This window comes from Roseateles sp. GW821-FHT09B06 (genome assembly GCF_059418245.1).
In genome coordinates this window covers 1-57,133 of record NZ_JBWKPM010000016.1, presented here as the reverse complement: position 1 = coordinate 57,133, position 57,133 = coordinate 1, and the positions used below count along the sequence as shown (strand labels likewise).

Here is a 57,133-nt window from a genome sequence, read left to right as displayed (position 1 = left end):
GTTCACCGACCGCAAACCAGCGCCGCAGCTTCAGATCGCTGCTGCGCACCGCCTCGCCGGTGTCCAGGGGCCGTTGCAGGCTGCGGCCGTCCAATTGTCCGGCATCGCCGAACACCTGGCCGGCCTCGGCCGCTATATCTACTTCGGCCGTTTGCAGCAGGGCTTGAGTCAGCACCGTGCCGGCCGGCAGCGCCGCCGCGGCGACGATCACGCGGCTGTAGACCTGCACCGTGACGGGCAGGCTGACATTCCAGCGCGCGCCGCCCGAGCCGGCGACGGCGCCATCCAGGCAGCGCAGGCCGATGCGGGTCCTGCCCCACATCTTCAGGCCCGCCGGCAGATAGGGCTGCACCTGGCGGCAGGGCGCCAGGCGCAGCCGGCCGTCCAGTTGCCCCAGCTGCACCGCCACGCGCGCCTGGTCCGGCGCTCCGGCGCGGGCGCCCTCCTGGGCCAGCTGCTGCACATGGCCGAGCAGCTCGGGGGTCAGGGGCGTCAGGGTTTCGCCGGCCGTCTGGGCTCCGGCCGCCAGCCCCGCGACCGCCAGCAGCGCCGCCACCCCGAGGGTGCGGACGCGGCGCGTCGGCGCGGCGGTGGGAGGACGGGCGTTTTGATCCATGGCAGCGACTTTAGGCCCCGGCCCTGTTTTCTTAGCGCCGAAATGCGCAGCAAAGCCCGCTCTTTTCCCGCTCATGTTTTCCGAAGCGCCCAACACAATCCCGTTCAATCGCCCAAGCTGCCACCCGACCCGGAGGGCCCGCACATGATCAACCGACTGACCGACGCGCTGAATTTCCAGACCCAGGCCCTGACCCTGCGGTCCGAACGCCAGCGCCTGCTCGCCAGCAATATCGCCAATGCCGACACCCCGGGCTACCAGGCGCGCGAGATGGATTTCTCCCGCGCACTGAAGGAAGCCACCGGCGAGCTGCCCAACGGCGCGGCGCTGACGGCCAACCGGCCCGGCCATATCGTGACGCCCGCCACCCAGCGCGGCCACAACGCGCTGGAGCACGGCCTGGCCGCCCAGACCAATATGGACAGCAACAGCGTCGACATGGACCGCGAGCGCGCCAGCTTCGCCGACAACGCGGTCAAGTACGAGGCCACGCTGCGCTTCATCAGCGGCAACGTGCGCACCACGCTGGACGCGATGAAGTCGCACAACGCGGCCTGATCGCCGCCCGAGCAAGGCAGGGAGTCTCGCGATGTCGATGTTCAATATCTTCCACATCTCCGGCAGCGCGGTCAGCGCGCAGAGCCAGCGCCTCAACACCGTGGCCAGCAACCTGGCCAATGCCGACACCGTGGCCGGCCCGGACGGCCAGGCCTACAAGGCCCGCCAGGTGGTGTTCCAGAGCGCTCTCACCGCGGCCGGCGGCGACCCCACGGCGCTGGGCGTGCAGGTGGTCGGCGTCACCGAGAACGCAACGCCCGGTCGGCGCGTCCACGACCCGGCCCATCCGCAGGCCGATGCGGAGGGCTACGTCACCTACAGCAACGTCAATTCGGTCGAGGAGATGGTCAACATGATCTCGGCCTCGCGTTCCTACCAAAACAATATCGAGGTGATGAGCACGGCCAAGAACCTGCTGCTCAAGACCTTGCAGATGGGCCAGTCCTGAGGCCTGAAGAAGCGGAGCATTCCCCATGGACGTCGGTCTTCTCAATTCACTCAACGGCAGCGGCAGCGGCAGCGCCACCAGCACCCAGAGCGCGGCCGACACGCAGGACCGCTTCCTCAAGCTGCTGGTCGCGCAGATGCAGAACCAGGACCCGATGAACCCGCTGGACAACGCCCAGGTGACCAGCCAGCTGGCGCAGATCCAGACCGTCACCGGCATCGGCGGGCTCAACACCACCATCCAGGGCCTGACCTCGCAGTTCACCCAGATGCAGGCGCTGCAGGGCGTCTCGCTGGTGGGCCGCAACGTCTCGCTGGCCAGCAACAATATGGTCGTCACCGAGGTCGACGGCGCCAAGATCGGCAAGGGCTCCTACGATCTCAGCGGCGCCGCCGACAAGGTCAAGCTCGAGGTGCTGAGCCCGGCCGGCGTCGTGATCGACACGGTGGACCTGGGCGCGCAGAGCGCGGGCCTGCAGAAGTTCAGCTGGCCCGCCGACAAGGGCCTGGGCTACGACAACCTCACCTACCGCATCACGGCCACGCGCGGCACCGCCGCCGTCGCGGCCACCCCCTATGCCACCGACAAGGTGCTGGCCATCAGCACCAACGGCTCCAAGCTCCAGGTCAAGCTCGAGGGCCTGGGCATGGTGGACTACAGCCTGGTCAAGCTGGTCGACTGACCGCGGCCGTCATCTCAGGGTTACCCAAGGACACATCATGAGCTTCCAGCAAGGTCTCTCCGGTCTCAATGCCTCGAGCAAGAACCTCGACGTGATCGGCAACAACATTGCCAATGCCAACACCTTCGGCGCCAAGTCCTCGCGCGCCGAATTCTCCGACCTCTACGCCAGCGCCCTGAACGGCGCCGGCGCCAACTCGGTGGGCATCGGCGTGCAGCTGTCCGCGGTGGCCCAGCAGTTCACCCAGGGCAATATCTCGATCACCGAGAACCCGATGGATCTGGCGATCAACGGCGGCGGCTTCTTCCAGCTCAGCGATGGCAAGAACCCGGTCACCTACAGCCGCAACGGCCAGTTCAAGGTCGACCGCGACGGCTACATCGTCAACAACGACCAGCTCAAGCTGCTGGGCTACCCGGCCGACGGCAACGGCGTGATCCAGCCCGGCCTGGCCCAGCCGCTGCAGCTGCCCACCAAGGGCATCGAGCCCAAGGTGACCGCCTCGATCGACATGGAGTTCAACCTCGACTCGCGCGCCGGCGCCACCGCCCCCTACACCCTGTCCGACCCGGCCGACCCCACGTCCAAGGTCTTCAGTCAGGGCATCAAGTTCAACGATCCCACCTCGTACAACAACGCCACCTCGATGACGACGTACGACGACAAGGGCCAGCCGGTCGCCGTGACCCTGTACTTCCAGCGCGCCAACGAGCCCGCGCCCGGCGCCAACAGCGTCTGGAACGTCTATGTGACGGCCAATGGCAAGCCGGTCAACTATGCGGCCGACGGCACCGACATCACGGCCGCCGACCCCAACAACCCGCAGACGGCCTACACCACGATGGAGTTCCCGCCCACCGGCGGCAACCCCGTGATTCCCCCGGCCGGCACCCTGCTGGACCTGCGCATTCCCGCCGGCACCAATGCCCAGGGCGCGCCGACCCTGCCGATCCCCTACCCGGAAGACCCGGCCGCCCCCGGCATCAAGTTCGACATCCTGGGCGCGACCGAGAACGGCTCCGGCTTCGCCGTCACCTCGCTGAACCAGGACGGCTACGCGCCCGGCCAGCTGACCGGCATCGTGGTCGAGGAAACCGGCGTCGTCACCGCCCGCTACTCCAATGGCGAATCCAAGCCGGCCGGCCAGGTCGAGCTGGCGACCTTCCGCAACCCGCAGGGCCTGCAGCCGCTGGGCGGCAACCAATGGGCGCGCACCAACACCTCCGGCGATCCGGTGGTCGGCATACCCGGCGACGGCAATCTCGGTTCGCTGCAACCGGGCGCGCTGGAGGAATCCAACGTCGACCTGACCGCCGAGCTGGTCAATATGGTCACCGCCCAGCGCACCTACCAGGCCAATGCCCAGACCATCAAGACGCAGGACCAGGTGATGCAAACCCTGGTGAACCTGCGCTGAGGCCTGAGACGAGGGGCAGCACATGGACCGCATGATCTACCTGTCGATGGCCGGCGCGAAGGCGGCGATGCAGCGCCAGGACGTGCTGTCCCACAACCTGGCCAACGTCTCCACCAACGGCTTCCGCGCCGAGCTGCAGGCCTTTCGCGCCGTGCCGGTGCGCGGCGACGGCGCCAGCACGCGCGCCTTCGCGCTGGAAACCACCATCGGCTACAAGGCCGAGCCCGGCGCGATCAACGCCACCGGGCGCAACCTGGACGTGGCGATGCAGGGCAACGCCTGGCTGGCCGTGCAGGGCCTGGACGGCGTCGAGGCCTACACCCGGGCCGGCGCGCTGGACGTCAATGCCGAGGGCCTGATGGTGCTGCGCAACGGCCTGCAGGTGCTGGGCGACGGCGGCCCGATCACGGTGCCGCCCGACAGCGAGCTGCAGATCGGCGGCGACGGCACGGTCACGGCCAAGCTGCCCACCGGCAACCCGATCAATATCGGCCGGCTCAAGCTGGTCACGCCCGAGGCGCCGCTGACGCGCGGCGAGGACGGGCTGTTCCGCGCGCCGGACGGCGACCTGCCCGCCGACCCGAACGCCCGCCTGCAGGACGGCGCGCTGGAGGGCAGCAATGTCAGCGCGGTCGAGACCATGGTCAGCATGATCGCCGCGGCGCGCCAGTTCGAGCAGCAGATGAAGCTGCTGCAGATCGCCCAGACCCAGGGCCAGCAGTCCGCCAAACTTTTGGGCACCTCCTAAGGAATCCACGCCATGATTCGCTCGCTCTGGATCGCCAAGACCGGCATGGAAGCCCAGCAGACCCAGCTGGACACCATCTCGCACAACCTCTCGAACGTGGCCACCAACGGCTACAAGCGCTCGCACGCGGTATTCGAGGACCTGATGTACCAGAACCTGCGCCAGAGCGGCGCCAACACCACCGAGCAGACCCAGCTGCCCACCGGCCTGCAGGTCGGCCTGGGCGTGCGCCCGGTCGCCACCTCGCGCATCTACACCCAGGGCAATCTGCAGCAGACCAGCAACAACCTGGACCTGGCGATCAAGGGCAACGGCTTCTTCCAGATCCAGATGCCCGACGGCACCACCGCCTACACCCGCGACGGCAGCTTCCAGCTGGACGCCAACGGCCAGATGGTCACCAACACCGGCTACACCCTGCTGCCCGGCGTCACCGTGCCCGCCAACGCCCAGACCCTGACGATCGGCGCCGACGGCACCGTCACCGTCACCGTGCCCGGCAATGCCCAGCCGCAGAACCTGGGGCAGATCCAGCTGGCCAACTTCGTCAATCCGGCCGGCCTCGACCCGCGCGGCCAGAACCTGTTCACCGAGACCGCTTCCTCCGGCACGCCCAATGCCGGCGCCCCCAATGCCAACGGCCTGGGCGCGCTGCAGCAGGGCTTCGTCGAGACCTCCAACGTCAATGTGGTGGAGGAACTGGTGCAGATGATCCAGACCCAGCGCGCCTACGAGCTCAACTCCAAGGCGGTGCAGACCTCCGACCAGATGCTGCAGAAGCTCAGCCAGATGTAAGAGATGCAAGGAGCCCCGGCATGAAAAGCATTTCCCTCCTGCTGTCCGCCCTCGCCCTCGGCCTGGGCGGCTGCGCCACGCTGCAGCAGCCCAAGGTCGAGCTGCAGAGCACCCCGGTCGTGCAGCTGCCGCTGCTGCCGGCCGCCGCGCCGGCCAATGGCGCGATCTACCAGTCGGTCAGCTACCGTCCGCTGTTCGAGGATCACCGCGCCCGGCTGGTCGGCGACACGGTGATGATCCAGATCGTCGAGCGCATCAGCGCCACCCAGAGCTCGAGCAGCGAACTGGATCGCAGCGGCAGCCTCAGCGGCTCGGTCTCCGCCCTGCCGGGCATCAACCCGGCCAAGGCCCTGGCGCGCGCCAGCATCGGGGCCGAGTCGGCCGCCGCCGCCGCCGGCAAGGGCAGCAACCAGAACACCAACGAGTTCAGCGGCACCATCACCGCGGTGGTCACCGGCGTGCTGCCCAACGGCCACCTGATGCTCATCGCCGAGAAGCAGATCGGCGTCAACAGCAATGTCGACGTGCTGCGCTTCTCCGGCCAGGTGGATCCGCGCGCCATCCAGCAGGGCAACACCGTCTCCTCCGCCCAGGTCGCCAATGTCCGGGTCGAGCAGCGCGGACGCGGCGCGCTGGAGCAAGCGCATCAAATAGGCTGGTTGTCACGCTTCTTTTTAAGTCTTTCGCCGACTTAAGAATGCCCAGAATCGGTCTCACAAGTCCCAAACCCTTGTGCGACCGTCCATGCAAACCCAGATCTCCTCCCTGCTGAAGCCGCTGTCCGGGCTCGCCTTCCTGGCGATCTGCGGGTTTGCCGGCGCCCTGCTCCTGACCAGCGGCCCCGCCGCGGCCGCCCGCATCAAGGAAGTCGCCTCGGTGGCCGGGGTGCGCAGCAACCCCCTGACCGGCTACGGCCTGGTGGTCGGCCTCGACGGCACCGGCGACCAGACCACGCAAGCCCCCTTCACCGGCCAGAGTCTGGCCGCGATGCTGCAGCAGTTCGGCGTCGTGCTGCCGCCGGGCGTGACGATGCAGCCGCGCAATATCGCCGCGGTGATGGTCACCACCCAGCTCCCGCCCTTCGCCCAGCCCGGCCAGCCGCTGGACATCGTCGTGTCCTCGATGGGCAATGCCAAGAGCCTGCGCGGCGGCACCCTGATCGCCACCCCGCTGAAGGGCGCCGACGGCCAGGTCTACGCGATCGCCCAGGGCAACCTGGTGGTGGGCGGCGCAGGCGCCTCGGCCGGCGGCTCCAAGGTCCAGATCAACCACCTGAGCGCCGGCCGCATCCCGGGAGGCGCCCTGGTCGAGCGCAGCGTGCCGACCGCGCTGCAGATGGGCGACACCATCCAGCTCGACCTGAACGCCGCCGACTTCGCCACCGCCCGCGCGGTGGCCGGCGCGATCAACCGCGCCAAGGGCGCCGGCACCGCCCAGGCCCTGGACGGCCGCGTCGTGCGCGTGCGCGCCCCCAGCAACCCGGACGAGCGCGTCAGCTTCCTGGCCGACATGGAGAACCTGCCGCTGGACCTGGCCATGCCGGCCGCCCGCGTCGTGATCAACGCCCGCACCGGCTCGGTGGTGATGAACCAGGCCGTCACCTTGGCGCCCTGCGCCGTCGCCCATGGCAACCTGTCGGTGACGATCAACGCCACGCCGGTGATCAGCCAGCCCAATGCCCTGTCCGGCGGCCAGACCGTGGTGACCGAGAAGACCGACATCGCGCTCAGGCAGGAGCCCGGCGCGCTGATCAACATGCCCGCCGGCACCAAGCTGGCCGATGTGGTCAAGGCCCTCAACGCCCTGGGCGCCACGCCCCAGGACCTGCTGGCCATCCTGCAGGCCATGAAGAGCGCCGGCGCCATCATGGCCGAGCTGGAGGTGATCTGACATGAACCTGAAGTCACCGTTCAGCGTCGGCGCCAGCAGCGCACCGACCGACACCCGCAGCATCGAGGCGCTGCGCGCCGCCGCCGCCCGCGACCCCAAGTCCAGCATCAAGGAGACGGCGCGCCAGTTCGAGTCGCTTTTCATGCAGGAAGTGATGAAGAGCATGCGCGCCTCCACCCTGTCCTCCGGCATGCTGGAGAACTCGGCCACCCAGCTGGGCACCGAGATGCTGGACAGCCAGTTCGCCGGCAAGATGACCGGCCTGCCCGGCGGCCTGTCGGACGCGATCGCGCGCCAGCTGCAGCGCCAGATGGGCGCCAGCGAGCCCGGCGCCGAGCGCGCCGCGGCCGCCAAGACCCTGCCCGTGCTGGCCAAGAAGAACATCGCGCCGCATGTGCAGAGCTTCATCCAGCAGCACGATGGCGCCGCCAAGGCCGCCGAGGCGGCCACCGGCATCCCCGCCAGCTTCATGATCGCCCAGGCCGCGCACGAGTCCGGCTGGGGCAAGCGCGAGATCACCGGCAAGGACGGCAGCCCCTCCTTCAATGTGTTCGGCATCAAGGCCACGTCCGGCTGGACCGGCAAGGTGGCCGAGGTGCAGACCACCGAGTACATCGACGGCAAGCCGCAGAAGGTCACGGCCAAGTTCCGCGCCTACGACAGCTACGAGGACGCCTTCAAGGACTATGCGCGCCTGATCGGCAGCAACGAACGCTACCGCGACGTGGTGGCCAAGGCCCAGACCGGGGCCGGCGCGGAGAGCTTCGCACAGGGCCTGCAGAAGGCCGGCTACGCCACCGACCCCGAATACGCGAGCAAGCTGACCCGCGTCATCAACACCACGATGCGCGTGCAGCGCGCGCTGGCCTGACGACGCCTAGGAGAGAGGACGAGTCATGGGAACCTCGGCACTGCTATCGCTTGGCATGCGAGCCATGTTCGCCAACCAGGCGGCGTTGACCACCATCGGCCAGAACATTGCCAATGCCAACACCCCGGGCTACTCGCGCCAGTCGGTCGCCCTGACCACGCCGCAGGGCCAGTTCACCGGCTCGGGCTACTTCGGCAAGGGGGTCAACGTCCAGACCGTCACCCGCGCCCACAACGAATTCATGACCCGCGAGGCCACGTCCAGCAAGTCGGTGGCCTTCATGGACGCCACCAGCCACAGCCAGCTGCTGCAGCTGGAGAAGCTGTTCTCCACCGGCGAGGCCGGCCTGGGCCACGCGGCCAACCAGTTCCTCAACGCGATGGTCGACGTCTCCAAGTCGCCCTCCGACATCTCGGCGCGCCAGGTCGTGCTGGGTCGGGCCGGCGAGCTGGCCTCGCGCTACCAGACCGCCGGCCAGCAGCTGGCCGATCTGCAGGCCGGCGTGGTCAGCGACCTGAAGGCCAATGTGGCCGTCGTCAACCAGCTCAGCAAGCAGATCGCCGCCGCCAACGACCAGATCGCACGCGCCAACGGCTCCGGCCACACCGCCAACGACCTGCTCGACACGCGCGACCGGCTGATCTCCGAGCTGAGCCAGTATGTGCAGGTCAGCACCCTGCCCTCCGACGACGGCACCATGGGCGTGTTCATCGGCGGCGGCCAGCGCCTGGTGCTCGGTTCGCAGGCCCAGGAGCTCAAGCTCACCGCCGACCCCTATGACGGCACGCGCACGCAGCTCAGCATCGACGAGGCGAACGGCGCCCGCGTGCTGGACGAAAGCTCGCTGACCGGCGGCTCGCTGACCGCGCTGCTGCGTTTCCAGAACAAGGATCTGCAGGACGCCCGCAACATGATCGGCCGCATGGCCGTGGCGCTGGCCGACCGGGTCAACGAGCAGCAGGCGCTCGGTCTGGACCTGGCCGGCACGCCCGGCGCGCCGGTCTTCTCCTACGCACCGCCGCGCGCGCTGCCGGCCTCGACCAATGCGCGCAATCCCGATGGCAGCTATGCCTCCAGCCTGACGGCGGCCATCACGGACGCCAGCCTGCTGCGCGCCGAGTCCTATGTGGTCAAGGCCGACCCCAGCGGCGTGCCCGACCAGTATGTGATGACCACCCGCCCCGGCGGCGTCAGCGTCAGCCTCAGTGCCGCGCAGATCGAGGCCCAGTACGGCTTCTCGCTGACGGCCGGGGGCGCGCCGCTGACGGCGGACGACAGCTTCCTGATCGAGCCGGTGGCCCAGGCCGCGGTGTCGATGACGCGCGCGCTGGACAACCCCAGCGGCATCGCCGCGGCATCGCCCGTCACCGCAGTGATGGGCAAGGCCAACACCGGCACCGCCACCATCGCCTCGCTGGCGGTGGCCAACGACAATTTCGACATCGCCCAGTACCCGGTCTCGGTCGCCTTCCAGGGCGTCAACAACAGCGACCCGGCCCGTCCGGGGGTCGACTACGTGATGACGATGAGCGACGGCAGCACCGTCACCGGCACCTGGTATCCCGGCGAGGCCCTGGGCAGCGAACCGCTGTCGGGCGTCGACTTCGGCTTCCGCCTGGCGCTCAACGGCGTGCCCAAGACCGGCGACACGCTGACGATCGACCCGACCAAGTCGGTGGCCTCCAACAACGGCAACGCCCAGGCCTTTCTGGCGATCCAGAAGGAGGCCTTCGTCGGCCGCGGCGTGAACGGCGTCGGCGCCACCCTCTCCGACGCCTATGCCACCGCGATGTCCGACATCGGCGCGCGCGTGCAGGGCGCCGAATATCTGTCCGAGGTCTCCACCAGCGTGGCCAGCAATGCCGAGGTGGCGCGCAGCAGCCAGGCCGGCGTCAACCTCGACGAGGAGGCCGCCCGGCTGATGCAGTTCCAGCAGGGTTATCAGGCGGCCGCCAAGGTGCTGCAGGCCGGCCAGGCAATCTTCGACGAGCTGTTGCAGATCGCCGGACGATGATGAGCCACCCCCTACGGCCTTCGGCCGCCCCCTCAAGGGGGCGACGCCGGCCGACCGGCAGAGCCGGATCGGCGGCGTCCGCGCGGCCCAACGTCCCACACTGAAATCGATTGGAGCCAGGCATGCGCGTCAGCACGTCCAATATGTTCGATGCCAGCATCGCGACCCTGCAGCGACGCCAACAGCAGCTGCAGCAGACCCAGCAGCAGCTGACCTCAGGCAAGCGCGTCCAGTACGCCAGCGACGACCCCACCGCCGCGGCCCGCGCCGAGCGCGCGCTGGCCGTGATCGGCCGCACCGATGCCAGCCAGCGCGTGCTGGAGGCCAGCCGCAACAATATGGCGCTGGGCGAGTCGGCCCTGGGCGACGCCAACGAGATCCTGCAGCAGATCCGCGAGGCCATGGTGGCGGCCGGCAATGCCAGCTACAGCGACCCCGAGCGCGAGGGCCTGGCCGTCAAGATCACCGGCCTGCGCGACCAGCTGTTCTCGATCGCCAACCGCTCCGACGGCACCGGCGGCTTCCTGTTCGCCGGCCAGGGCTCCAGCGGCGCGCCCTTCGTCGACGCGCCCGGCGGCGTGCGCTATATCGGCACCGCCGGCGCCACGCAGAGCGGCAATATCGAGAACTTCCCGCTCAGCATCGACGGCCGCATGGCCTGGGAGCAGGCGGCCAGCGGCAACGGCATCTTCGAGACCGGCGTGCTGCCCAATCTGGTCGACCCGACGGCCGCGGCCAAGAGCTGGATCGACGCCGGCCGCGTCACCAACCCGACCCTGCTGACCGGCTCCAACTACGAGGTCCAGGTCAGCGGCAGCGGCGCCGCCGCCACCTACAGCGTGTTCGACACCACGCTGGGCACCACGGTCGCGACCGGTCCCTTCGCGTCCGGCAAGACCATCGAGTTCGACGGCATGGCCGTCACCCTGACCGGTGCCGCCGCCGACGGCGACCGCTTCTCGATCGCCCCCGCCACCGAGGACCTGGGCGTGTTCTCGGTGCTGGACGGACTGATCGGCGAGCTCAAGCAGCCGCTGCGCACCGATACGCAGATCGCGCAGACCAATGCCCTGCGCCTGCGCGACCTCGACGCGGTGCTGGGCAATCTGCAGAACACCCGCACCGCGGTGGGCGAGAGCCTCAACAACCTGGACGGCAGCGAATCGCGCCAGGGCGCGCTCAAGCTCTACAGCCAGAGCGAACGCTCGGCGGCCGAGGATCTGGACATGATCTCGGGTATTGCCGATTTCCAGAATCAGCAAACCGGCTACGATGCCGCGCTGAAGACCTATGCCTCGGTGCAGCGGCTGTCGCTGTTCCAATACCTGAATCTCTGAACGATGAGCAGTTCACACCCCATTCTCGGCAACCTGGCCCTGGGCTACGCGCCCATGTTGGACCGTCAGCACATGGTGCAGGCGACCCGTCTGACCGTGATCCCGCTGCGCACCGACCTGCAGCTGCAGGCGGCCGATCTGCTGGCGGCGGTGGCCGAGGTCTGGCCCGCCGGCGGCCCGCCGGTGCTGCTGAACGTGCTGAACGAGCCCCTGCTGGCCGGCATCCTGGCGGCGCAGCCGAGCGCCAACATCATGCTGGAGCTGCCCGCCTTCATGGCCGGCGATGCCGCCCTCGCCGACCCCATCCAGGCCCTGAAGAAGAACGGCAACGCCCTGGTGCTGAAGGGCCGCGCGCTCAGCGCCCTCACGCCCGCGGTGCAGGCCTCGTTCAAGTACCAGGTGCAGGACCTGGGCGACGAGCCCGCCCCGGTGCCCGGTCTGGCGCAGCTGCTGTCGGGCCTGCGCGGTGCCGACGCGGTCAACCAGGCCTTTGGCCGCGGCGCCAGCGCGGTGCTGGGCTGGCCGCTGGAGGGGGCTTACGAGGCCGCCGCCGGCGCGCCCAAGGCCGAGATCCAGGCCGACCTGCAGGTGATCGTCCAGCTGATGAGCCAGGTCGACCAGGGCGAGGACATCGACAAGATGGAGGCCACGCTCAAGCGCGACCCCAGCCTCGCCTTCAAACTGCTGCGCTACATGAACTCGGCCGCCTTCGGCCTGTCGGTCGAGGTCTCCTCGTTCCGTCACGCCATCATGCTGCTGGGCATGTCGCGCCTGAAGCGCTGGCTGGCCCTGCTGCTGACCACGGCCAGCAAGGACCACAGCATGCGCCCCATCATGTTCGGCGCGCTGCGCCGCGGCGTGCTGATGGAGGAGCTGGCGCATGGCATGGACGACCGCGAGATGCGCGACGAGATGTTCATCTGCGGCCTGTTCTCGCTGCTGGACCATATGCTCAAGCAGCCCTTCGACAAGCTGCTGCAGGCCATCCCCGTGCCCGAGCGCGTGCGCCAGGCCCTGGTCGAGAACAGCGGCCCCTACCGCGCCTATCTGGACCTGGTGAACGCGATCGAGGCCGAATCGGTGTTCGATTTCCGCCAGGCGGCCGAGCAGCTGATGCTGGGTGCCGACGAGATCAACCACGCCCTGCTGCGGGCCCTGGCCAAGGCCGGCCAGCTGGAATGAGACACCCCGGCGGGCCGGCCGCGCGCCGGCCCGCGGCCCTCATCTAAACTGCGGGCGCGATGCCCAAGCCCCCCTCCCAGCTGCCCCTTCTTGCCGCCGATCTGGCTGCGCTGCGCGGCCTGTTCGGGCTGCTCGGCGACCCCCTGCTGCTGCTGGATGCGGGGCTGCGCATCGTCGAGGCCAACCCGGCCGCCCGCCAGGCCCTGGCGCTGGCGGCGCGCGGTGATCGCGAGCTGCCCGCCGGCGCCCTGCGCGACTGGCTGCGGCTGGCCGGCGAGGCCCTGCTGCAGGGCCGGCGCAGCCCCGCCGCCCCGGCCCTGACCCTGGCCGGCGGCCTGCGTGCCCGCCCCCATCTGCTGGCGCTCGACGGCGACGCCGATGACGGCGTGCGCTGGCTGCTGCACATCGACTGCAAGGCCGCCGCCGGCGTCCCGGCCGACGACGCCGCCGCCGGGCTGCCGGCCGACGAACTGTTGCGGCTGTTCGCCGACTCGCCCACCCCGGTCTGCCTGCTGGACGCCCAATGGCGGCTGCGCGGCGGCAACGCGGCGCTGGCCGAGCTGTGCGGACGCGACATCGCCGCGCTGCCAGGGATGGCGCTGGCCGAGCTGGCCGCACCGGCCGAGCGCGCGCGCCTCGTCCCCGCCCGCCCCGGCCGTGCGCTGGCCAAGAGCCTGACCCGCCCCGCCGAGCTGCCCGAGGAATTGCGCCTGCTGGACGCCGAGGGCCGCGAGCATGCCCTGCGCCTGCTGCCGCATGCGCTGGGCGCCGAGCTCACCCTGTGCCTGCTGCAGGACCGCACCGCCGAGCAGGCGGCGCGCGAGCACACCGAGCGCGCCCAGGCCGAGATCGAGCAATGGCTGGAGCTGAGCCCGCTGCCGATGGTGCTGTTCGACGACAACGGCCTGCTGCTGCGCGCCAACCCGGCCTTCGCGGCGCTGAACCTGGCAGCACCGGCCAGCCTGCATGAGGCCAGTGCCCCGCTGCAGCAGCTGCTGGCCTGGGAGCGCAACAGGCCATTGCCGGCGCTGCGCGAGGCGCGGCAGACCCTCTTCACCCAGGCCCAGCTGATCGACCCGGGCGGCCGCGCGCGCTGGCTGCAGGGCCGGCTGCGCGCGCTGGAGCTGGGCAGCCAGCGCCGCTATATGGCGGTGCTGGAGGACCGCAGTCTGGAGCAGGAACGCGACCTGGCGCACCAGCAGCTCGACGCGCTGATGGACACCGCCGGCGTCGGCCTGGCCACCTTCCAGCAGGATGCCGGCTGGCTGCGCCCGCGCGGCGGCGGGGGCGGCAAGACCCCGGGCGCGCTGGCCGGCCTGCAGGGGGTGAGCCGCGACATCGTCGAGCCCGACTCGCTGCCCGAGTTCGAACGCCTGCAGCGCGCGCTCAAGACCGGCGACCGCGTCGAGGTGCGCTACGCGGTGCGCCATGCCGAGCTGGGCCGGCGCTGGCTGCTGACCCGGGTCGAGCCCGGCCAGCTGGCCTCGGGCCAGCGCACCACCTCGGTCGTCACCTTGGACGTGACGGCCCAGGCCCAGGCCGAGCGGCGCAACGAGCAGCTGCTGCAGGAGCTGGGCCTGATCATGGACAACTCCGGCGTCGGCATGGCCTATCTGCGCCGCGGCCAGCTGCTGCGCTGCAATGCCGGCTTCGAGCGGATGCTGGGCCTGCCCGCCGGCCAGCCGGCCGGCACGCCGGTGGCGCAGCTGTTCGCCGCCCTGCCCGGGTTGGCCGAGCGCGTGCAGGCGGCGCTGCCGGCCCTGGGCGCACAGCAGGATTTCGAGGCCGAGTTCCTCGAGGTCGGCATGGACATCGGCGCGCAGGCCGGCGGCCTCGGCGCCCCGCGCCGCTGGCTGGCGCTGAGCCTGCGCCGCGTGCAGGGCCCGGCCGAGGAGGCGGTGGCCGTGATCAGCGACATCAGCCGGCTCAAGGCCCAGCAGGCCCAGCTGGAAACCCTGGTGCAGGACCGCGAGCTGATGTTCAACCTCTCGGACGTCGGCATGGCCATCCTGCGCGAGGGCCATGTGGAACGCGCCAACGAGGCCCTCGCCGCGATGAGCGGCTACCGCATCGCCGAACTTGACGGCCTGGCCCACCGCGCGCTGTTCGAAGACGACTTCGACTACGAGCGCCAGCTGCCGGCGATGCACCAGGCCCTGGCCGCCAGCGGCCAGTGGCAGGGCGAACGGCGCCTGCGCCGGCGCGACGGCACGGGCCTGTGGGTGCAGGTCAGCAAGCGCGTGATGCGCCCCGGCGAGCCCGAGGCCGGCGTGATCGCGACCTATGTGAACGTGGACGACCGCTGGCGCGCCCAGCAGTCGCTGATGCTGCAGACCGAGCGCGAGCGCGCGGTGCTGGATTCGGTGCTGGTGGGCATCGTCACGGTGGGCCGCGGCGGCATCGAATGGATGAACCGCTCGGCGCGGCGCATGTTCGGCGGCGACCTGGCCGCCTTCGCCGGCCGGCCGATGAGCATCGTCGCCACGCCCGATCCCGACCATCCGTTCCGGCACGCCCATTACCTGGACGAGCTGACCGAAGGCCAGGCCGAGACCTTCGAGTGCCGGCTCAAGGCGCGCGACGGGCGCGAGTTCTGGGTGGTGGGCAATGCCGTGGTGACCGGCATCGGTGCCTCCGGCCGCCAGCTCACCTATGCGCTGCTGGACATCGAACGGCGCCGCCAGGCCGAGGCCCAGACCCAGCAGGCCCAGACCTCGCTGCAGCGCATCATCGAGGCCGCCCCGCTGGCCATCAGCCTGCACGACGCCCACACGCTGGCGGTCGAGCAGATCAACCAGGCCGCGGCCGATCTGGCCGGGCGGCCCGAGGCCGAGCTGCTCGGCGCCAGCCCCGAGCAGCTGTTCGGCGCGACCCAGGGCGCGCTGATGCGCAGCGATATGGAGGCGGCCCTGCTGGACCACGCGGTGACGCAGCGCGAGTATCGGCTCGACATCGGCGGCCGCGCCCGGGTCTGGGACGCCCGCCTGCTGCACCTCGCGCCGCAGGCCGACCCCGACGCGCCGCCCGGCGCGGCCGGCCAGCTGCTGCTGGTGGCCAGCGACGTCACCGAACAGCGCGCCGCCGAGGAGGCGCGCCTGGCCGCGGCGATCGCGCAGCGCGAGCTGCTGGTGCGCGAGGTGCATCACCGCATCAAGAACAATCTGCAGGGCGTGGCCGGCCTGCTGCAGCAGATCGCCGCGCGCCGTCCCGAGGTGGCCGGCGTGATCGGCGAGGCGGTCGGCCAGGTGCAGGCGATCGCCCAGGTCTACGGGCTGCAGGTCGGCGCCACCGGGCCCTTGCGCGTGCGCAAGCTGGTCGAGGCCATCACCGGCTCGGTGCAGCGCATGTTCGGCCGGACCATCGAGATGCGCATCGAGGGCGCGGATTCCGCCCCGGCCGAGCTGCTGCATCGCTGGGCCCTGCCGGAGGCCGAGTCCATCCCGATCGCGCTGACCCTCAACGAGCTGCTGGGCAATGCCTTCCGCCATGGCGGCAGCCAGCCCCCGCAGTGCAGCCTGATCTGCGAGGAGCATGGCGTCGCGCTGCGCATCGTCAACCAGGGCCGGCTGCCCGAGGGCTTCCAGCTCAGCAAGGTGCCCGGCGGCGTCTCGGGTCTGGGCCTGGTGCGCGCCCTGCTGCCGCGGCGCAGCGCCATCCTCAGCCTGGAACAGCAGGGCGACGAGGTGGTCTGCCTGCTGGAGCTGCTGCCGCCCAGCGTCACCCTGCTGCAGCCCTTATGATGCGCCATAGGCGTGGCGCGGGCGGGGGGCGTTCCTGGTGAGCACAAAGGGCAAGATTCTCGTGGTCGACGACGACCGGCTGGTGCTGGCCACGCTGACCCATGGCCTGGCGCAGGCCGGCTATGAGGTGATCGATGCCGACAACGGCGACGACGCCATCCTGCTGGCGCGCGAGCACCGTCCCGAACTGGCCCTGCTGGACATCCGCATGGAGGGCATGAGCGGTTTCGACGTGGCCGCCTATCTGCGCGAGTATCTGCAGGTGCCCTTCATGTTCCTGTCGGCCTTCGCCGACGAGGCCACGGTGGCCAAGGTCAAGGAGCTGGGCGCGGTGGCCTACCTGGTCAAGCCGCTCGACATCCACCAGATCGTGCCGGCGGTCGAGGCCGCTTTTGCCCAACAGGCCCAGTTGATGGCCCAGTTGACGGCCCAGCGCGGCGAACGCGCCGCGCCGGCGCCGCGCCAGCCCGCCGACGCCCTGCTGGACCAGGTCGTGCCGCTGGCCGTGGGCGTGCTGATGCACCGCTACTCGCTGCCGCGCCAGGAGGCGCTGGCCCGGCTGCAGAAGCTGGCCGAGGCCGAGGGCCGCTCGCTGGCCGATTCGGCCCTGCGTCTGGTCGAGGCGGTCGAACTGCTGTCCCTGCCCGGGCGCTGATCCCGGCGGCCCGTCAGGCCAGGGTGAAGTAAAAGCGGGCGCCTTGCCCCACTTCCGATTCGGCCCAGATCTCGCCGCCATGGCGGTGCACGATGCGGCGCACCGAGGCCAGGCCCACGCCGGTGCCCTGGAAGTCGCTGGCGCTGTGCAGGCGCTGGAACACGCCGAACAGGCGTTCGGCAAAGCGCATGTCGAAACCCGCGCCATTGTCCGCCACCATGTAGACCAGGGCCCCGCCCTGCTGCTGGCGCTCGAAGCGGATCTCGGTCTGCGCGCATTTGCCGCTGTACTTCCAGGCATTGCCCAGCAGGTTCTCCAGCACCATGCGCAGCAGGGTGGGATCGCCCTGCACCAGCATCTCGGGCTGGATATGCACGGCGGCCTGGCGCTGCGGCGCGGCGCGCTTCAGTTCCTCGGTCACCAGCGCGGCCAGCTGCGACAGGTTGACCGGCTGATGCGTCAGCGGCTGCGAGCTGAGCTGGGTCAGCGAGAGCAGCGCATCGATCATGCTGTTCATGCGCGCGGCCGCGCCCATCACACGGTCCAGATGGTCGTTGCCGATGCGGTCCAGCAGGCGGCCGTAATCCTCCTTCAGGATGCGCGCAAAGCCCTCGACCACGCGCAGCGGCGCGCGCAGGTCGTGCGAGACGGTGTAGCTGAAGGACTCGTGCTCGGCGCGCGCCACCTCGGCGGCCTCCAGCGCCAGCGCCGCCGGCATGGTGTCCAGCGCGCCCTGCGGCCACAGGCTCAGCAGGTGCAGGCCGGGCCGCCCCGCCGCCGTGCCGGGCAGGGCCAGCAGGCACAGCCACCAGGAACCGCAGGCCACGCCGCCGGCCGCGCCGGGCGCGCTGGCGGCCTCGCGGATCTCGGTGGGCAGGCCGTCCAGGCAGGCGCGCCAGGGTTCGCCGCGCAAGGGTTCGGGCGGCCGGCCCATCAGCTGGGCCGCCGCCGCATTCAGCTCCACCAGGCGCGCGCCGGGCTCGTTGGGATCGGCCACCAGCCAGGCCGGGCCGGGCAGCGCATGGATCCAGCCATGGCTGGCGCGCTCCTCGGCCGGCGGCGGCGCCGCCAGCGCGGCGGCCTGCTGGCCCGCGGGGACACGGTCGACCGGACGGGCCGTGCCCAGATAGCCCTGGAAGCGCCCGTAGGCATCGAGGCAGACCTGGCCGCGCAGCAGCCAGCGGCCGGAAAACTGGGTCGCGGCGCCGCCCTCGATGCGCGCCTCGACCAGCACGCCGGCCAGCGGCGCCGATTCCTGCAGACGCTGCAGCAGGGTAGCGTCCTCGCCATCCACCAGCGCGAAGCGCTCCCACAGCGACTGGGTGGCCGCCGCGCCGACCCAGCTTGATGCGGGGGCGGCCTGCGGCGCCTGCCAGCGCACCAGATGGTGCTGCGCGTCGGTCTGCCACAGCCAGTCGGTCTGCAGCTGCGCCATCAGCTGCAGTTGGCTGCGCGCCTCGCGCAGCGATTCTCCGAGGCGCTGGCGCGTCAGGCGCACCCCCACATGCCAGGCCACCGCGGCCACCGTCAGCAGCAGCAGGCCGAAGCCGAGCGCCCCCAGCAGCGCGCCGATGACGGGCGCGCCATCCTCGGCGGGCCACCACAGCCAGGCCAGGGCCAGCAGCAGCGCCAGGGCCGCGGCACCCACCCAGGGCCAACGGCGTTGGGCGAGGCGGGTCGGGCTGAGGCTGTTCATGGCGGCCCATTGTATGTAGTGCCCCGGGGCTTCGAGGACGGGCGCAAGGAGGAGTGCACAAACGGGCTCAAGTCCGGTCCGCGCAGGCCGATATGTCTGGCATGAAAGCCACACAGGCGCGCCCGTGAGCACGCCGATGACCGCGCTGATGCCCGACGCACCGAACCCCGAAGAGTCCGGCAGCGAAGCCACGCCCGGCTGGCCGGCCCTGCTGTCGGCCGGCGACGTGCAGTCGCTGACCGACCAGTTGCCCACGGCCCTGCTGGTGATGGACACCGTCCATGCGCGCCTGCTCCATCTGAACCGCGAGGCCGAGCGCCTACTGGGCCTGCGCCGCGGTCAGCTGCTCGGGCGCGACGCCAGCGAGCTGCTGCCGGGACCGCTGGCCGCGCTCTGCCAACCGGCGCGCTGGCGTGCGCTCGAGACCGGCCGCCATGCGGCGCGCGAGGGTCTGTGGCTGCCCACACCGCAGGGCCAGCGCTGGCTGCTGCTGCAGCGCAGCCTGATCGCCTGGTCGGGCCTGCGCCGGCCGGCCGGCGTGCTGACCCTGCAGGACGGCAGCGCGCAGCGCCAGCTGGAACGCGCGCTGCAGGAAAGCGACACGCGCTTTCGCGAGGTCACCGAGGCGGTCAGCGAATGTCTGTTCGTCACTACACCGGCCTGGGACCGCCTGCATTTCAGCTCGCCGCTGCTGCCCGAGCTGCTGGGCCTGTCGCCCTCCGACCTGGCGCAGGGACCCCGCCTGTTCGAGCAGCGCATCCACCCCGAGGACCGCGAGCTCTATGCGCGCCGCCTGCTGGCCCAGGCCCAGGGCGAGGCCAGCGACATGGCGCTGCGCATCCAGCATCCCGGCAAGGGCCTGCGCTGGGTGCGGCTGCGCTGCCGCCCGCAGCTCCATCCGAACGGCCAGACCCTGGTCTACGGCCTGCTGGCCGACATCAGCGACGAGCAGCAGCGCCACCGCGACCTGGCCCTGGCGCGCGACCAGGCCGAGGCGGCCAGCCTGGCCAAGAGCGAGTTCATGGCCAATATGAGCCACGAGCTCCGCACCCCGATCAACGGCATGCTGGGCATGACCGAGCTGCTGCTGGGCACCGAGCTGGTGCCGCCGCAGCGCCGCTATGCCGAGGCGGCCTACCGCTCGGCCCAGGACCTGCTGGGCCTGGTGGATGCGGTGCTGGACTTCGCCAGCGCCCAGGCCGGCCGCCTGCAGCTGCAGGAAGCGCCCTTCGAGCCCGCCGCGCTGGCGGCCGACTGCCTGCGGGCCCTGGCGCCGCGGGCCGCGGCCAAGGGCCTGAGCCTGCACCTGGACTGCGCCGACGAGCTGCCGCCGCAGTGGTTCGGCGATGCGCGGCGCCTGCGCCAGGTGCTGGAGGAACTGCTGGGCAATGCCCTGAAGTTCACCGAACGCGGCGAGGTCCGGCTGGCGCTGATGCGCCGCGAGTCCCGCCTGCAATTCAGCGTCAGCGACACCGGCATCGGCATCGCCGAGGACGAGCTGCCGCGCCTGCTCAAGCCCTTCACCCAGGGCAATGCCAGCCTGTCGCGCCGGCAGGACGGCACCGGCCTGGGCCTGGCCCTGACGGGCGAGCTGGTGCGGCTGATGGGCGGCATCCTGAGCGCCGAAAGCCGACCCCGGCAGGGCTCCTGCTTCACGCTGAGCCTGCCGCTCGGCACCGAGCCGGCGGCCACCGATCCGGCGCGCACCCCGGCCCTGATCCTGGTGGTGGAGGACAACCCGGTGAACCAGCAGGTCAGCGCCGAGATGCTGGCCCGGCTGGGCTACCGCAGCCGGGTCTGCGCCGATGCCGCCAGCGGCCTGCAGGCCTTGTGCGAACAGCGATTCGACCTGGTGATGATGGACATCCACATGCCGGGGATGGACGGCATGCAGGCCCTGAGCCTGTTCCGGCACGGCGCCACCCCGGCCCTGCCCCTGGTCTGCCCGCCCGACACCCCGGTGCTCGCGGTCACGGCCAACGCCTTGGGCGGCGACGAGCAGCGCCTGCGCCGCCATGGTTTTGATGACTATTTGCCCAAACCTTTTCGCCTGAGCCAGCTGCAGGAGATCCTGGCTCGCCATATCCCGGCCGACAATAGTGCCAAGATCGAACCGAGGGACGGATCGGCAGGCCCGCCTGGCCGGCCGCCATCACACGACGCGAACACCATGTCAATTCTGCCCCCAGCCCCGCCCGCTCCGCCGCCGCCCGGCGCCCAGCTGGACAACCTGGCCATTGCCCGGCTGCGCGAGCTCGATCCCGGCGGCAACAACCAGCTGCTGCAGCGCGTGGTCGCGGCCTTCCTGAAATCGCTGGACCGGCTGCTGCCCGAACTGGCCCAGGCACGCGGCCAGGATGGCCAGCAGGGGTTCGACCTGGCCGCGGTGCGTCATGTGGCCCACACCCTAAAATCGTCGGCGGCCAGCCTCGGGGCGCTGAAGCTGTCGCAATACTGTGCCGATATAGAGGCCATGGCGCGTGCAGGCCAGACGCAGGGTTTGGACAATCTGCTGGACGGCATGCATGATGAACTGGCGCTGGTGCGCATGGCCTTGAACGAGCTTTTGGCGAACCCCTGATGACAGCTGCAAGTCAAAATCTGGACAGCGACCTGCCCGAGCAGCCCCGGGTGCTGCTGGTCGATGACGACGAGGTCAACCTGCTGCTGACCGCGATCGCGCTGCGCGAGCGTGGCTTCGACATCACCGAAGCCACCAGCGGCGAGGCGGCGCTGCGCATGATGGCCGAGTGGAGTCCGGACGTGATCGTGCTCGACGCGATGATGCCGGAGCTGGACGGCTTCGACACCTGCCGCCTGCTGCGCGAGCTGCCCGGCTTCGAGTCCACCCCGGTGCTGATGCTGACCGGCCTGGACGACGAGGCCTCGATCAACCGCGCCTACCAGGTGGGCGCCACCGACTTTTTCGTCAAGTCCACCCAGTGGAGCCTGCTGGCGGGCCGCCTGCGCTATCTGCTGCGCAGCTCGCGCACCCGCATCGAGCTGGAGCGCAGCAAGGCCCGGCTGGCGCGCGCGCAAGACCTGGCACGCATGGGGAGTTTCGAGTGGCACCGCGGCTCGGGCGGCTTCACCTTGGCAGCCGAGGCGCTGCGCGTGTTCGGCCTGGGCAACCATGAGACCCTGGACTTCATCGGCGCGATGCGCATGGTGCCGCGCGAGGAGCGCAAGCTCTTCCTGCACCTGCTGCGCGACGTGATCGCCCACAACTCGGTGCTGGTGACCGACCTGTCGGTGACCCTGCTGGACGGGCGTCAGCGCGTCATCCACGTCGAGGCCGAGCCCGAATTCAACGAGCATGGCAATGCCAGCGGCTACACCGGCGTGCTGCAGGACGTCACCGATCGCCGCATGGCCGAGGACCGGATCCGCCAGCTCGCCAATTTCGACGCCCTCACCGGCCTGCCGAACCGCCGCCAGCTGATCTGGCGCACCGAGCGCGCGATCGAACAGGCCCGCCGCATGGGCCACGAGGTCGGCCTGCTGCTGATCGACCTGGACCGCTTCAAGATCATCAACGACACCCTGGGCCATGCCGCCGGCGACGAGCTGCTGATCGAGGTGGGGCGGCGCCTGCGCGGCTGCGTGCGCCACTCCGACCAGGTCATCGAGGGCATGCTGGAGTCGGTGGGCGGGCGCTCGCACCGCACCCTGGAGGCCGTGGGCCGGCTGGGCGGCGACGAGTTCGTCGCCCTGCTGCCCGAGGTGATGGACGAGCGCGATGCCGAGCGCGTCGCCCAGCGCGTGCTGGACGCGCTGCGCGAGCCGATCTTCATCGCCGGCCAGGAATGCTTCGTCACCGCCAGCGTGGGCATCGCGATCTACCCGCGCGACGGCCTGACGATGGCCGACCTGCTGCGCAACTCCGACGTCGCGATGTACGCGGTCAAGAGCCAGGGCCGCAATGCCTCGGCCCTCTACACGCCGCAGCTGGCCGGCCGCGGGCGCGAGAACCTGGAGCTGGAAAGCGCGCTGCACAAGGCCATCGAGCGCGGCGAGCTGGTGCTGCACTACCAGCCCAAGATCGACGTGCGCGCGGCCCGCATGGTGGGCGCCGAGGCGCTGATGCGCTGGCAGCGCGGCAACACCCTGGTGCCGCCGGGCGACTTCATCCCGCTGGCCGAGGAGACCGGCCTGATCGTGCCGCTGTCCGAATGGGCGCTGCGCGAGGCGGCGCGCCAGGCCAAGGTCTGGCAGCTGAACTTCGGCTTCTCCGATTCGATCGCGGTGAACCTGCCGAACCGGCTGTTCGAGCGTTCCGACCTGGTCGAGCATATCCATCAATGCGTCAGCGCCTACGGCGTGCCACACCGCGCGATCCAGCTGGAGATCACCGAGACCGGCCTGATGAAGGATCTGCAGAACGTGATCCCCTCGCTGCACCGGCTCAACGAGGTGGGCGTCGAGATCTCGATCGACGACTTCGGCACCGGCTATTCCTCGCTGGCCTATCTGACCACGCTGCCGATCTCGGAGGTGAAGATCGACCGCAGCTTCGTGCGGGATCTGGGCATCACGCCGCAGAGCTCGGCGGTCGTCACCGCCATCATCGCGCTGGCCCGCTCGCTGGGGCTGCGCGTGATCGCCGAGGGCGTCGAAACCCTGCGCCAGATGGAGGTGCTGCACCGCCTGGGCTGCAGCGTGATGCAGGGCTTCCTGTTCAGCAAGCCGCTGCCGCCCGAGGAACTGGAACGCTGGCTGGCCCAGACCGTGCTGCCGCGCAAGGCGCCCTGGATCGCCCAGGCCAACGCCGACAACGGCGCGCCGCTGCAGACCCCGAGCGGCATTCGCCCCGGCGGCGTGCTGCGCTGAGGGCGGCCCTGCATGGACGAACAACAACGCCACTCTGCGCCCCCCTCCGGAGCCGCCACGCCGGCCCAGCTTGCCAAGGCCGCACTGCGCCGGCTGGCGCTGTCGCGCCAGGAGCCCACACCGGAGAACTACAGCGCCGCCTATGCCGCCGAAGCCGGTCAGAGCGCCCCGGCGGCGACGCTGCCGGAGCCGGCCCAGGCCCTGATGAACCGCCTGATGCGCCTGAGCATCGGCGATGCCCAGAGCCGGCTGGAGATCGGCGGGCTGGTACGCGAGGCGCGCTGGGACGAGGCGGCGCGGCGGCTCGAGAAGCTGCAGCAGACCGACGGACCCGCGGCCCAGGCCGAGGCCATGGCCGACACCGTCGAGCGCCTGGTGCGCGGGCTTGAGCGCGGCGGGCGGCAATGGACCATCGCGCGCAAGAAGGACGGCCTGCAGCGCGTGCTGTCCAGCAACCGCAGCGATACCCAGCGCCTGCTGGGCCGGCTGCGCCAGCTGCTGCAGAACTGGGACGGCGACGTGGCCGATGCCGACATCGACACCCAGTTCGACGGTGCCGAGGCGGAGTCCGGCGGCACGCCCAGCCAGTTCTTCACCCACAGCGAGTTCGCCGCCGACCTGGAACAGACCGCGGCGGCCTTGCCCGGGGCCCGGCCCGACGACGGCGCGCAGCTGCAGGCCTGGCGCAGCATCGGCGCCAGCCTGCAGGGCACGGTCGGCCATGCGCTGCGCGCGCCGGAGCCGGCCGACGGCGTGGTGGCCGACCTGCTGGCCGATCTGCAGGCGGCCCAGGACGAGCTGCACAGCCAGGGCGCCGACGCTCCCCGCGCCGCCGCGATGGAGCAGTTGTGCCAGCGCGCGCGGCGCCTGCTGGACCACCGCCAGCATCTGTTCGGCGAACTCGGCGAGCTGTGCCGCGAGCTGAGCGCCAGCCTGGTGGACCTGGCCGAGGACGAGTCCTGGGCGCGCGGCCAATGCGAGGCCATGAACAACACGCTGGAGCTGGGGCTGTCGGCACGCGGCGTGCGCTCGGTGTCCGAGCTGCTCGGCAACACGCGTCAGCGTCAGCGCCAGCTGCGCGACGAGCGCAGCAAGGCGCGCGACTCGCTGAAGTCGCTGATCCACAAGATGCTGGGCGAACTGGGCGAGCTGGGCCAGCACACCGACCGCTTCCAGAGCAGCGTGGGCCGCTATGCCGAGGTGGTCGAGAAGGCCGACAGCCTGGAGAGCCTGGCCGGCGTGGTGCGCGAGATGGTGGAAGAGAGCCGCAGCGTCCAGGCCCTGGTGCAGCAGACCCAGACGCGCCTGTCCACCGAGCATGAGCGTGCCGGCGCGCTGACGCGCCGGGTCGACGAGCTGGAGGGCGAACTCAAGCGCCTCTCGGACGAGGTGCAGACCGACCAGCTGACCCAGATCGCCAACCGGCGCGGCCTGATCGCGGCCTTCGGCATCGAGCAGGCCAAGCAGGAGCGCGACGACAGCCGGCTCGCCCTGGCCCTGCTGGACATCGACAACTTCAAGAAGCTCAACGACTCGCTGGGCCATGCGGCCGGCGACATGGCGCTGAGGTCGCTGGCCGAGCAGGTCTCGGCCCTGCTGCGGCCGGGCGACATGATGGCCCGCTATGGCGGCGAAGAGTTCGTGCTGATGCTGCCGCGCACCCCGCTCGACGAGGCCCAACAGGTGCTGACCCGGCTGCAGCGCGCGCTCACCAAGGCCCTGTTCATGCACGAGGGCAAGGACGTGTTCGTCACCTTCTCGGCCGGCGTCACGGTCTACCGGCCCGGCGAGACGCTGGAAGTGGCGCTGGACCGCGCCGACGTGGCGCTGTACGAGGCCAAGCACACGGGGAAGAACAAGGCCTGCGTGGCGCCGTGAGGCGGTGGCGGGCCATCCGACAAAGGATCACGCAGCGCGAAGGTGACTTATTCGGGCAGCCCAGCCTTCGCCAGCCCAGCGTAGTAGCGCTCGCGCTGGCTGCGACAGAGATCGTTGGCGCACAGCCGCTCATTGCGGAACGACGAAATCGTGTACGAGGGCAGCCGCTCCTTGAACTCGTCCAGCGCGGCGCGCGCGGTCTCCGTCTCGCCAAGGTTCGCCGCCGCCGCGGCGACCCACGAATGAGCCACCGCGTGCTGAGGCCGCTCGAGCACCGAGCGCCGCGCCCATTCAAGCGCCTCGCGATCGCGACCCAGGTATAGATGTGCCGCCGCGGTGACGACGAAGATGCCGTTGAGATTCGGATCGCGCGGACTGAGCCGCCGGGCCTGCTCGAGAGCGGCGATAGCCTCATCCTGCCGGCCGAGCGTGCAACGGGCATAACCGAGCCAGAACCAGGCACTTGCATCGTTGCGGTTGAGCCCGATCTGTCGCTCGAGCAACTCCACCGCCTGCCCGGAGCGACCGGCAAGAGCGAGCGTCGTACCGCGCACTCCGACGACACGTGCATCGGCATGATCCAGTTGGAAGGCTTTCTCCGAGAGCCTGTCGGCCTGTTGCAGCCACTGCTCGCGCGTCGCACCGCGCAGACTCAGCCAGCGCTGCGACACGTCGTAGTTGTAGGTCTGTGCCAGCAGCGCGAAGGCGAGCGCCGACCCCGGGTCGCGTGCGCTCACCTTTTCGAGCAACTGGCGCGCCTGCTGCAGGGAGTCAGGCGTCGTCCGGTTGAACTGCAGCAGCCACCGCGCCTGAAGCAACAGGTCCTGCAAGTCGGCACCGGGTTGCGCTCGCGCACGCGAAGTTTCCACTTCCTGCAGCGTCAGGTCCAGCGACCTCGCCACCGTTCCGGTGACTCGGTGGTACAGCGCAGGAAGATCGGGCAGCTCGCCCTCGATGCGATCTGACCACAGGACGCGCCCGGTCTCGCTGTCGATGAGCTGCAGGGTCAGCCGCACCGCGTCGCCCAAGCGCACCAGGCCGCCGTCGAGCACGTAGCGTACGCCGAGTTCGCGGCCCACCTGACGCGCGTCGACGCTGCGGCCACGGTAGCTGTCCGCTGTGGCACGTGCGATCACGAATGTCTCTGGAATGCGCGACAGGTCGACCGTGATCTCGTCGGTGAGTGCGGCGGCCAGGCGGTCCTGGGCCGGGCTGCCGCCATCACTCGCCAGCGGCAGCACCACGATCGACAGCCTCGGTCGAGCGGCTGCGACTTGAACGCTCTGCTGCGCCGCCCGGGGCGCCCAGATCATGCTGACGCTCAGGGTAGCCACGAGCGCTCCGATCACAAGCGCACCTGCCACGACCACTCGCACGGGTGGCCGAGCCGGACCCTCCCTTGCCGCCGCGGCAACTGGCACCCGGTCCGCAGCGACCGCCGCCAGTTCGGCTGGCTCGGGTTGGGCAATGCCCGGCCCGTGCATGGTTGCCGCTACGGCCAGCGTGTAGCCGCGTCGCGGCACGGTTTTGATGATCCTCTGCTCGACGTCACCCAGCGCGCGCCGGATGTCGCTGATGCAACGTGCGATGGAGTCATCGGTGACCACCAGTCCCGGCCAGACCGCGGCAACCAGCTCGTCCTTGGTCACGACGCGGCCCGCGTGGCGTACCAGGCAAACGAGAGCGTCGAAGGCCAACGGCCGCAGTTCAACCTCCGCCCCCGCACGCCGCAGCGTGCGCCGCTGGTCGTCGAGCTCGAAGGCGTCGAATCGGAACGTCGCGGCTGTGAATTCCTCGGTCCGGCCCATTGGTGGATCGCCTGCGTGCCGCAGTTTGCCCCGGGCTCGTGCCCAAGTACAGCACTACTCAGAATTTTTCAGCTCGGGCGCGCTGAATTTCAGGACGGCCGGAGCTCCCGAGCTCAGATTGAAGTCTCCACTGACCGCCGGAGTCGATCATGTTCAATGACCTGCGCCAACGGCTCATCCGGGTTGTCACGATGTCGGCGTTCGCCGCTGCATGGCCTCTGATGCTATCTGCCCTCTTGCTGAGCGGATGCGCCACGGGGTCATCGGCTCCGGTGCCTCCGGCGCTGTCGATCGAAGAATTCCGTGTGCCGTCGAATGCGGCTGGCATCGAACTCTTCGTTCGTAACAAGCGGCCGACGGGAATCGAGACGTATTCTTCCAGCCGCATCGTTCTCTTCGTCCACGGGATCACGTTTCCGTCGGAGTCGACTTTCGATCTTTCCCTGGACAGTCTGTCGTGGATGGACTTCATCGCCCGGGCCGGCTACGACGTGTACCTGGTCGATGTCCGGGGCTATGGCGGGTCGACGCGCCCCGCCGCGATGTCTGAACCGCCGGATCGCAATCCGCCGATCGCCACGCTGGGTGAGGCGGTCGACGACGTCGACGCCGCCGTCAACTTCATCCTGCGTCGGCGCAAGGTCGAGCGGATCAATCTGATCGGGTGGTCCTGGGGCACCGTTGTCATGGGACGCTACGCGGCCACGCATGCCGAGAAGGTCGATCGTCTGGTGTTGTACGCGCCCGTGTGGCAGCGCAAGTCGGAGTCGCTGGCGGCCCGCGGGGCCGACGTGAAGACGGCGTACCGACTCGTCAATGTGGCAGCGGCCAAGTCGCGCTGGCTGGCCGGCGTAGCGCCAGACAAGCATGAGCAACTCGTTCCGCGCGGCTGGTTCGAGACCTGGGTGGCGGCCAACTTGGCGACCGACCCATGGGGATCGAAGCAGTCGCCGGCGGTCATGCGTGCTCCAAACGGCGGCTTGCCCACGGTGCAGCCGTCGGGCGCATGGACACCGCCTTACGATCCGGCAGCCATCAAGGTGCCAACGCTGCTGGTCAAGGGGGAGTGGGACGCCGACACGCCGTCATACATGGCTCAGGCGCTCTTCCCGCTGCTCGTCAATGCCCCCGCGAAGCAGTACGTCGAGCTCGGCGAAGGGACCCACTCGATCATGCTGGAACGAAACCGCATGCAGTTATTCCGCGCTGTCCAGAACTTTCTTGACGGGCCGAAGGATTGAATCGAGCTGCGACGCCAGGCGGGAGCCCGGAAGCTGCCCGTGGCCGGTGACGGCAAAGGCCGACAGAGCCTCGGCCTGCCGCACCGCCAGGAGGCTGCCGCTCGGCGTGCGAGCCGGTTCGGACCATGGGTCGGCTCCCAGGAGCCGCGGCGAACTCGCGCTGCCGGCCATGAACCGTCCTTTCCGGGCGCGGCCCGCGCGAGCGGCTCAGTCCCGCGGCCAATGGCTGCCACCCTCGCCCGTCGGCGAACCGTCTCGACCGGACCTTTTCCAGCCGGTGCGGGAGCGGGCGTCCTCATCGGGCCGTCAGCCCGCAAGGCTCGCGTCGGTGCGGGCGACCGGTGTGATGTGGGCGAACATGCTGCGGGCGTTCCAGGTGGGGAAGGCTCTGACGAGCGACATGGGGCCGTGGAGTTGGATGCGGCCCTCGCGGGTGGCCTGGGCCCAGCTGAGATGGCCGGCGTGCCATTGGACGAAGGCTTCGGCTTGCGCCGTGACGTAGAGATCCTCGTCGCGGCCCGGGCAGGTCTTGCAGATCTCGGTGTCTCCGAGCTCGATGAGCAGCCAGTAGCGCTCGGGGCGCGGGCGACCGGTGAAGTCGAAGCGGATGACGATGCGTCGCTCAGGGAGCCGGTCTCGGCGCAGCGCGTGACACATCGACCACAGGGCCACATACGGGTCTAGGTTCTCGGGGGCGATCTCGAGCCAACGTGCACCCCACTCGCCGAGCGACTGGCAGACCGCGAAGAGCTCGTGGCCCGCGGACGTGAGCTGGTAGTGGTGCCCGCGCCCGCCGGGCTTGGGTGCCGACTCGACGATGCGGTGCCGTTCGAGCTGCTTGAGCCGCTCCGAGAGCAGGGTACGCGACAGTCCGGGCACGCCCTCCAGGATCTCGCTGAAGCTGCCGCACCCAAGGTGCAGGTTGCGGATGATCAGCGGCGTCCAGCGCTCGGCGAAGATCTCGGCGCCGCGGGCGATGGGGCAGTATTGGCCGTACGTCCTCATGGTCCCAGTGTCGCGCGCCCACCTTCGGCTGTGAAGTCCAGATTCTTGACTTTACGGGCGCAGTCCACGGTGGTCCGATGGGGCCATCGACCATGGAGGACACCATGATGACACCGACGACCGCCACCCCCGTTGAAATCCACGGCTTTCGCGGCCGGCTCATCGATGCCGGCCACATCGACTACGACACCGCGCGTGCGGTGTGGAACGGCGCCATCGACCGGTGTCCGCGTCTGATCGCCCGCTGCATCGGGACCGCCGACGTGGTCGCGTCTGTGCGTTTCGCCCGCGACCACGATCTGGAGATCGCCATTCGGGGCGGAGGCCACAACGTGGCGGGCAGCGCCGTATGCGACGACGGCATCGTCATCGACCTCTCGGCGATGCGGGCCGTGCGGGTCGATCCCGCCCAGCGCAGAGCCTGGGTGCAGGGCGGTGCGCTGTGGGGCGACGTCGACCAGGAGACGCAGATGCACGGGCTGGTCACCACCGGCGGCATCGTGAGCCATACCGGCGTCGCCGGGCTCACCCTCGGCGGTGGCGTCGGATGGCTGATGCGCAAGTACGGACTGACGGTCGACAACCTTCTCGCCGCCGATGTCGTTACGGCCGACGGCGAGCTGTTGCGAACGTCCGAGGACGAGCACCCCGACCTGTTCTGGGCGCTGCGCGGCGGCGGCGGCAACTTCGGCGTGGTCACTTCGTTCGAGTTCCGCCTTCACCGCGTCGGCCCCACCGTCCTGGCCGGGCCCATCCTCTGGGACGCGCGCGACGCCAGGGAGGTGCTGCGCGTCTACCGCGATTTCCTGCGCGATGCCCCCGACGAGCTCGGCACCGTCGTGAGGTTCGGCAGGGCGCCGCCGCTGCCGGCCATCCCCGCGGCTCTGCACTGGCGCCCGGTGATGATGGTCGGTACCTGCTACGCCGGGTCGGTCGAGGACGGTGAGCGGGCTCTCGGCCGGCTGCGTGCGTCCCGGCCCCCCCTGCTCGACCTGATCGGCCCCACGCCGTACGTGGGATTCCAGCGCGCGCTCGACTCGACCGTCGTCCACGGCTGGAACTACTACTGGAAGTCCACCCACCTTCCCGAGTTGCGCGACGTGCTCGTCGATGTGCTCGCCGAGCACGCGTTCACCTGCGCGTCACCACGGTCGTACGTGGCGATGTTCCATCTGAGGGGCGCGGTGAGCCGGGTTGCCGAGGGCGGGACGGCGTTCGGGAACCGGCAGGCGTCGCACGCGATCACGCTCGATGCGGTATGGCGGCCCGGCGAGGCCTTCGGCGCACGGGACATCGCCTGGGCGAAGGGATTCTTCGCCGCCCTCGGCCGGTTCCGCGAAGGTGTCTACGTCAACTTCCTCGGCGGCGATGAAGACCCCGGCCGGGTCCGCGAGGCGTATGGCGAGGGCGTCTACGACCGGCTGGTGGACGTGAAGACCAGGTACGACCCCGGCAACGTCTTCCACCACAACCAGAACATCCGCCCGCGGCCCGGTCATGCATGAGTATCTGCAGCGCCGGCGACGGCCTGCGCCCTCCCGCCTCAGAAGTTGAACGCCAGCCGCAGCCCGCCCCAGTGGCGGCCGTTGACCGTGATCGGCGCCGAGGCTTCCTTCAGCAGGATGAACTTGCCGCCGCCCATGTCGCGGCGGTAGGTCTGCAGCAGGAAGGGGCGCTGGTTGCGCGCCGAGGCCAGGCCCGTGCGGTCGTTGAAGATGCGGCGGTAGCGGCTGTTGGCGGTGTTCCAGGCCAGGTCGCCGGCGCGCTGCGGCTGGCAATACTTGCGGTTGTGCGTCGGCACATAGCCGTTGCGGTCCACCGCGATGCAGAACACCACCTTGTCGCTCAGACTCAGCATGCGCTCCTGCACCGCCGGGAACAGCCGGTCGGCCAGCTCGCTGAAGGGGGTCAGGTGTTGTGGCGGATTGCTGCCGGCGATCGCCTGGTAACGCTCGTCGAACAGCTGTTCCGGGCGGATGCGCCCGTCGCGCACCGCGTCTTCCAGCAGGGCGCCGATCTCGGCGGCGGCCTGCTGGGCGCCGCGGATATAGGGCGAATCGTCCACCTCGACGCCGCTCTCGGCGATCTGCTCGATCAGCTCTTCCGACAGGCGCAGGAACTTGTCGCTGACCGCAAAGGCCTTGGCCAGGCCCTGCACCGCCTGGCGCACCTCGGCCTCCAGCACCGCCGCGCGCTCGTTCAGGCTGGCCGTGGTGGCGCGGCTCTGCTCGGCCGAGGCCGAGATCAGGCCGACATCGGTCTCGACATCGGCAAATGCCGCGTGGATGCTGCTGCTCCTGCCGCCGGCCGCGCCGCCGCCGCTGCTGTGCAGCTCGCGACTGAAGTTGTCGATGCGCGCATCCAGCGCGGCGATCGATCCGATGATGGACTTGGACGAGGCCTCGACCTTGCCCGCCAGATCCTTGACCGCGTCGGCGACGACGCCGAAGCCTCGCCCGGCCTCGCCGGCGCGCTTGGCCTCGACCGAGGCATTGAAGGCCACCAACCGGGTCTGCAAGGCGATCTGGGTGATCTCGCCGGCCGCATCCGACACCTCGCGCAGGGTCTGCACGATGCCGCCGACCTCGCTGCCGACGCCCGCCAGCGCGGCGCGTGCGCGCTCGACGGCCTCGCGGGTCTGCCGGGTGGAGTCGCCGATATGCCCCTGCGCCCGCTGCACCTCGCCGAGCTGGCCCGAGAGGGCCTGCATCGCCTGGCCCTGGGCCTCGACGATCTTCTGCGTGTCTTCCAGCACGCCGCGCACCTCGGCGGCATCGCGCCCCAGGGTCGACACGGAGCGCGACAGGCGCTTCACCACCTCCAGACCACCCGCCGCTACGGCCGTCTCGGCCATGGCGGGCGCCACGGCATGCTCATGCCGCTGCAACCAGTCGAACATCGAGTCCCCTCCGGCCGTCCGACGCCGCGGCGGCTGATAGTTTTACCAGTCTCGCAGCTTAACCCTCAGCCTTGCAATGGACTGACTGTGGAGCTGGCAGACGCGCGATTCGGTGACCTTCAGCACGGCCGCGATCTCCTTGAGATTCATGTCGTGCTCGTAGTACATGCTCATCACGTACTGTTCGCGCTCGGGCAGGTTCTTGATCGCCTCCACCAGGGCCATGCGCATGCGCTGGTCCTGCAGCAGGCTCATCGGGTTGCCGGCCTCGTCGGCCACATGGCGGTCGAGGTAGTCGTCGTCGCCCTCGTCGCCGCTCATGTCTTCCAGATGCACCAGCTGGGTACCGCGCACCTTGGAGAGCAGCTCCTGGTACTCGGCCAGCGTGATGCCCATCTCGGCGGCGATCTCGCTCTCGATCGGCGCGCGGCCGAGCTTCTGCTCCAGCTTGTGCACCGCGGCCTCGATCGAGCGCTGCTGGCGGCGCGTGCCGCGGCTCATCCAGTCGCCGCCGCGCAGCTCGTCGAGCATGGCGCCGCGGATGCGCTGGGTGGCAAAGGTTTCGAACTGCACGCCCTGGCCGGTGTCGAAACGCGACAGCGCGTCGGTCAGGCCGATCAGACCGACCTGGATCAGGTCGTCGATCTCGATGTTGGCGGGCAGCTTGGCGATCATCTGATGCGCCAGGCGGCGCACCAGCGGGCTGTACTGCTTGATCAGGGAGGAGTTGTCGAGTCGACCTTTGGCGGTGTACATCATCGGCTCCAGCGGCTTGTTCAGGCGGCGACGCGCTCGGCGCGGCGCTGGTTGCTGCGCAGCATCGGGCGCAGCGGCATGGCATCGGCGGGCGCTTCCAGCATGCCGCCGGGGGGCGCGGCCAGCAGCAGCTCGCGCGCCAGATGGCGCAGCTCGGCAGGCATCGGCGCGCTGGCGGGCTGGCGCGGGTCCAGGCAGGCCCAGTCGCGCAGCACGGCGCCGAGGAAGCCGTCGGCGCAAGAGCTGATCTGCTGGGCGATGCGCTCGGCCAGGCGCAGCTGCGGCGGGCAGGCCAGCAGCAGGCTGTAGACCATCAGGCCGGCGCGCTGGCTGAGCCATTTCATGCCGGCATAGGCATGGGTGACGCTTTGCGAATCGGTGTCGGCCAGCAGCACCGGGCGCAGCTCGCGCCGGGCCACCATGCGTGCCAGCTCGGCGGCGCTGGCGTGCAGCAACACCACGTCGGCGAACGGGGCGGCCTCTGCCACCTTCTCCAGGAACTGGGCGGCCGAGCCATGGGCATTGATATGGCGCAGCGGCAGGCCGCGGGCGGCCAGATAGGACACCTGCGGCGACAGGCGCTCGACGCAGGCCGCCAGATCGACCACGGCCAGCTCGCCCGGCTGGGGCGACAGCTCGCCGGCATCGACCACCAGGGTATGCAGCCCCAGTTCGGCGAAGCCGGCGCACAGCCCTTCCAGCAGCGCCCCGCCGTTCACCACATGCGGGTTGCTCAGCACCGGCACGAAGCGCACGCGCGAGGCGGCGAACAGGCGGCGCAGGCCATCGGCCTGGTCTTGCGGGGCACGGGTGGCTTGGCGGTCGCGCATCATGTGAGGCCCTTCAGAAAGCGCCCAAGGCGGAAGGTTGGGCGGTGGCCAGCGCCGGGCCACCGGCGAAGATCAGGTTCACGTCGGCGGCATCCATGCGCCAGGCCGGGGCGGCGCCGGCGCGCAGCGCACGCTGCACCAGGGCCGGGGCCGACAGGCGGTGCCAGTCTTCCGGCACGCGTTGGCCGTTGGTCACGCCCAGCACCTTCAGCTTGTGGCGGATCAGGGTGTCCAGCGCCGGCGCCAGCTTGACGGCCTCGTCGATCTTGGAGAGCACGACGCCCATGCAGTCCTGGGCACGCCAGGCCTGGGCCACGTCCTCGATCGTCTCGCCCTGCTGGGCGGCGTTCAGCACCAGCATCTTGCGCAGGCCGGGGTGCGCGAGCATGTCCAGCAGCTCGGCGGTGCGGCTGTCGCGCTGGGCCATGCCGGCGGTGTCGATCAGCACCATCTTCTTGGCCGACAGCAGGTCCAGCAGGTCGACCAGCGAGGTGCGGTCATGGGCGGTGTGCACCGGCACGCCGAGGATGCGGCCGTAGGCGCGCAGCTGCTCGTGGGCGCCGACGCGATAGGCGTCCAAGGTGATCAGGCCCAGCTGGCCGGCGCCGTGGCGGGTGGCGAAGGCGGCGGCGATCTTGGCCGTGGTGGTGGTCTTGCCGACGCCGGTGGAGCCGATCAGCGCGATCACGCCGCCCTGCTCTTCCAGGGCCGGGCCCTCATCGGTCTGCAGATTGCGGGCCAGCACATTGGCGGCCCAGCCGATCTCGTCGACGGCCTGCTGCTTGAAATCGACCGGCAGGCCTTCGACCAGCTTGCGCACCAGGGCCGGCGAGAAACCGGCGTCCAGCAGCTTCTGGGTCAGCTTGGCCTGGGCCGGCTGGCGCTGCAGCTTCTCCATGAAGGCCAGGGCGCCGAAGCGCTCCTCGATCAGGCCCTTCATCGAGCGCAGCTCGTTCATCATGTCCTGCTGTTCGCGGCGGGTGCCGAGGGCGGCCAGGTCGGGCAGCGCCGGGGCGGGCACGCGGATCTCGTCGCGCAGCACCGGCGGGTTGCGGCGCGCCGGCGGCGCCGGCTGCGGCGCGGGCTGCGGCTCGCGCGGCGCCATCGCCTGCAGGGCGGCCTGGGCACGCTGCTGGCGGGCGGCATTCAGCGAGGCCACGCCCTGGACATCCGCGGGCAGCTCGGGCTCGGCCGCGAAATCGTCCATGCTGGGTTCCTGGCGGCCCGTCAGCTCGGCCTGGCGGCGCTTGAGCATGCGCTCGCGCACATAGTCCTGGAAGGACAGCGTGCTCATCGCCAGGGCCTGCACATCGTCGTTGACGCCGGGGTCGCCGAACTGCGTCGGCGCCTGGCGCGCGGCGCGGGCCGACAGGCTCTGCTCGGCCGGACGGGCCTGCACGCGGCTGGGCGCGCTGATCTTGGGGGCGGAGGCGGCGACCTTCTCGATCTGGGACATGCCTTCCGGCGCCATCGCCAGCACCTCGACGCCTTCGCGGCAGGGCTTGTTGGACAGCACGACGGCGTCGTCCCCGAAGGCCTGGCGCACCAGGGCCAGGGCCTCGCGGGACGAGCGGGCGGTAAAGCGTTTCACGTTCATGCCGTGCCTCCAATCACCGAGCCGATGCGGATCGAATGGGTTTCAGGAATTTCGCTGTGGCCCAGCACCTTCAGGCGCGGCGCGGCGCGACGCAGCAGTCTGGCCATCGGGGCGCGGATCAGGTCGGGCACCAGCAGGCAGGCGGGCACGCCACGGTCTTCCTGGGCCTGGCTCTGTTCGGCAGCGCTGCGCGCCAAGGTGTCGGCCACGCCGGGGTCGAGCGCGGCGCCATGGGGGGAATTCAGGGCCTGGGTGACCAGACGCTCCAGTTCCGGCTCCAGCGCGATCACGTCCAGCTCCTTCACGGGGCCGTAGATCTGCTGCACGATGGCCGGGGCGATATGGGTGCGGATGCGGCGCGCCAGTTCGGTGGGATCGGTGACGGTGGCGGCGTTCTCGGCCACCGATTCGACGATCGAGCGCATGTCGCGGATGTGCACGCCCTCCTCCAGCAGCAGCTGGAGCACTCGTTGCAAGGTTGCGATGCCGACCATCTTGGGTATCACGTCTTCGATCAGTTGCGGGGCCTGCTTGGTGATGTGGTCCACCAGTTGCTGGGTCTCCACGCGACCCAACAGCTTGGCCGCGTGAACTTGCATCAAGTGTGAAAGATGGGTGGCAATGACGGTCGAACAATCAACGACGGTAAATCCCGCCATTTGCGCCATTTCCTTCTGGCGCTCCTCGATCCATACCGCCGGCAGCCCGAAGGCCGGGTCGGTGGTCTGGGTGCCGATCAGCTTCTGGCTGGCATGGCCCGGATTGATGGCCAGCCACATGCCCGGGAAGGCCTCGGCCTCGCCGATCACGGCGCCGCGCAGGGTCAGGCGGTACTGGCTGGGGCGCAGCTCCAGGTTGTCGCGGATGTGCACCGGCGGCGGCAGGAAGCCGACTTCCTGGGCGAACTTGCGGCGCACGCCCTTGATCCGGCTCAGCAGATCGCCCTCGCGGTTCTTGTCGACCAGGGTGATCAGGCGGTAGCCGACCTCCAGGCCCAGGGTGTCGACCGGCACCAGGTCGTCCCAGCTGGCCTCGGCATTGGCCTCGGGCACGGCTGCGGCGCCGCTGACGGGCTTGGCCTTGGCGGCCTCGGCCGCCTGCTGCTCGCGCCGCTTCAGCCACCAGGCCAGGTAGCCCAGGCCGCCGGCGATCAGCAGGAACACCAGATTGGGCATGCCCGGGATCAGACCCAGCACGCCGACGATGCCGGCCGTGATGGCCAGGGCCTTGACCGAGCCGAACACCTGACGGCCGATCATCGTGCCGATGTCCTTGTCCTTGCCGACGCGCGACACCACCATCGCGGCGGCCACCGAGATCAGCAGACCCGGGATCTGGGCGACCAGCGCATCGCCGACCGCCAGCAGGATGTAGGAGTTGGCGGCCTGGCCGGCCGTCAGGCCATGCTGGGCCACGCCGATGATGAAGCCGCCGACGATATTGATCACCAGGATCAGGATGCCGGCGACCGCGTCGCCGCGCACGAACTTGCTGGCACCGTCCATCGAGCCGAAGAAGTCGGCCTCGTCGCCCAGCTCGGCGCGGCGGCGCTTGGCCTCCTTCTCGTCGATCAGGCCGGCATTCAGGTCGGCGTCCACCGCCATCTGCTTGCCCGGCATCGCGTCCAGCGTGAAGCGCGCGCCGACCTCGGCGATGCGCTCCGCACCCTTGGTGACCACGATGAAGTTGATCACGACCAGGATCGCGAACACGATCAGGCCGACCGCGAAATTGCCGCCGATCAGGAAATGACCGAAGGCCTCGATCACCTTGCCGGCCGCGCCGGTGCCGGTGTGGCCTTCCAGCAGCACCACGCGGGTGGAGGCCACGTTCAGCGACAGGCGCAGCAGCGTGGTCAGCAGCAGCACGGTCGGGAAGGCCGCGAAATCCAGCGGCCTGACCATATGGGCGGCCACCATCACCACCATCACGGCCAGCGCGATATTGACGGTGAACAGCAGGTCCAGCACGAAGGGCGGCAGCGGCAGCACCATCATCGACAGCACCAGCAGCACGCCGATCGGGGCGCCTAAAGCGCCCAGCACCGCGGCACGCGGCCCGATCAGGCCCTGCAGCTGCGCGACAAAGCCGTTCATGCCTCATCCTCCGGGGGCTTGTTGTGGTGCGGATCCAGCTCGGGCGGCACATTGGCGTCCGGCACGAAGCTGGGCCTGGGCACATGGCGGCTGCTCATCGCAGCGCGCAGCTGGTAGACATAGGCCAGCACCTGGGCCACGGCGGCGAACAGCGCGGCGGGGATCTCGCGATCCACCTCGGCATGGGCGTACAGCGCACGCGCCAGCATCGGCGACTGCAGCACCGGCACCTTGGCGTCCTTGGCCAGGTCGCGGATCTTCAGCGCCAGCAGGTCGGCGCCCTTGGCCACCACCTTGGGCGCGGCCATCGCGCCCTCCTGGTATTTCAGCGCCACCGCATAGTGGGTCGGGTTCATCACCACCAGGTCGGCGCCGGGCACGGCGGCCAGCATGCGGCGCTTGGCCATCTCGCGCATCTTGGCCCGGATCTTGGCCTTGATCTCGAGGTTGCCCTCGACCTCCTTCATTTCCTGCTTCACCTCTTCGCGCGACATCTTCAGGCGCTTCAGGTAGAGCTGGCGCTGCAGCGGCACGTCGATCACGGCGAACAGCGCCAGGGCCAGGCCCAGCAGGGCCAGACCGCCCATCAGCTGCTGGCCGGCATAGGCCAGGGCCGAGGGCAGCGGCACCGACATGATGCCGACATAGGCGGCGATGCGGTCCTTCAGCACCAGCGCGCCGACCACGCCCAGCAGCAGGGCCAGCAGGCAGGCCTTCAGGGCCTGACCCAGATGCGCCCACTGGAACATGCGGGCGAAGCCGGTCAGCGGATTGACGTTGGAGAACTTCGGCGTCAGCGGCTTGAAGGTCCAGTTCCAGCCGCCCAGGGCCAGGCTGGCGGCCACGCCGACGGCGGCCATGATGCCGCCAACGCCCAGGATCATCAGCAGGCCGCGCCAGGTCAGCTCGGCCAGGCGCTGGGTCATCATGCCGGGCGTGGCCAGTTGCTGGGCGTCGAAACGCAGGCTGAACTCCAGCAGATGCTGCAGCCAGTCCAGCGCCGCCGGGCTGCCGGCCGACAGCAGCGCACCGCCGGCCGCCATCATCGCGAAATGGCCCAGATCGCGCGAGCGCGGCACCTGACCCTCGGCCCGGGATCTCTCGATCTTCTTGGGCGAGGCGGGTAGGTTGCGGTCTTGTGCGTCTTGGTCGGCCATGGCGGAGGGAGCGCCCATCGAGGCGCGTCGCCATTGTTGGCCGCCGGCGGCGCCAACTTAAGCCGGATAAGGGGGGCGAATCACCCGGTGATCCGGCCCCAGAAATGCCGAACCCGCCATCGGGCGGGTTCGGCATGATCCAGCGGAGCCCGAGGAACCGGCTCTGCCGGGCCTGCGGGCTCGCCCCCTTGAGGGGGCGCGCGCAGCGCGTAGGGGGTGGGCTCAGAATCCCAGGGATGCCAGCAGGTCGTCGACCTCGCCCTGGTTGCTCACCACATCGGTGCGCCCCTCGGGGTTCACCACCGGGCCCTGCAGGATGCTGGCGTCGACCTTCTCGCGCTGCTCCGGCGGCACCACCTGGACCAGCAGCTTGACGAGGCTGTCCTCCAGGTCGTTGGCCAGGGTCACGACCTTGGCCACCACCTGGCCGGTCAGGTCGTGGAAGTCCTGGGCCATCATGATGTCGGTCAGGTGCTGGTCGATCCGGGTGGTGGACTTCTCCACCTCCTTGACGAAGTTGAACACCGCGCCGCTCGCCACCGCCTTGACGGGGTCGGCCATGATGGCCTTGGCCATCTCGTTGGTGGCCTGCGAGATATGGGCATGCTCCGTCTTGGCCTGGTCGACCGAGTTCAGTACCTTGTTGGCCGCCTCGGCCGTCTTGCTGGCGATATAGGTCAGGCGGCTGCGGGCGTCGGGCAGGCCATCGGTGGCGGTCTGCAGCTTGGGCATCACGCCCAGCTGCTGCATCGTGTCGTGCAGCACCCGGGTGATCGTGCCGAGCTGCTGGAACACCTCGGGCGACACCATCAGGGCCTCGCTGCCGCTGCCCAATTTGACGAAATGATCTGCGTGCATGAGCAACCCCTCAAGCAGCCGCGGCCAGCTTCTGCATGATCTTCTGGACCTTTTCCTCCAGCGTGGCCTTGGTGAAGGGCTTGACGATGTAGCCGGCCGCGCCGGTCTGGGCGGCCAGCACGATGTCTTCCTTGCGCGCCTCGGCCGTCACCATCAGCACCGGCAGGTGCTTCAGGGTCGGATCTTCCTTGATGGCCTTGAGCAGCTCGAAACCGGTCATGTTCGGCATATTGATGTCGCTGACCACGAAGTCGAACTTCGACTGCTTGAGCATGTTCAGCGCTTCGACGCCGTCCTCGGCCTCTTCGCAATTGTTGTAGCCGATCTCCTTGAGCAGACCGCGCACGATGCGGCGCATCGTCGAGAAGTCGTCAACAACCAGGAATTTCATTTCAGTGCTCATGGCAATCCTCGCAGAACTAGAGGGTGTTATCGGCGCGTTGTTCAGGGACTTGAGGCCGCCGACGCCGCCGCGGCAGGCGGCTCCGTCTCGGACTCTTCGTCGGGCAGGTTTCTCAGGACCGCATCCACGGCGTCACGGTTCATCACGATGATGCTGATGCGGCGGTTCATCGGGCTCGCGGGCTGCTTGTCGTCCAGCAGTTTGCTGGAGGCCAGTCCCTGGACCCGCAACATGCGGACCTCGGGCAGACCGCCCGCCACCAGCTCGCGGCGCGAGGCGTTGGCACGATCCGCCGAGAGCTCCCAGTTGCTGTAGCCCCGATCCCCGGAAGAAAACGCTTGGGCGTCAGTATGGCCCTCCAGCGTGAGCCTGTTGGGCACTTCCGTCAAGACCGCACCGAGTTCGCGCAGGAGTTCACGCATATAAGGCTTCACGACCGCACTGCCGCTGTCGAACATCGGGCGGCTGTTCTCGTCGACGATCTGGATGCGCAGGCCTTCCTTGGTCATGTCCAGGCGGATCTGCCCACCCAGATTGGCCAGGCGCGGGTTGTTGGCCAGCACGTCCTCGACCTTCTCCTTGAGCTGCTGCAGCCGGGTGCGCTCGGCCCGGCGCTGCTCCTCCTTGAGGGCGCGCAGATTGACCGTGCGGCGCTGCGCCTCGACATCGCCCGACTTGACCTGCCCGGTCTGGCGCGTCAGATCGAGACCACCGCCGCGCACCACATGGGAGGCGTCACCCGAGCCCGAACCGCCCGACATCGCCACCTTCAACGGCGAGGCGAAATACTCGGCGATGCCCTTCTTGTCCCCTTCGGTGGTCGAACCCAGCAGCCACATCAGCAGGAAGAAGGCCATCATGGCCGTCACGAAGTCGGCGTAGGCGATCTTCCAGGCGCCGCCATGGGCGGCATGGCCGCCCTTCTTGACGCGCTTGATGATGATGGGTTGGAGCTTCTTGGCGTCACCGGCCATCACAAGCCCCCACGTCGCCGAGTACGGCTCCTGCCCCCCGAGGGGGCGCGGTCCGCCTTGGGAACGGCCCGGCGGCGGACCATTGCGCTGCTTGCATCACGGCCCTCACTTCTTCTTCACATGGCTTTCGAGTTCGACGAAGGTCGGCCGCTCGGTCGAATACAGCACCTTGCGACCGAACTCGATCGCGACCTGGGGTGCGTAACCCTGCATCGAGGCCAGCAGCGTGGTCTTGATGCACTGCAGCTCCTTGCCGTTCTCGTCGACCTTGCTCTCCAGCAGGCCGGCCAGCGGCTCGGCGAAGGCATAGGCCAGCAGAATGCCCAGGAAGGTGCCGACCAGGGCCGAGCCGATCATGCCGCCCAGCACCGCCGGCGGCTGGCCCACCGAGCCCATGGTGTTCACCACACCCAGCACGGCCGCCACGATGCCGAAGGCCGGCAGGCCCCCGGCCAGGCGCTGGAGGGCCTGCACGGCCGCATGGGCCTCGTGATGGTGGGTGTCGATCTCGCTGTCCATCAGCGATTCGATCTCATGGGCATTCAGATTGCCGGAGACCATCATGCGCAGGTAGTCGGTGATGAACTCGGCCACATGGTGATCGTTGCCCACCGTGGGGTATTTCTGGAACAGCGGCGAGCCGTGCGGATCCTCGACATCCTTCTCGATCGACATCAGGCCCTCCTTGCGGGCCTTCTGCAGGATGTCGTAGAGCAGCGCCAGCAGCTCCATGTAGCGCGCCTTGGTGTACTTGCTGCCCTTGAAGCATTGGCCCAGGCCCTTCATCGTGGCCTTCATGACCTTGGGCGGGTTGGTGGCCAGCATGGCGCCGATGGCGGCGCCGAAGATGGTGGTCATCTCGAACGGCAGCGCGTGCAGCACGACGCTGATATTGCCTCCGTGGGCGATGAACACCCCGAAGATGCAAGCCATGGCAAGCAGCCAACCGATCAGGACAAACATGGATGGTTCCGTTGATGCACAAGTCGGGCGGGCGCTGCGGCGCCCTGCCCTGGTTTCCTCACCTTATCGGCGCAGCAACCTCGTGCTTGAGTATCGAATGCCGAAGCGGGCCGCAAAGCGCGCATGTCCGGGGCGAATGCCGCGCTTTTTGCCGGGCCTTCAGCGCCAGCGGTAGACCCACAGCTGGTGCCGACCGCCGGCCGGCAACTGGGCCAGCGGCGCCAGGCCGGCGATCTCGAAATCCAGGCTGACCAGCCAGCTGCCGGGCGCCAGTTCGCGCCGCGCCTTGTCCAGCGCCAGCGGCATCGACTCGGGACGCTGGAACAGATAGATCAGCCGGTAGCCGCGCCAGTCGGCCGCCCACATATCGCCGCGCCAGACCCTGGCCCAGGGGCAGCGCCAGGCCGCCAGCCGGGCCAGCAGCGCACTCCATTCCACCCCTTCCAGGCAGGCGTCGGGATAGGCGCGGCGCAGTTCGCGCAGGCCATGGCCCAGGCCGCAGCCGGCGTCCAGCACCCGCGCGCCCCTGGGCAGCGGCGCCAGGCCGGCCAGGGGCGCCAGGGCGCCGGCCGGGGTGGGGAACAAGGGAGCGTCGCGCCAGCTGCGCTGTGGGTAGGCCAGCAGCAGCAGCGCCAGCGGCACCAGCCAGGCCCAGGCCGGCAGTTCGGCGCCCAGGCCGCTGAATAGAAAGGAGAGCGGAAAGCCGGCCGCGACGATCAGGCGGCGCCAGCGCTGCGGCTGCAGCCAGGCCAGCAGCAGCCCGGCGGCGGTGCCGCTCAGCAGCGCCGGCAGCGCCCCCAGCGGGCCGCGCAGCGCCATGAAAACGAACCAGGCCGCGCCCCAGCTGAACAGCGCGGGCAGCGGCCAGAAGAAGAAAACGCGTTGCAGGGGAGCCAGCATCGGCGTAGATCACCTCATCGCGGCGCATGCCGCATGTCCCAGCGGAGCCCGAGGATCCGGCTTCGCCGGGCCCGCGGGCCCGCGGGCTCGCGGGCCCGCGGGCTCGCGGGCTCGCCCCCTCGAGGGGGCGCGTGCAGCGCGTGGGGGATGGGGATTCAGTGCATCTGGATGCCGCCGGCTGCACGGCCCTTGCCGGCGCGTGCGGGCGGGTTGCACAGGCCGCAGACATAGTGGCGGGCGATCTCGTGCGGGTGCGTGACGAAGTGGCCGCCGCACTTGCTGCACTTGGTCATCGTCAGCATGCCGTTGTCGATGAACTTCACCAGGCGCCAGGCGCGCGTCACCGACAGCAGCTGCTCCAGGCCCTGGGCCGTGGTCTGCTCCTGGTAGAGCTGGTAGGCCTTGATGACGGTGTCGATCTCGTCCATCTCCGCGGCCTTGTTCAGGTACTCGTGGATATTCAGGAAGAGGCTGGCGTGGATATTGGGCTGCCAGGTCATGAACCAGTCGGTCGAGAACGGCAGCTGGCCCTTGCTGGGGCTCTTGCCCGACACTTCCTTATAGAGACGCAGCAGGCGCTCGTAGCTCAGGTCGGTCTCGGATTCCAGCACCTGCAGCCTGGCACCCAGGTTGATCAGGGTGACCGCGCGTTCGATCTGGCGGGCTTCGGTCAGGATGCTCTTTTGGCGCATGGGAATCTCTTTCGATGACTTTTCTTGACTCAGCGGAGTGCGCGGATCCGGCTTTGCCGGGCCGCCGCACTCGCCCCTTGAGGGGCGCGCGAAGCGCGTAGGGGGTGGTCGGTCAGGCGGCTTCTTGGTGGCGGCCGGCCATCAGGATCGAGGCATGCAGGCGGGAGACGTTGTCGTTGGCCGCGGTCTTGCCATGGCTGGTCAGCAGGCCCCAGACCAGATCGTCGTCCATGCGGAAGCGGCACAGCAGGGTGTTGCCGGCGGCGATCTTCAGCATCTGGGCCGGGCTCAGCGTGGCAATCATCGCGGCGGTGTCTTCCGAGATGCCCAGGCGGTACAGCGCCTGCTCGCGGTCGGTACGGATCAGGCTTTGCGCCAGCATCAGGTACGACAGATTTGCTTCACGGATCTCGGCAAGGATTTGATCTGCATTCATCTTTCGCTCCTGGTGTCTGGTGGGGTTGCACTGCGTGACAACGTGGAACGAATTGTGAAGACCGGAACAAAACCCAAACATCAGCCCAAATCCGTGCCGGAAGTCTGGCTTCCACCCTCCCCCCTGTAAGGGAACTTCCTACAAACCCGTCTCCCGGCCCGACAGCCTCTTGTAGGCCGTTTACAAAAACAGCCCTAAAGTTCCCCGCCCCCCTGATCGATAAACCACCCAACGGAATCGAAATATCGGCTCCGTGGTCCGGAACAGCCGGCCAACGGGTCGTAGAGGGCATCAGACAGCTCTCCACGTCATCTCAGAGGCTGCTGCCGCCGGGCGCAGCCCGCGGTTCACGCCGCGGGCACGGCCCGAGGCGCCGCAAGGCGCCGACCGGTCGAGGCAAGAGCCGGCGTCTGCCGGGAGCACCTGTCAACTTTGGAGATTCGATCATGGCAATGTCTGTCAACACCAACTCGGTTTCGCTGAATGCCCAGCGCAATCTGTCTTCTTCGCAAAACTCGCTGGCCACCTCGATGCAGCGCCTGTCCTCCGGCCTGCGCGTCAACAGCGCCAAGGACGACGCCGCCGGCCTGGCCATCGCCGAGCGCATGAGCGCCCAGACCCGCGGCCTGAACGTCGCGGCCCGCAACGCCAACGACGGCATTTCGCTGGCTCAGACCGCCGAAGGCGCGCTGGGCAAGGTCGGCGACATGATGCAGCGTATGCGTGAACTGGCCGTGCAGTCGGCCAATGCCACCAACAGTTCGGACGACCGCAAGGCCCTGCAGGCCGAAGTGACGCAGCTGCGTGACGAAATCGACCGCGTCGCCAAGACCACCTCGTTCAACGGCCGCAAGCTGCTGGACGGCTCCTTCGGTTCGGCCAACTTCCAGGTCGGTTCCGACTCGGGCGAGAACATCACGGTCGGCACGCTGACCGATGCCTCCACCGCCGGCCTGTCCAACATCACCTACGGTGACAACTCGGCCACCACCGCGGCCGGCACCACCGGCGCCGTGGACGTGACCGACGCCGTGGTGACGGGCTACGCCACCGAGATCGCCGCCGGCACGCTGACCATCCAGGTCGGCACCGGCACCGCGATCGACCTCGGCAAGATCGAGGCCGCCGGTTCGGGCAAGGAGCGCTTCGGCCAGGTCATCGAGGCGATCAACCGCAAGACCGCCGACACCGGCGTCTCGGCCTTCGCCACGCAGAACGCCGACGGCACGATGAAGCTGGAGATCGTCAGCTCCAAGCTGGACGCCGCCACGCCCCCGGCCCCGGAAGCCATCACCTTCGCCGGCTTCACGGCCGTCGACACCGGCATGGCCGTGGCCGACATGGCCCAGACCGCCCAGCAGAACGTCACCGGCATCGACGACATCTCGGTGGAAACCGAGAAGGACTCCTGGGTCGCGATGAAGCAGCTGGACAGCGCACTGAACCAGATCAACAGCGCCCGCGCCAAGCTGGGTGCCGTGCAGAGCCGCTTCGAGAGCGCCGTGGCCAACATCCAGATCCAGAGCGAGAACACCTCGGCCGCCCGCGGCCGGATCATGGATGCCGACTTCGCGACCGAAACGTCGAACCTTTCGCGCACCCAGATCCTGCAGCAGGCCGGCACGGCGATGGTGGCCCAGGCCAACCAGCTGCCGCAGCAAGTGCTGTCGCTGCTGCGCTGATCGCGCGGCCGGGGCGGCCGCCAGCGCCGCCCTCCTATCTCCAGACCTCCGGGGCCCAGGCCGCGGAGGTCTTTTTGTTGCACGGCTTCAATTAAGGCAGCGAACACCCCGCTTATCGTGATTTCCGACGCTCAAGTTCTGCAAAAGAATGCAATCACCGCGTAGGTACACCGGCACGGAGCCGGAATCATCGATTTCAGCAGGAGAGCCGCGATGCCTCAGACCATCAATACAAACATCGTTTCGCTGAATGCGCAACGCAACCTGAACGGCAGCCAGAGTTCGCTGGCCACCTCGATGCAGCGCCTGTCCTCGGGGCTGCGCGTCAACAGCGCCAAGGACGATGCCGCCGGCCTGGCGATCGCCGAGCGCATGAACACCCAGATCCGCGGCCTGAATGTCGCGGCCCGCAATGCCAACGACGGCATCTCGCTGGCCCAGACCGGCGAAGGCGCGCTGGGCAAGGTCGGCGACATGCTGCAGCGCATGCGTGAGCTGGCCGTGCAGTCCGCCAACGCGACCAACAGCGCCGACGACCGCAAGGCCCTGCATGCCGAAGTGATGCAGCTGCGCGACGAGATCGACCGGGTCTCCAAGCAGACCTCCTTCAACGGCAAGCGCCTGCTGGACGGCTCCTTCACCGCCGCCACCTTCCAGATCGGCGCCAACTCCGGCGACGGCATCACGATCGGCAGCCTGGCCAACACCACGGCCGCCGCGATCGCCAACGTCACCTACGGCGAGGGCACGACACCCGACCTGAACCTCACCACCACCCCGGCGGCGACCATCACCAGCCTGATCGAGATCCCGGCGCCGTCGCCGCTGGAAATCACGGTCGGCGCCAGCGCGCCGATCAATCTCGGCGCTATCCCCGAGGCCAGCTCGGAGAAGGAGCGCCTGGGCCAGGTGATCGAGGCGATCAACCGCAAGACCACGGACACCGGCGTCACCGCCTATATGGTTGAGAACAACGACGGCACCTTCAAGGTCAGCCTGATGTCGGAGCGCATCGATCCGGCCACCGACCAGCCCTTCCCCATCACCTTCGCCGGCTTCAGCACCGCCACTACCGGCATCGATGCCGCCGACGGCGCCACGATCCTGGCTCCGGCCGTCAATCCGGAGGTCGGCATCAATGACCTGACGATCGAGAACGAGGTCGGCGTCTGGAAGGCCATCAAAAAGATCGACAGCGCGCTCGACCAGGTGAACGGCGCGCGTGCCCAGCTCGGCGCGGTGCAGAGCCGCTTCGAGACCGCGGTCGCCAACATCCAGATCCAGAGCGAGAACGTCTCGGCCGCGCGCGGCCGCATCATGGACGCCGACTTCGCCCAGGAAACCGCCAATCTGTCGCGCGCGCAGATCCTGCAGCAGGCCGGCACGGCGATGGTGGCCCAGGCCAACCAGCTGCCGCAGCAGGTGCTGTCGCTGCTCAAGGGCTGAGGCGAAGCAAGCGAACGCGGCCCGCGCCGCCCGGCCCGCCGCCTCACCGGTCGCGGGCCTTCAGTTTTCCCGCGCACGGCCGATAGCCGTCTCAAGCTCTTAGGATTTCGCCATGGGCATCTCATCGATCGGCATCGGCACCAACGGCCTGGATGTCAACGGCATCATCACCAAGCTTCTGGAGATCGAGCAAAAGCCGCTGGCCACGCTGCAGACCTCGGCCACCTTCATCCAGACGCAGATCTCCAGCTATGGCAAGGTACAGAGCCTGCTGTCCGGCGTGACCACGGCCGCCACCGCCCTGTCCAAGTCCACGCTGTGGAGCCAGGCCACGGTCGGCTCCACCAATACCGCCATCACCGGCAGCGCCAGCGCCGGCGCCACGCCGGGCAGCTACAGCGTGCAGGTCAGCCAACTGGCCACCGCCCAGAACCTGGCGACCAGCGCCTTCAGCGGCGGCGGCACGACCGAACTGGGCGCCGGCAAGCTCAAGATCGAGTTCGGCACCTGGACCGCCGCCACCGCGCCGGCCCTGCCGAGCTTCGACGACAGGAGCGGCAGCACGCCGCTGGAGCTGGAGTTCGACAGCGCCACGACGACGCTGGAGGATGTGCGCAAGGCGATCAACAACGCCAAGGCCGGCGTCACCGCCAGCATCGTGACCGACGCCACCGGCGCCCGGCTCACCATCCGCAGCGACAAGACCGGCGAAGAGAACGCCCTGCGCATCAGCGCCACCGACGCCAATGGCGGCGCGCTGAGCGGCGGCCTGGCCGCGCTGAGCTATGCGCCGGACACCGGCGCCAGCGGCGGCATGACCCAGACCATCGCGGCCGCCAACGCCAAGGCCCAGGTCAACGGCCTGGACGTGGTGTCCACCACCAACACCTTCACCGGGGCGATCGAGAACGTCAGCTTCACGGTCTCGGCCACCACCACCAGCCCGGCCACGCTCAATGTCGCCAACGACGCGGCCGGCCAGCGCAAGGTGGTGCAGGATTTCGTCAGCGCCTACAACGCCCTGAACAGCTACCTGGTCGAGCAGACCAAGTACGACGAGACCAGCAAGATCGGCGGCACCCTGCAGGGCGACAGCACCGTGCTGACCCTGCGCAACCAGCTGCGCAATCTGCTGCGCGACACCGGCGCGGGCGCGCTCAACTTCCTGAGCCTGACCAGCAAGAGCGGCGACGCGCCGCGCGACGGCAGCATCACGCTCGACACCGCCGCCCTGGACAAGGCCCTGGCCGACCCGGCCAAGATGGCCCTGCTGTTTGCCGGTGACGGCAGCACCAGCGGCGTCAAGGGCATGGCCAAGAAGCTGGCCGACTTCACCACCGCCTTGACCGGGGCCGGCGGCTCGCTGAGCAGCCGCACCGAGGGCCTCAACAAGAAGCTCAAGCTCAACCAGACCGAGCAGGACAAGGTGGCGGATCGCGTCGCCCGCACCCAGGAGCGCCTTGAGAAGCAGTACCAGGCGCTCGACGCGCGCATGGCCAGCCTCAACTCCCTGTCCGCCTATATCAGCCAGCAGGTGACGCAGTGGAACAATTCCAGCGGCAGCTGAGCGGCTGACAGGCTCCGCAGGCCCGCCCTTGGCGGGCCTTGTCGTTTCTGGCCGGGCCGTTTCGGGCCATTGCGGGCCATTTCCGGCCATTGGGCAAGCAGCCGCGACGACGGCTTTACAAAGCCCTCAAGTCCCCCGGCCGGCGGTCGATAAGAAACATATCGCAGCACAGCATCACAGGCCCCAGAGATCATGAACGCCCTCGTCACCGCCTTCGCACCGGCCCGCTCGCGCAACGCTTTTGCCAGCAACTACTACCGCCAGACCGACGTGCAGACCGGTCTGGAAGCCGCCTCGCCGCACCGCCTGGTGGTGATGCTGTTCGACGGCCTGGCCGACGCCATCGCCCAGGCGCAGGGCGCGATCACGGCCGGCAATGTCGAACTGAAGTGCCGCGCCATCGGTCGGGCCGTGCGCATCGTCGACGAAGGCCTGAAGGGCGCCCTGGACCTGCAGGCCGGCGGCCGCCTCGCCGCCGATCTGTCGGACCTCTACGGCTTCGTGATCCATCGCCTGACCGAAGCCAATCTGCATTCCGACGACGCTGCGCTGGAGGAGTGCAAGCGCGTCATCGCCCCGCTGCGCGAGGCCTGGCTGGCCATCGGCCCGCAGGCCGAAGCCGCCTGAGGCACCACCCGCCTCGCCACCGCCTTGTCATCGTTTACGCCGATCCTGATAGGTAATCCGCCATGAACACTCAACTGCTCAGCTATTACGAAGCCATCGAGCAAGCCAGCGCCGACATGCTCAGCGCCGCGCGCTCGGGCAACTGGGACGAGGTGGTCAAGCTCGAGGGCGCCTGCGTGCTGCTGATCTCCCAGCTCAAGCATGCCGCGGCGCGCGACCAGCTGGGCACCGAAGAGGCCCAGCTGAAGACCCGCATCATGCAGCGCATCCTGCTCAACGATGCCGAGATCCGCCATCTGGCCGAGCCCTGGCTGGAAGACCTGGACCAGGTGTTGGCCGGCAAGAGCAAGATGGTGCACTGAGCCCTCCCCCCGAGGCGCCCAGCCCCTCCCAGCCGCAGGCATGAGCCCCCGCCCGGCCGCCCCGGCTCGCGCCGCAGTGCGAAGCACGGAGGCTCCGCCATGAGCAGCGCCGATACCCGCCCGCCCGCCGAGTTCCGCATCGCCGACCCGGCGGAGATCGAGACCTGGCTGCGCCGGCTGCTGACCCGGCAGGTGCAGCTGCAGCTCGGCAATCCGCGGGGCCACACCCTGCTCGCCCGCCTGTGGAGCCTGGACGCCGCGCATGCCAGCCTCGGCCTCGAGCCGGCGCAGGCCGACGATCCGCAGCTGCGCGCCCTGCTGGACGGCGCCGAGATCATGGCCGTGGCCTATCTGGACCAGATTCGCCTGGAGTTCGAGCTGGAGCCGCCGGTGCTGGTGCAGGGGCCGGAGCAACTCACCCTGCACGCCCCCTGGCCCCACGCGCTCTACCGTTTCCAGCGCCGCGAGGCGTTCCGCATCCAGGCCCCGGGGGCGCTGCATCCGCGCGTGCTGCTAAGGCACCCGCTGGTGCCGGACACGCCGCTGCAATTGCGCGTGCTGGATCTCAGCGTCGGCGGCCTGGCCCTGGCGCTGCCGGCCCCCATACCGCCCTTGACGCCGCCCCTGACACCGCCCCCGATGCCGGGGCTGGAGCCCGGTCAGTTGCTCCCCGCGGTGCGGGTCGAGCTGGACCGCGACCATCATTTCGACGCCGATCTGCGCCTGCAGCATGTCGGCTCCGGCGACCAGGGTCTGCGCCTGGGCTGCGCCTTCGCGCGCCTGCCCGGCGGCGCCGAACGCCAGCTGCAGCTCTACATCGACCAGACGCAGAAGCGCCAGCGCCTGCTGAAGAAGAACTGAGGTATGACCCAACAGAGTCCGAGGATCAGGCTCCGCCGGTCCTACGGGCTGCCCCTTGAGGGGCGCGCGCAGCGCGTAGGGGTGGTCCCTACACTTGCATGTTCATGATCTCGGAATACGCCGAGACCAGCCGGTTGCGCACCTGCATGGTGGCCTGAAAGCCGATCTGCGCCTTCTGCATGGCCACCATGGTTTCCTCCAGGCTGACCGTCGGATTGTCCAGCTGCACCTCGCGCTGCAGGCGCGTGGCTTCCTGCTGGGTCTGACTGACCCCCTTCAGGGCCTGGGCCATCGCGTCGCCGAAGCTCGCCCCGCCGGCGGCCTTGGCCCGGGCGAGCGGCTGGCCATTGGTGGCCAGCCCCGCGCGCGCGGCGGCCTGGGCGAAGTCGAAGGGCTTGAGCTTGAGGTCCATGGCAGCGAATGCTACGCAGACCCGGGGCCGGCAATGGAGGGAACTGCGCTCGGTTCCTCGGCCTGTTCGCGGCTTTCTTGAGGGGGCATTTCCGAATAATTGCAGGCAATGGAGCACCGTCCCGGCGCCCCGTGACAAACCGCACAGCTTCGATCGGCCTCATGGACAACGCCCTCGCCACTCCCGCCCCCGCCGCCCTGGCCGAACCGGCGCAGCGCGGCGCCGCGGCCGCCGCCAGTGGATTCGCCGCGCGCCTGGCCGCCCTGCCGACGCGCAGCAAGCTGGGCCTGGGCCTGGGTCTGGCCGCGCTGGCCGGCGCCGTGCTGGCGATCACGCTGTACTCCTCCCAGGGCGACTACCGCCCGGTCTTCACCGGCCTGTCCGACAAGGACGGCGGCGCGGTGATCGCCCAGCTGGCCACCCTCAACGTGCCCTACCGCCACGAGGCCGGCGGCACGATCCTGGTGCCGGCCGCCCAGGTCTACGACGTGCGCATGAAGCTCGCCTCGGCCGGCCTGCCCAAGGGCAGCACCGTCGGCTTCGAGCTGATGGACAAGACCTCGATCGGCCAGACCCAGTTCAACGAACGCCTGAACTTCCAGCGCGCGCTGGAGGGCGAGCTGACCCGCACCATCACCGCGCTGGCCGACGTGGCCGACGCCCGCGTGCATCTGGCGATGCCGCAGCAGAACGGCTTTTTCCGCGAGCAGCAGAAGCCCAGCGCCTCGGTGATGCTGACCCTGCGCGGCGGCCGCACGCTGGACCGCGCCCAGGTGGCCGGCATCGTGCACCTGGTCTCGGCCTCGGTGCCCGAGCTGGCGCCCAAGGCGGTCAGCGTGCTGGACAGCACCGGCGCCCTGCTCTCCAGCAACAGCAGCGACAACCAGAACGGCCTGGACAGCCAGCAGCTGCAGTACAAGCAGCAGATCGAGGCCAATCTGCACAAGCGCATCTACGAGCTGCTGGAGCCGGTGGTCGGGCGCGAGAACCTGCGCGCCACCGTCACCGCCGATCTGGACTTCTCCCAGGTCGAGTCCACCGCCGAGGAATACAAGCCCAACCAGGGCGCCAATGCCCAGGCCTCGGTGCGCAGCCAGCAGAGCCAGGAATCGATCAACGCGACGCCCCAGCTGCCCACCGGCGTGCCCGGCGCCGCCACCAACCAGCCGCCCGCCCCCGCCACCGCGCCGGTCAATGGCCAGGCCCAGGCCCTGCAGCCGGCCCAGGGCGGCACGAGTAACCAGAACAGCCGCCGCGAGAACGTCACCAACTACGAGCTGGACAAGACCGTGCGCGTCACGCGCAACGCCACCGGCACGGTGCGCCGCCTGAATGCCGCGGTGGTGGTCAACCACCGCAGCGTCACCGACAGCAAGGGCAAGACCAGCAATCAGCCGGTCTCGTCCGAGGAACTGAACAAGCTGACCGAGCTGGTGCGCGAGGCCCTGGGCTACAGCCAGGAGCGCGGCGACTCGATCAAGGTGCTCAGCGCGCCCTTCGTGCAGGGCAAGCCCGAAGGCCTGGACCTGCCGCTGTGGAAGCAGCCCTGGCTGCTGGACCTGCTGCGCGGCGCGGCCGTGCCCCTGGCCCTGGTGCTGGTGGCCCTGATCGCGGTGTTCGGCCTGGTGCGCCCGGCCATCAAGGCCGCCCGCCCGCCCGAGTCCGAGAAGGCCGAGGCCCATCAGCTCGACGCGGTGGTGGACGATCTGCAGCAGCTGCCCGGCGGCGGCGGCCTGCCGGCCCTGGAGGCCCCGGTCTCCAACGACAAGCTGGAGCGGGCCCGCCTGCTGGCCAAGGAAAACCCGGTGGCGGTGGCCAACATCATGCGCACCTGGATCCAGGGCGAAGACGCCTGACCTCCAACCGAAGCCGACCCACAGGAACAACCATCATGGACGACCAAGGTGTAGAAGACGCGGCCATCCTGCTGATGTCGCTCGGCGAGGAGGAGGCCTCCGAGGTCTTCAAGCATCTGCAGCCCAAGGAGGTGCAGAAGCTCGGCGAGACCATCGCCAAGCTCAAGGTGATCCCGCGCGACCGCGTCGAGGAGGTGCTGGTCCGCTTCGACGCGGTGGCCGAGACCCAGAGCATGCTGGTCAACGACACCGACGAGTACGTCCGCAACGTGCTGCGCAAGGCCCTGGGCGACGACAAGGCCAATCTGCTGCTGGACCGCATCCTGCAGGGCGGCGACGTCTCCAGCATCGAGAGCCTGAAGTGGATGGACGCCGCCTCGGTGGCCGAGCTGCTGCGCAACGAGCACCCGCAGATCATCGCCGCCATCCTCTCGCACCTCGACTACGACCAGGCCAGCTCGGTGCTGCGCGTCTTCACCGAGCGCCAGCGCAACGAGGTGCTGATCCGCATCGCGACGCTGGACGGCATCCAGCCGATGGCGCTGAAGGACCTGAACGATGTGCTGAGCCAGGTGCTGGCCGGCGGCGAGCGCATGAAGAAGTCCAACCTCGGCGGCGTCAAGACCGCGGCCGAGATCATCAACATGATGGGATCCTCGGTCGAGGCCTCGGTGCTGGACTACATCCGCGAGGCCGATGCCGACCTGGCGCAGAAGATCATGGACAACATGTTCACCTTCGACGATCTGGAGAAGATCGACGACAAGGGCATCCAGTCGATGCTGAAGGAAGTGCAGAGCGAGTCGCTGATCGTGGCCCTGAAGGGCGCCAGCCCCGAGCTGCGCGAGAAGATCTTCCGCAATATGTCCACCCGCGCCGCCGAGACCCTGCGCGAGGACCTGGAGTCGCGCGGCCCGGTGCGCCTGTCCGAGGTGGAGAGCGAGCAGAAGGAAATGCTCAAGATCGTGCGTCGCCTGGTCGACGAGGGCCAGATCGTCCTGCTGGGCGGTGGCGACGACCAGTTCCTTTGAACGGGATAGCACAGCATGGCCCGCCAGCCCCCTCGCCAGGTCCCGCCGCCCGAACGCCGCTCGGGCGACGAACGCCGCAGCAGCTACAGCCGCTTCATCCCGCGCGAGGAGCTGTCCGACTTCGCCGCCTGGAGCCCCGACGCGCTGCAGGGCGCGCCCGAGGCCAGGCGGCCGCCGATCTTCGCCCCCGCGCCGCCGCCGCCGCCCCCGGCACCGGCGGCCGCGCCGGCCCCCACCCCCGAACCCGTGCCGCAGGTCGAGGAATTGCTGCATGGCGCCCGCCAGGCCGGCTACCAGGACGGCTACCGCGACGGCATGGCCGCGCTGGACGCCTTCAAGAAGAGCTTCGCCCAGCAGATGAGCGCCCAGCTGGGCGGCTTGGTGCAGAGCTTCGATGCCGAATTCCGCGAGTTGGAACAGCAGATGAGTGAGGCCCTGGCCGCGATGGCCGTCGAGCTGGCGCGCCAGGTGGTGCGCAGCGAGCTGGAGCAGCGCCCCGAGGCGATCGCCCAGGTCGCGCATGACGCGGTCGAGGCCCTGCAGCTGTCGGCCAAGCATGTGCGCGTGCGCGTGAACCCGGCCGACCTCCCGCTGGTGCTGGAGGGCGCCGGCGAGGAGATGCAGGCGCGCGAGGCCCAGGTGCTGCCCGATCCGGACGTGCCGCGCGGCGGCTGCAAGATCGAGTCCGACATCGGCAGCGTGGACGCGACGATCGCCGCGCGCTGGCTGCAGGTGACGGGCGCGATGGGCCAGAGCTCGCTGTGGGAAGACCGCCGTGCCGGCGCCGGCGACGCCGCGGGAGCCCAGGCATGAACACCGAAACCCGCCGGCAGCGCTGGACCCGCTATCTGGAGGACCTGCAGGCCTTTGCCGCCACGCCGGTGCCGCTGGAATCGCAGGGCAAGCTGGTGCGCGTGGCCGGCCTGGTGCTGGAGGCCACCGGCGTCAAGGTGCCGGTCGGCTCGGTCTGCGAGATCCATGCGCCGCGCGTCGGCAACGGCACGCGCCGCGGCAGCCCGCCGGTCAAGGCCGAGGTGGTCGGCTTCTCCGGCGACCGCGCCTACCTGATGCCCACCGACGAGGTGCAGGGCCTGGCCAGCGGCGCCCTGGTGCTGCCGCGCTTCACGCCGCCCAGCGCCCCCAAGCTCGGCAAGCCGCAGCATCCCTGGCGCCGCGACGAGGACCGCGGCCTGCGCCTGCCGATGGGCGACGGCCTGCTGGGCCGCGTGGTCGACTCGCATGGCCACCCGATCGACCGCCGCGGCCCGCTGGCCGAGGTGCACGAGGAGCCGATGGCGCGCCGCCCGATCAACGCGATGGACCGCGACCCGGTGCGCACCCCGCTGGACACCGGCGTGCGCTCGATCAACGCGATGCTGACCGTGGGCCGCGGCCAGCGCCTGGGCCTGTTCGCCGGCACCGGCGTCGGCAAGTCGGTGCTGCTCGGCATGATGGCGCGCTACACCCAGGCCGATGTGATCGTGGTCGGCCTGATCGGCGAGCGCGGCCGCGAGGTCAAGGAATTCATCGAGGACATCCTGGGCGAGGAAGGCATCCGGCGCTCGGTCGTCGTGGCCGCGCCGGCCGACGCACCGCCGCTGGTGCGCATGCAGGGCGCGACCTACGCCACCGCGATCGCCGAGCATTTCCGTGACAAGGGCCGGCATGTGCTGCTGCTGATGGACTCGCTGACCCGCTATGCGATGGCGCAGCGCGAGATCGCGCTGGCGATCGGCGAGCCGCCGGCCACCAAGGGCTATCCGCCCAGCTGCTTCGCCAAGCTGCCCCAGCTGGTCGAGCGCAGCGGCAACGGCCTGGCCGGCGAGGGCTCGATCACCGCCTTCTACACCGTGCTCTCCGAGGGCGACGACCAGCAGGACCCGATCGCCGATGCGGCGCGCGGCATCCTGGACGGCCATATCGTGCTGTCGCGCGAGCTGGCCGAGGCCGGCCATTACCCGGCCATCGACATCGAGCGCTCGATCTCCCGCGTGATGGGCAATGTGGCGCCGCGCCCGCACCTGGAAGCGGCACGGCGCTTTCGCCAGCTGCTGGCCAAGTACAACAAGGCGCGCGACCTGATCCAGCTGGGCGCCTACCAGAGCGGCCACGACCATGAACTCGACCTGGCCGTGCGCCTGCACACCGACATGACCCGCCTGCTGCAGCAGGACATGCACAGCCCCGCCACCCTGGACGCCAGCGTCGGCCAGTTGAGCGCGGTGGTCAACCAAGCCTGAAATCGGCCGATAAGCGAATTACGGAGAGCCCTTCATGAGCACCCAAGCCCTGAACATCCTGCTGGAACGCGCCGAGGCCGAGCGCGACGGCGCGCTGGCGCAGTTGCAGGAGCTACAGCGCCAGGCCGAGGCCGCGCGCGCCCAGGCCGACCAGCTGGGCCAGTACCGCAGCGACTACCAGCAGCGCTGGACCCAGCAGTTCGCGCGCCAGACCACGATCGACATCGTCGGCCATTACCAGAACTTCGGCCTGCGCCTGGACCAGGCGATCGACCAGCAGGGCTCGGTCAGCCGCTATGCCGAGCAGCGCGTCGAACGCGCCCGCACGACGCTCAAGGAGCTGGAGCTGCGCGTCGCCTCGGTGCGCAAGCTGCTCGAGCGGCGCCAGCAGGAACTGCTGCGCGCCACGCTGCGCCGCGAGCAGAAGGTCACCGACGAGCAGGCCGCACGCGCCGCACTGGCCCAGATGAACCCCTTCATGCGCGTCAGCGCCTGAACCCCGCGTCATGCACAGTCTTTCCAACACCCTCGTCCCCGGCGCCGGCGGCAGCGCCCGCGCGGCCGGCCCGTTCGGCGGCACCGCCGCCGCAACTGCCGCCGGCGAGACCGGCCCCAGCTTCTCGGCCCTGCTGCGCGACAGCGTGGCCCCGCCGCCCGCCCCGTCGGTGGCGCCCGCCCCGCGCCCGGCGCCTGCGCCCCAGGCCCAGCAGGACCCGGCACCGGCGCAGGACAGTCCCGCCCCACCGCCCAGCACCGTCGAAAGCAAGACCGAGGCGAACCGCCAGCAGGAACGCCGCAGCCAGCAGGCCAAGGCGGATGCGCGCGGCAAGCCGGCCGAGGGTACGGCCGACGGCAGATCCGCCGCGCGCAGCGGCGCCGGCGACACCGAGATCAAGAAGGCCGCCGTCGGCACCGAAGACGGGGCCGCGGACATTGCCGCGGACGAGGTCGAGGCCCCGGAAGCCGAGACCGAGACGCCGGCCGTGGCGGCGGACACCCGCCCCGCACCGGCGCTGCCCGTGGCGCTCGGCACCGACGCCGGCCGCGGCACCGGCGACGTGGCCGCCGGCGCAGCGC

Annotated in this window: 48 protein-coding genes and 1 pseudogene (1 of these 49 cut by a window edge); 31 read left to right on the top strand and 18 right to left on the bottom strand. The window is 69.6% G+C overall.

Features of this window, described 5'->3' with window-relative positions; translation table 11 throughout:
• A protein-coding gene (gene flgA / locus AC07OQ_RS14995) for a flagellar basal body P-ring formation chaperone FlgA (protein WP_495053934.1) crosses the window boundary here: on the bottom strand, positions 1-616 show its 5' portion. The gene continues 161 nt to the left of window position 1, outside the view; only the first 616 of its 777 coding nucleotides appear in the window; the start codon lies at positions 614-616; its stop codon lies beyond the left edge, outside the window.
• Positions 617-760: 144 nt separating this feature from the next.
• Here flgA and flgB point away from each other — a divergent pair, with 144 nt between their 5' ends.
• The 14 genes from flgB (at position 761) to AC07OQ_RS14925 (ending at position 16,953) form a co-directional block, all read left to right on the top strand.
• On the top strand, positions 761-1,174 hold the full coding sequence (flgB, locus tag AC07OQ_RS14990; RefSeq protein WP_495053933.1) for a flagellar basal body rod protein FlgB: 414 nt from the start codon (positions 761-763) through the stop codon (positions 1,172-1,174).
• A gap of 31 nt (positions 1,175-1,205) precedes the next feature.
• A complete protein-coding gene (flgC, locus tag AC07OQ_RS14985) occupies positions 1,206-1,622 on the top strand; it encodes a flagellar basal body rod protein FlgC (protein WP_495053932.1) in 417 nt (138 codons plus the stop codon).
• 25 nt (positions 1,623-1,647) lie between these two features.
• Positions 1,648-2,304, top strand: coding sequence for a flagellar hook assembly protein FlgD (locus tag AC07OQ_RS14980; RefSeq protein ID WP_495053931.1), 657 nt, complete (start codon positions 1,648-1,650; stop codon positions 2,302-2,304).
• A gap of 37 nt (positions 2,305-2,341) precedes the next feature.
• Positions 2,342-3,721, top strand: coding sequence for a flagellar hook protein FlgE (gene flgE, locus AC07OQ_RS14975; RefSeq protein ID WP_495053930.1), 1,380 nt, complete (start codon positions 2,342-2,344; stop codon positions 3,719-3,721).
• A 22-nt stretch (positions 3,722-3,743) separates the two neighbouring features.
• The gene (flgF, locus tag AC07OQ_RS14970; protein ID WP_495053929.1) at positions 3,744-4,469 is read left to right on the top strand and encodes a flagellar basal-body rod protein FlgF; all 726 of its coding nucleotides are present in this window, start codon (positions 3,744-3,746) and stop codon (positions 4,467-4,469) included.
• Positions 4,470-4,481: 12 nt separating this feature from the next.
• Complete coding sequence (gene flgG, locus AC07OQ_RS14965; RefSeq protein WP_495053928.1) at positions 4,482-5,264, top strand: flagellar basal-body rod protein FlgG; 783 nt, start codon at positions 4,482-4,484, stop codon at positions 5,262-5,264.
• Positions 5,265-5,284: 20 nt separating this feature from the next.
• Positions 5,285-5,959: a flagellar basal body L-ring protein FlgH gene (locus tag AC07OQ_RS14960; protein WP_495053927.1), complete on the top strand. Its 675-nt coding sequence runs from the start codon at positions 5,285-5,287 to the stop codon at positions 5,957-5,959.
• Between the two features lie 49 nt (positions 5,960-6,008).
• The gene (locus tag AC07OQ_RS14955) at positions 6,009-7,154 is read left to right on the top strand and encodes a flagellar basal body P-ring protein FlgI (protein ID WP_495053926.1); all 1,146 of its coding nucleotides are present in this window, start codon (positions 6,009-6,011) and stop codon (positions 7,152-7,154) included.
• A gap of 1 nt (position 7,155) precedes the next feature.
• The gene (flgJ, locus tag AC07OQ_RS14950; RefSeq protein WP_495053925.1) at positions 7,156-8,025 is read left to right on the top strand and encodes a flagellar assembly peptidoglycan hydrolase FlgJ; all 870 of its coding nucleotides are present in this window, start codon (positions 7,156-7,158) and stop codon (positions 8,023-8,025) included.
• Between the two features lie 25 nt (positions 8,026-8,050).
• On the top strand, positions 8,051-10,039 hold the full coding sequence (gene flgK / locus AC07OQ_RS14945; RefSeq protein ID WP_495053924.1) for a flagellar hook-associated protein FlgK: 1,989 nt from the start codon (positions 8,051-8,053) through the stop codon (positions 10,037-10,039).
• Between the two features lie 122 nt (positions 10,040-10,161).
• Positions 10,162-11,376 carry a flagellar hook-associated protein FlgL gene (gene flgL / locus AC07OQ_RS14940; RefSeq protein ID WP_495053923.1) on the top strand — a complete coding sequence of 405 codons (1,215 nt, stop codon included), beginning with the start codon at positions 10,162-10,164 and terminating at the stop codon, positions 11,374-11,376.
• 3 nt (positions 11,377-11,379) lie between these two features.
• Entirely contained in the window at positions 11,380-12,558 is a 1,179-nt protein-coding gene (locus AC07OQ_RS14935) for an EAL and HDOD domain-containing protein (RefSeq protein ID WP_495053922.1), read from the top strand.
• Between the two features lie 59 nt (positions 12,559-12,617).
• On the top strand, positions 12,618-16,298 hold the full coding sequence (locus tag AC07OQ_RS14930; RefSeq protein WP_495053921.1) for a PAS domain-containing protein: 3,681 nt from the start codon (positions 12,618-12,620) through the stop codon (positions 16,296-16,298).
• A 37-nt stretch (positions 16,299-16,335) separates the two neighbouring features.
• The gene (locus tag AC07OQ_RS14925) at positions 16,336-16,953 is read left to right on the top strand and encodes a response regulator (RefSeq protein WP_495053920.1); all 618 of its coding nucleotides are present in this window, start codon (positions 16,336-16,338) and stop codon (positions 16,951-16,953) included.
• 13 nt (positions 16,954-16,966) lie between these two features.
• Here the strand turns inward: AC07OQ_RS14925 and AC07OQ_RS14920 are convergent, their stop codons facing one another.
• Positions 16,967-18,649, bottom strand: a complete 1,683-nt coding sequence (locus tag AC07OQ_RS14920; RefSeq protein WP_495053919.1) for a sensor histidine kinase — start codon at positions 18,647-18,649, stop codon at positions 16,967-16,969.
• 124 nt (positions 18,650-18,773) lie between these two features.
• Here AC07OQ_RS14920 and AC07OQ_RS14915 point away from each other — a divergent pair, with 124 nt between their 5' ends.
• From AC07OQ_RS14915 to AC07OQ_RS14905, 3 genes are read left to right on the top strand one after another with little or no spacing between them, the layout of a single operon-like run.
• On the top strand, positions 18,774-21,230 hold the full coding sequence (locus tag AC07OQ_RS14915) for a hybrid sensor histidine kinase/response regulator (RefSeq protein WP_495053918.1): 2,457 nt from the start codon (positions 18,774-18,776) through the stop codon (positions 21,228-21,230).
• Entirely contained in the window at positions 21,230-23,479 is a 2,250-nt protein-coding gene (locus AC07OQ_RS14910) for a putative bifunctional diguanylate cyclase/phosphodiesterase (protein WP_495053917.1), read from the top strand. Before AC07OQ_RS14915 ends, AC07OQ_RS14910 begins: the two co-directional genes overlap by 1 nt.
• Positions 23,480-23,491: 12 nt before the next feature.
• Positions 23,492-25,357 (top strand): GGDEF domain-containing protein, encoded by a 1,866-nt coding sequence (locus AC07OQ_RS14905; protein ID WP_495053916.1) that lies wholly within the window; start codon positions 23,492-23,494, stop codon positions 25,355-25,357.
• A gap of 47 nt (positions 25,358-25,404) precedes the next feature.
• On the opposite strand, the gene AC07OQ_RS14900 is transcribed toward AC07OQ_RS14905, so the two are convergent.
• Positions 25,405-27,165 (bottom strand): winged helix-turn-helix domain-containing tetratricopeptide repeat protein, encoded by a 1,761-nt coding sequence (locus tag AC07OQ_RS14900; protein ID WP_495053915.1) that lies wholly within the window; start codon positions 27,163-27,165, stop codon positions 25,405-25,407.
• 149 nt (positions 27,166-27,314) lie between these two features.
• On the opposite strand from AC07OQ_RS14900, the gene AC07OQ_RS14895 reads away from it, so the two are divergent.
• Positions 27,315-28,406 (top strand): alpha/beta hydrolase, encoded by a 1,092-nt coding sequence (locus tag AC07OQ_RS14895; protein WP_495053914.1) that lies wholly within the window; start codon positions 27,315-27,317, stop codon positions 28,404-28,406.
• Positions 28,407-28,712: 306 nt separating this feature from the next.
• Here AC07OQ_RS14895 and AC07OQ_RS14890 read toward each other — a convergent pair whose 3' ends face one another.
• On the bottom strand, positions 28,713-29,411 hold the full coding sequence (locus tag AC07OQ_RS14890) for a winged helix-turn-helix transcriptional regulator (RefSeq protein ID WP_495053913.1): 699 nt from the start codon (positions 29,409-29,411) through the stop codon (positions 28,713-28,715).
• Between the two features lie 104 nt (positions 29,412-29,515).
• Between AC07OQ_RS14890 and AC07OQ_RS14885 the strand changes: the two genes are divergently transcribed.
• Positions 29,516-30,916 carry an FAD-binding oxidoreductase gene (locus AC07OQ_RS14885; protein WP_495053912.1) on the top strand — a complete coding sequence of 467 codons (1,401 nt, stop codon included), beginning with the start codon at positions 29,516-29,518 and terminating at the stop codon, positions 30,914-30,916.
• A 38-nt stretch (positions 30,917-30,954) separates the two neighbouring features.
• Here AC07OQ_RS14885 and AC07OQ_RS14880 read toward each other — a convergent pair whose 3' ends face one another.
• The 13 genes from AC07OQ_RS14880 to flhD all read right to left on the bottom strand — a co-directional run bounded on the left by AC07OQ_RS14880 (position 30,955) and on the right by flhD (position 43,972).
• The gene (locus AC07OQ_RS14880; RefSeq protein WP_495053911.1) at positions 30,955-32,310 is read right to left on the bottom strand and encodes a methyl-accepting chemotaxis protein; all 1,356 of its coding nucleotides are present in this window, start codon (positions 32,308-32,310) and stop codon (positions 30,955-30,957) included.
• 42 nt (positions 32,311-32,352) lie between these two features.
• A complete protein-coding gene (locus AC07OQ_RS14875) occupies positions 32,353-33,066 on the bottom strand; it encodes an RNA polymerase sigma factor FliA (RefSeq protein ID WP_495053910.1) in 714 nt (237 codons plus the stop codon).
• Positions 33,067-33,086: 20 nt separating this feature from the next.
• Complete coding sequence (locus AC07OQ_RS14870) at positions 33,087-33,899, bottom strand: MinD/ParA family ATP-binding protein (RefSeq protein ID WP_495053909.1); 813 nt, start codon at positions 33,897-33,899, stop codon at positions 33,087-33,089.
• Between the two features lie 10 nt (positions 33,900-33,909).
• The gene (gene flhF / locus AC07OQ_RS14865; protein WP_495053908.1) at positions 33,910-35,493 is read right to left on the bottom strand and encodes a flagellar biosynthesis GTPase FlhF; all 1,584 of its coding nucleotides are present in this window, start codon (positions 35,491-35,493) and stop codon (positions 33,910-33,912) included.
• Positions 35,490-37,589: a flagellar biosynthesis protein FlhA gene (gene flhA, locus AC07OQ_RS14860; RefSeq protein ID WP_495053907.1), complete on the bottom strand. Its 2,100-nt coding sequence runs from the start codon at positions 37,587-37,589 to the stop codon at positions 35,490-35,492. The genes flhF and flhA overlap by 4 nt, the downstream gene beginning before the upstream one ends.
• Positions 37,586-38,764 carry an EscU/YscU/HrcU family type III secretion system export apparatus switch protein gene (locus AC07OQ_RS14855; protein WP_495053906.1) on the bottom strand — a complete coding sequence of 393 codons (1,179 nt, stop codon included), beginning with the start codon at positions 38,762-38,764 and terminating at the stop codon, positions 37,586-37,588. Before AC07OQ_RS14855 ends, flhA begins: the two co-directional genes overlap by 4 nt.
• A 204-nt stretch (positions 38,765-38,968) precedes the next feature.
• Positions 38,969-39,604 carry a protein phosphatase CheZ gene (locus AC07OQ_RS14850; RefSeq protein WP_495053905.1) on the bottom strand — a complete coding sequence of 212 codons (636 nt, stop codon included), beginning with the start codon at positions 39,602-39,604 and terminating at the stop codon, positions 38,969-38,971.
• Positions 39,605-39,614: 10 nt separating this feature from the next.
• Complete coding sequence (gene cheY, locus AC07OQ_RS14845; RefSeq protein WP_495053904.1) at positions 39,615-40,007, bottom strand: chemotaxis response regulator CheY; 393 nt, start codon at positions 40,005-40,007, stop codon at positions 39,615-39,617.
• A 41-nt stretch (positions 40,008-40,048) separates the two neighbouring features.
• The gene (gene motB / locus AC07OQ_RS14840) at positions 40,049-40,981 is read right to left on the bottom strand and encodes a flagellar motor protein MotB (protein WP_495053903.1); all 933 of its coding nucleotides are present in this window, start codon (positions 40,979-40,981) and stop codon (positions 40,049-40,051) included.
• A gap of 105 nt (positions 40,982-41,086) precedes the next feature.
• A complete protein-coding gene (gene motA, locus AC07OQ_RS14835; RefSeq protein ID WP_495053902.1) occupies positions 41,087-41,944 on the bottom strand; it encodes a flagellar motor stator protein MotA in 858 nt (285 codons plus the stop codon).
• 159 nt (positions 41,945-42,103) lie between these two features.
• Entirely contained in the window at positions 42,104-42,844 is a 741-nt protein-coding gene (locus AC07OQ_RS14830; protein WP_495053901.1) for a class I SAM-dependent methyltransferase, read from the bottom strand.
• A gap of 155 nt (positions 42,845-42,999) precedes the next feature.
• Positions 43,000-43,536 carry a flagellar transcriptional regulator FlhC gene (gene flhC / locus AC07OQ_RS14825; RefSeq protein WP_495053900.1) on the bottom strand — a complete coding sequence of 179 codons (537 nt, stop codon included), beginning with the start codon at positions 43,534-43,536 and terminating at the stop codon, positions 43,000-43,002.
• Between the two features lie 112 nt (positions 43,537-43,648).
• Positions 43,649-43,972 carry a flagellar transcriptional regulator FlhD gene (gene flhD, locus AC07OQ_RS14820; protein WP_495053899.1) on the bottom strand — a complete coding sequence of 108 codons (324 nt, stop codon included), beginning with the start codon at positions 43,970-43,972 and terminating at the stop codon, positions 43,649-43,651.
• 446 nt (positions 43,973-44,418) lie between these two features.
• On the opposite strand from flhD, the gene AC07OQ_RS14815 reads away from it, so the two are divergent.
• The 6 genes from AC07OQ_RS14815 to AC07OQ_RS14790 all read left to right on the top strand — a co-directional run bounded on the left by AC07OQ_RS14815 (position 44,419) and on the right by AC07OQ_RS14790 (position 50,517).
• Positions 44,419-45,654 (top strand): flagellin, encoded by a 1,236-nt coding sequence (locus tag AC07OQ_RS14815; protein WP_495053898.1) that lies wholly within the window; start codon positions 44,419-44,421, stop codon positions 45,652-45,654.
• A 213-nt stretch (positions 45,655-45,867) separates the two neighbouring features.
• The gene (locus tag AC07OQ_RS14810; protein ID WP_495053897.1) at positions 45,868-47,100 is read left to right on the top strand and encodes a flagellin; all 1,233 of its coding nucleotides are present in this window, start codon (positions 45,868-45,870) and stop codon (positions 47,098-47,100) included.
• A gap of 112 nt (positions 47,101-47,212) precedes the next feature.
• Positions 47,213-48,667, top strand: a complete 1,455-nt coding sequence (gene fliD / locus AC07OQ_RS14805) for a flagellar filament capping protein FliD (RefSeq protein ID WP_495053896.1) — start codon at positions 47,213-47,215, stop codon at positions 48,665-48,667.
• Between the two features lie 192 nt (positions 48,668-48,859).
• Positions 48,860-49,294 carry a flagellar export chaperone FliS gene (gene fliS, locus AC07OQ_RS14800; protein WP_495053895.1) on the top strand — a complete coding sequence of 145 codons (435 nt, stop codon included), beginning with the start codon at positions 48,860-48,862 and terminating at the stop codon, positions 49,292-49,294.
• Between the two features lie 62 nt (positions 49,295-49,356).
• Positions 49,357-49,656 (top strand): flagellar protein FliT, encoded by a 300-nt coding sequence (locus tag AC07OQ_RS14795; protein WP_495053894.1) that lies wholly within the window; start codon positions 49,357-49,359, stop codon positions 49,654-49,656.
• 99 nt (positions 49,657-49,755) lie between these two features.
• Positions 49,756-50,517: a flagellar brake protein gene (locus tag AC07OQ_RS14790; RefSeq protein ID WP_495053893.1), complete on the top strand. Its 762-nt coding sequence runs from the start codon at positions 49,756-49,758 to the stop codon at positions 50,515-50,517.
• 88 nt (positions 50,518-50,605) lie between these two features.
• On the opposite strand, the gene fliE is transcribed toward AC07OQ_RS14790, so the two are convergent.
• Entirely contained in the window at positions 50,606-50,929 is a 324-nt protein-coding gene (fliE, locus tag AC07OQ_RS14785) for a flagellar hook-basal body complex protein FliE (RefSeq protein WP_495053892.1), read from the bottom strand.
• Between the two features lie 161 nt (positions 50,930-51,090).
• On the opposite strand from fliE, the gene fliF reads away from it, so the two are divergent.
• The 6 genes and pseudogenes from fliF to AC07OQ_RS14755 all read left to right on the top strand — a co-directional run.
• A complete protein-coding gene (fliF, locus tag AC07OQ_RS14780) occupies positions 51,091-52,785 on the top strand; it encodes a flagellar basal-body MS-ring/collar protein FliF (protein ID WP_495053891.1) in 1,695 nt (564 codons plus the stop codon).
• A 35-nt stretch (positions 52,786-52,820) separates the two neighbouring features.
• Positions 52,821-53,816, top strand: a complete 996-nt coding sequence (fliG, locus tag AC07OQ_RS14775) for a flagellar motor switch protein FliG (protein ID WP_495053890.1) — start codon at positions 52,821-52,823, stop codon at positions 53,814-53,816.
• Positions 53,817-53,831: 15 nt separating this feature from the next.
• Positions 53,832-54,629 (top strand): FliH/SctL family protein, encoded by a 798-nt coding sequence (locus AC07OQ_RS14770; RefSeq protein WP_495053889.1) that lies wholly within the window; start codon positions 53,832-53,834, stop codon positions 54,627-54,629.
• On the top strand, positions 54,626-56,056 hold the full coding sequence (gene fliI, locus AC07OQ_RS14765; protein ID WP_495053888.1) for a flagellar protein export ATPase FliI: 1,431 nt from the start codon (positions 54,626-54,628) through the stop codon (positions 56,054-56,056). Before AC07OQ_RS14770 ends, fliI begins: the two co-directional genes overlap by 4 nt.
• Before the next feature lie 34 nt (positions 56,057-56,090).
• Complete coding sequence (gene fliJ / locus AC07OQ_RS14760; protein WP_495053887.1) at positions 56,091-56,552, top strand: flagellar export protein FliJ; 462 nt, start codon at positions 56,091-56,093, stop codon at positions 56,550-56,552.
• A gap of 10 nt (positions 56,553-56,562) precedes the next feature.
• A pseudogene (locus AC07OQ_RS14755) lies at positions 56,563-57,133 on the top strand (hypothetical protein); the annotation flags it as partial.

Bases quoted from the DNA above. Each gene is read 5' to 3' on its own strand.
- flgB (WP_495053933.1), top strand. From the start codon at position 761: ATGATCAACCGACTGACCGACGCGCTGAATTTCCAGACCCAGGCCCTG.
- flgC (WP_495053932.1), top strand. From the start codon at position 1,206: ATGTCGATGTTCAATATCTTCCACATCTCCGGCAGCGCGGTCAGCGCG.
- AC07OQ_RS14980 (WP_495053931.1), top strand. From the start codon at position 1,648: ATGGACGTCGGTCTTCTCAATTCACTCAACGGCAGCGGCAGCGGCAGC.
- flgE (WP_495053930.1), top strand. From the start codon at position 2,342: ATGAGCTTCCAGCAAGGTCTCTCCGGTCTCAATGCCTCGAGCAAGAAC.
- flgF (WP_495053929.1), top strand. From the start codon at position 3,744: ATGGACCGCATGATCTACCTGTCGATGGCCGGCGCGAAGGCGGCGATG.
- flgG (WP_495053928.1), top strand. From the start codon at position 4,482: ATGATTCGCTCGCTCTGGATCGCCAAGACCGGCATGGAAGCCCAGCAG.
- AC07OQ_RS14960 (WP_495053927.1), top strand. From the start codon at position 5,285: ATGAAAAGCATTTCCCTCCTGCTGTCCGCCCTCGCCCTCGGCCTGGGC.
- AC07OQ_RS14955 (WP_495053926.1), top strand. From the start codon at position 6,009: ATGCAAACCCAGATCTCCTCCCTGCTGAAGCCGCTGTCCGGGCTCGCC.
- flgJ (WP_495053925.1), top strand. From the start codon at position 7,156: ATGAACCTGAAGTCACCGTTCAGCGTCGGCGCCAGCAGCGCACCGACC.
- flgK (WP_495053924.1), top strand. From the start codon at position 8,051: ATGGGAACCTCGGCACTGCTATCGCTTGGCATGCGAGCCATGTTCGCC.
- flgL (WP_495053923.1), top strand. From the start codon at position 10,162: ATGCGCGTCAGCACGTCCAATATGTTCGATGCCAGCATCGCGACCCTG.
- AC07OQ_RS14935 (WP_495053922.1), top strand. From the start codon at position 11,380: ATGAGCAGTTCACACCCCATTCTCGGCAACCTGGCCCTGGGCTACGCG.
- AC07OQ_RS14930 (WP_495053921.1), top strand. From the start codon at position 12,618: ATGCCCAAGCCCCCCTCCCAGCTGCCCCTTCTTGCCGCCGATCTGGCT.
- AC07OQ_RS14920 (WP_495053919.1), bottom strand. From the start codon at position 18,649: ATGAACAGCCTCAGCCCGACCCGCCTCGCCCAACGCCGTTGGCCCTGG.
- AC07OQ_RS14910 (WP_495053917.1), top strand. From the start codon at position 21,230: ATGACAGCTGCAAGTCAAAATCTGGACAGCGACCTGCCCGAGCAGCCC.
- AC07OQ_RS14905 (WP_495053916.1), top strand. From the start codon at position 23,492: ATGGACGAACAACAACGCCACTCTGCGCCCCCCTCCGGAGCCGCCACG.
- AC07OQ_RS14900 (WP_495053915.1), bottom strand. From the start codon at position 27,165: ATGGGCCGGACCGAGGAATTCACAGCCGCGACGTTCCGATTCGACGCC.
- AC07OQ_RS14895 (WP_495053914.1), top strand. From the start codon at position 27,315: ATGTTCAATGACCTGCGCCAACGGCTCATCCGGGTTGTCACGATGTCG.
- AC07OQ_RS14890 (WP_495053913.1), bottom strand. From the start codon at position 29,411: ATGAGGACGTACGGCCAATACTGCCCCATCGCCCGCGGCGCCGAGATC.
- AC07OQ_RS14885 (WP_495053912.1), top strand. From the start codon at position 29,516: ATGATGACACCGACGACCGCCACCCCCGTTGAAATCCACGGCTTTCGC.
- AC07OQ_RS14880 (WP_495053911.1), bottom strand. From the start codon at position 32,310: ATGTTCGACTGGTTGCAGCGGCATGAGCATGCCGTGGCGCCCGCCATG.
- AC07OQ_RS14875 (WP_495053910.1), bottom strand. From the start codon at position 33,066: ATGTACACCGCCAAAGGTCGACTCGACAACTCCTCCCTGATCAAGCAG.
- AC07OQ_RS14870 (WP_495053909.1), bottom strand. From the start codon at position 33,899: ATGATGCGCGACCGCCAAGCCACCCGTGCCCCGCAAGACCAGGCCGAT.
- flhF (WP_495053908.1), bottom strand. From the start codon at position 35,493: ATGAACGTGAAACGCTTTACCGCCCGCTCGTCCCGCGAGGCCCTGGCC.
- flhA (WP_495053907.1), bottom strand. From the start codon at position 37,589: ATGAACGGCTTTGTCGCGCAGCTGCAGGGCCTGATCGGGCCGCGTGCC.
- AC07OQ_RS14855 (WP_495053906.1), bottom strand. From the start codon at position 38,764: ATGGGCGCTCCCTCCGCCATGGCCGACCAAGACGCACAAGACCGCAAC.
- AC07OQ_RS14850 (WP_495053905.1), bottom strand. From the start codon at position 39,604: ATGCACGCAGATCATTTCGTCAAATTGGGCAGCGGCAGCGAGGCCCTG.
- cheY (WP_495053904.1), bottom strand. From the start codon at position 40,007: ATGAGCACTGAAATGAAATTCCTGGTTGTTGACGACTTCTCGACGATG.
- motB (WP_495053903.1), bottom strand. From the start codon at position 40,981: ATGGCCGGTGACGCCAAGAAGCTCCAACCCATCATCATCAAGCGCGTC.
- motA (WP_495053902.1), bottom strand. From the start codon at position 41,944: ATGTTTGTCCTGATCGGTTGGCTGCTTGCCATGGCTTGCATCTTCGGG.
- AC07OQ_RS14830 (WP_495053901.1), bottom strand. From the start codon at position 42,844: ATGCTGGCTCCCCTGCAACGCGTTTTCTTCTTCTGGCCGCTGCCCGCG.
- flhC (WP_495053900.1), bottom strand. From the start codon at position 43,536: ATGCGCCAAAAGAGCATCCTGACCGAAGCCCGCCAGATCGAACGCGCG.
- flhD (WP_495053899.1), bottom strand. From the start codon at position 43,972: ATGAATGCAGATCAAATCCTTGCCGAGATCCGTGAAGCAAATCTGTCG.
- AC07OQ_RS14815 (WP_495053898.1), top strand. From the start codon at position 44,419: ATGGCAATGTCTGTCAACACCAACTCGGTTTCGCTGAATGCCCAGCGC.
- AC07OQ_RS14810 (WP_495053897.1), top strand. From the start codon at position 45,868: ATGCCTCAGACCATCAATACAAACATCGTTTCGCTGAATGCGCAACGC.
- fliD (WP_495053896.1), top strand. From the start codon at position 47,213: ATGGGCATCTCATCGATCGGCATCGGCACCAACGGCCTGGATGTCAAC.
- fliS (WP_495053895.1), top strand. From the start codon at position 48,860: ATGAACGCCCTCGTCACCGCCTTCGCACCGGCCCGCTCGCGCAACGCT.
- AC07OQ_RS14795 (WP_495053894.1), top strand. From the start codon at position 49,357: ATGAACACTCAACTGCTCAGCTATTACGAAGCCATCGAGCAAGCCAGC.
- AC07OQ_RS14790 (WP_495053893.1), top strand. From the start codon at position 49,756: ATGAGCAGCGCCGATACCCGCCCGCCCGCCGAGTTCCGCATCGCCGAC.
- fliE (WP_495053892.1), bottom strand. From the start codon at position 50,929: ATGGACCTCAAGCTCAAGCCCTTCGACTTCGCCCAGGCCGCCGCGCGC.
- fliF (WP_495053891.1), top strand. From the start codon at position 51,091: ATGGACAACGCCCTCGCCACTCCCGCCCCCGCCGCCCTGGCCGAACCG.
- fliG (WP_495053890.1), top strand. From the start codon at position 52,821: ATGGACGACCAAGGTGTAGAAGACGCGGCCATCCTGCTGATGTCGCTC.
- AC07OQ_RS14770 (WP_495053889.1), top strand. From the start codon at position 53,832: ATGGCCCGCCAGCCCCCTCGCCAGGTCCCGCCGCCCGAACGCCGCTCG.
- fliI (WP_495053888.1), top strand. From the start codon at position 54,626: ATGAACACCGAAACCCGCCGGCAGCGCTGGACCCGCTATCTGGAGGAC.
- fliJ (WP_495053887.1), top strand. From the start codon at position 56,091: ATGAGCACCCAAGCCCTGAACATCCTGCTGGAACGCGCCGAGGCCGAG.